Source organism: Bacillus sp. AFS037270, from assembly GCF_002585305.1.
This window is the reverse complement of record NZ_NUNF01000038.1, coordinates 1-57,671: the sequence shown is the minus strand read 5'-3', so window position 1 is coordinate 57,671 and position 57,671 is coordinate 1. Positions and strand designations below refer to the sequence as shown.

The window sequence follows — 57,671 nt, the reverse complement described above, 5'->3', positions numbered from 1 at the left end:
AATGGGACTTCCTATAGAAGGAGTTGCGTTCATTGCAGGTATTGATCGTATTTTGGATATGATTAGGACGGCAGTTAACGTTCTTGGAAATTCTTTGGCGACAATCGTTATGTCAAAATGGGAAGGCAAATTTGACCAAGATAAAGCAAAACAATATGTGGATTCCATTAAAGAGTCTAAAGAGTCAAATGTAGCGTAATTTTATTGAGAATAGGAGGGAGTATCATGTCAGCTTTCGAGACAAGTACTCAAGTACGAATAGAAAAGGATTTTTTAGGATCTAAAGAGATCCCGGCAGATGCTTATTATGGCATACAAACACTGCGGGCAGTTGAAAATTTCCCGATTACAGGCTATCGTGTTCACGAACAGTTAATTAAAGCGCTGGCAATTGTCAAAAAAGCAGCTGCTTTAGCGAATATGGATACAAAACGGTTATATGAAGGAATCGGCAAGGTCATTGTTCAGGCAGCAGAGGAAATAATAGAAGGTAAGTGGCATGAACAATTTATCGTAGACCCCATTCAAGGCGGCGCAGGAACATCCATGAATATGAATATGAATGAAATCATTGCTAACCGTGCGCTCGAACTTCTTGGGAAAGAAAAAGGCGAGTATAAGAATGTAAGTCCAAATAGTCATGTGAATATGTCACAATCTACAAATGATGCGTTTCCAACCGCGATTCATATTGCTACTCTTCAATTAATTGAAAAGCTATTGGATACGATGCAGCAGATGCTGGCAGCTTTTAAACAGAAAGCACATCAATTTGATGATGTGATTAAAATGGGACGAACACATCTTCAGGATGCCGTGCCAATCCGTCTCGGTCAAGAGTTTGAAGCGTATAGCCGGGTCCTGGAGCGCGATATTAAACGGATCCAACAATCACGTCAGCACTTATATGAAATCAATATGGGGGCAACGGCAGTTGGTACAGGCTTAAATGCAGATCCCCGCTATATCGAAAATGTGGTCAAACATATAGCAGCTATTTCCGGACTGCCGCTTTTGGGGGCTGAACATCTTGTCGACGCCACTCAAAATACGGATGCTTACACTGAGGTATCGGCGGCGCTGAAAGTATGTATGATGAACATGTCCAAAATCGCAAATGATTTACGGTTAATGGCGTCAGGTCCCCGTGCAGGACTTGGGGAAATCACATTACCAGCCCGTCAGCCGGGTTCATCTATTATGCCGGGCAAGGTTAACCCGGTCATGGCCGAGATGATTAACCAGGTAGCCTTTCAAGTAATTGGAAATGATCATACCATTTGCCTAGCTTCCGAAGCAGGGCAGCTTGAATTAAATGTAATGGAGCCTGTGCTTGTATTTAATTTGCTTGAATCTATCAGCATCATGAATAATGCCTTTCGTACGTTTACGGGTTACTGCCTGATGGGGATTGAAGCAAATTCGGAACAGTTAAAAGAATATGTTGAAAGAAGCGTGGGAGTTATTACCGCTGTTAATCCCCATATTGGATATGAAGCCGCTGCGCGTATTGCAAGAGAGGCCATTTTAACAGGTAAACCAGTACGTGAATTATGCTTGAAATATGATGTACTGACAGAGGAAGAGCTTGATCTGATTTTAAACCCTTACGAAATGACCAACCCAGGCATTTCCGGGGCATCGCTTTTGGACAGAGAATAAACTGTATTTTTTATAACTAAGTTGTCTTTTCGTTTTTACCATTGTATACTTTTCTAAACTTGCATAACGAATTCAGCATAGATGGTATTTGCCTGTGTTGGATTCGTTATTTATATTTATATCTGTTGATATTAACAGGAAGTGAATCGTTTGAAAATCAACCAATTAATTAAAAGTAATTTATTTGTCTTTATATTTATTCTAGTTGCAGTTCCGTTAGCGGGAGAGTTAAAATTTTATCCTTTTCATGATACATTCCGTGTTAGTCTGGGTACCCCAATTTTTTTCTTTTCTCTCTTATTATTGCGGGGCATTTCACCGATTTTACTCGGTATTTGTACAGCACTATCTATTCTTTCTTTTCGGGTAGGATTAGACTGGCTTACACAGGATCATTTCGATTTGCTGGCTTCCGTTCAAACACGCTATCCATCTTCCCTTTATTATTTTATGTTCGTACTCCTGTTTTATCTATTAAAATTGAATCAGTTCCACAGCCGTCCTTGGATTATCGGAGTATTAGGCATTACCATTGAAATGATATCTAGTTTAACGGAACTGATGTTTCAGCATGTGGCTGACGGAGACTACCTTTCCCTGTCAAAACTAACCCAGATCTTTATCATAGCCATTTTTCGCAGCTTTTTTGTGCTTTCCTTTTTTAGTATGATGAAGTTATATGAAGGAAAAATAAGAGAGAGGCAAATTCGGCAAAAAAACCATTACTTATTGATGCTGTTATCGAATTTGTATGTGGAATCCGTTCAGTTGAAAAAAGTACTAAAAAACGCAGAAAATATTACAATTACATCATACGATCTATATCGGGACATAAATGAATATATGAAACAAACAGGACTTTCCTTAGAGCAATTTAGTAACAGGGCATTACGAATTGCTGGAGAAGTACACGATATCAAAAAAGACAATCAACGGATTTTTGCTGGTCTATTCAGGTTGATTGAAGATGAAAAGTTTTCCGATTACATGGATATCCATGAACTTGTCCCGGCCATGATCCGAACAAATGAACAATATGCCAGTTCATTAGGAAAGAAGATTGAATTTCGCTATCAAATTGATGGTGAACATCCGGAATATCATGCCTATCTAGTTTTATCGTTGATCAATAATTTAGTGGCAAATGCGGTAGAAGCTATTGAGGAGAAGGGAACAATAGCTATTTATGTAAAACTGGAGAATCAGTTTGTATGGTTTCAAGTAGAGGACGATGGTCCCGGAGTATCTGAAAAGGATAAAAGCTTTATCTTTAAACCAGGATTTACTTTAAAATTTGATCACGCCGGCACGCCATCAACAGGCATTGGTCTTTCTTATGTACAAGAAATTACCGAAGAACTTGGGGGATGTGTGGATCTCCAAAATGGTTCGGAAAATGCCGGAGCAATTTTTACCATAAAACTTCCGATAAAAAGCCTAGTCGAAAGAGGGGAACTCGATGAAATTTTATATAGTAGATGATGATGAGGTGCATCGTTTAATGTTGGCGCGAATAATCGAGGATGAGGATCTGGGCGAGATTATCGGAGAAGCCGAAGATGGCTCCATGCTCGATAAAAACTTAATGATCCTTAAATACGTGGATATTCTATTTATCGATTTATTAATGCCTGTTCGTGACGGAATTGAAACGGTTCGCCGCTTAAAAGGGCAATTTACAGGTAAAATTATTATGATTTCACAAGTGGAATCAAAGGAATTAATCGGTGAAGCCTATTCACTTGATGTTGATTATTATATTTCAAAACCAATAAATCGCCTTGAAGTGTTGACTGTTATCCGAAAAGTAATGGAGCGAATCCAGTTGGAAAGGTCGATTGCAGAGATTCAAAAATCATTAAATACCGTGTTTGGTTTACAGCAGCCAAAACAGGAAACAGCAAATGCATTGAAGAAAACCAGTATCGTTACAGCTGGTGAGTTTCTCTTATCTGAATTAGGTATCTTAGGTGAAAGCGGCAGCAAAGATTTACTGGATATCCTCCAATATTTAGATCAATATGAACAATATCATACGTACGAACAGCAATTTCCGCCTCTTAAAAAAATCTTTGTGCAAATTACTTTAAAAAAGATTGGGGCACCCGCGGCACAAATTGATATCCAGCGGGAAGTAAGAGCCTCTGAACAAAGGGTAAGAAGAGCGATTTACCAATCGATCAATCATTTAGCGTCGCTGGGTTTAACAGATTTCTCAAATCCCAAGTTCGAAAATTATGCTTCCAAGTTTTTTGATTTTACGATTGTGCGCAAGAAGATGACCGAATTACAAAGAAATCCTAACTCTTCTCCTGCCAGTACGCGAATTAATACGAAGAAATTTATCCAAGTTCTTTATTTCGAATCGAAGCGGCTCATTTTAGAGGATTAATTGGCAGAACTCTAAAATGGGTTTTTTTATTTTCAAGTTCTTCTGGCCTCCCCTAAAAATCGATATCTTAAATGATTAAAAAATAAGGTACCCCTTCTCCCTGCTTACCTGTTATATGTCGAGTGTTTCCAAGTTAAATTTAAAGTATAGCAAATTTTCAGTTATAGGTATAAATTACCTTTGTAAGTTTTTGTAGAGTTTTGTAGTTCTAAGTATATCAACTCTTATATTACGAATAGGAAATCATTTATTTAAATGGTCAAAGGGAATGGAATAAAATGTTTACATCAAAGAGGAAAATGGGAGTCACTTCTTCCCTTCCCCATCCATAGACAAGTAGTTGGAGGAATTAGATGATGAGCAAACAAATCATTCGGACGTTGATGGTGGAAACGCCTTCAATCCCTGGTAATCTTGGGAAAGTAGCAACGACAATTGGTCTTGCAGGAGGAGATATAGGGGAAATACAAACGGTAAAAGTAGGTCCAAATTACACAATACGTAATATTACTGTTCAAGTTGATCATGAGGAGCAGATAGAAGAATTGGCAGACGCTCTCTCCCGGTTAGACGGGGGAATTCGTCTTCATGCTGTTTCAGATGAAGTCCTTCACGCACATGAAGGAGGGAAGATTCATATGAAAAGCAAAGTGGATCTTAAAACATTAGCCGACTTAAGAAGAGTTTATACACCAGGTGTGGCCAATGTTTGCCGAATCATCGAGAAAGAACCGGATAAAGCAAAAATTTATACGAGTATAGGTAATTCGGTAGCTATCGTTACAGATGGAACAGCGATTCTTGGCTTGGGAGACATCGGCCCTGTTGCCGGAATGCCAGTTATGGAGGGGAAGGCTGTACTCTTCGACCAATTAGCCGGCATTAATGGGATTCCGATTCTTCTAAATACGAAAGACCCGGATGAGATTGTACGGACGGTGATGAATATTTCTCCAGGGTATAGTGGTATTTTACTCGAAGATATTGGATCTCCACACTGTTTCGAGGTAGAAGAACGACTTAAGAAGGAGCTGGATATTCCGGTTATGCATGATGATCAGCATGGAACTGCTGTTGTCACTCTGGCTGCAACGATTTCAGCATGTAAAAGTGCCGGTATTGACTTGAAAAATGCACAAGTTGGACAGATTGGCCTTGGAGCGGCAGGCTTGGCGATTTCTCGAATGCTTATGGCATACGGAGTAAAGGATGTTTTTGGAGCAGATAAAAGTCCAGATGCGAAGGCGCGGTTAGCGAACTATGGCGGTCATCCAGTTGATAATATTGAAATGTTAATGAATACCTGTGACATCGTTATCGCAACGACAGGTGTTCCTGGACTTATTCAAAAGCAATGGGTACGTCCGGGACAGGTGATTCTAGCCTTATCGAACCCAAAACCAGAGATTGAACCGGAAGTAGCCCTGCAAGCCGGAGCTGCTTATGCAGCAGATGGCCGCTCTGTTAACAATGTTCTTGGATTTCCCGGTATTTTTCGAGGAGTTTTAAACGCACAAGCTAGTGAAATCACCCATCCTATGCTAGTCGCTGCTGCCGAAACGATCGCAGCATGTACCAAACCTGGAGATTTGGTTCCGCATCCATTAGATTTAAATGTTCATAAAATGGTGACCGAAGCGGTAGAAAGAGTAGCTGTTCAAGATAATAGGAAAGCAGAATATACTTGCTCCATATAGATTTGCCGACAAATGATTTTGGGGTTTTGGTGAAAAACTTGTTTCCCTTTAATTATGGTAAATAATTCGGTATTTATCATTGATCTCCTGTATAATTTTTCCTGATCAAAAATTTTATACTCTAAAAAAGGACAAAAAGCATTCAAGGAACGGTCGTAGAATGCTTTTTGTCCTTCCTTTATTTATTGTGAAATTCCTGTAACAGATAGGTAAATTCAGTAATTAGAAAACAGGTATGTTCCATTTTGCTGGATCTTGTAAAATAAATAAAAATGTAAAACCAGGATGATTTATTCCACATTAGTATGTATTTTCATATAGGAATAAAAAGATTAACAACAAAAACTTGAAATAGAAAAAATTTTTGATAGTGTAATAAACAGAAGTACTGAGGAGGTTAACCACGGAAATGGATACAAAATCGATGATAATCGACACTGCGACCACTCTTTTCCAGCAAAAAGGATATATAAGTGTAGGGCTAAACGAAATTTTGAAAACATGTAACATTTCAAAAGGTTCGCTCTATCATCATTTTCCGAATGGAAAAGAAGAATTACTTATCGCCTGTCTGAAGTCAATGAGTGAGTCAATTACGACAGACATTGAAGATATTTTCAAACGATATCAAACTACGCAAGAGGCCACACTGGCTATGATTGAAAAATTAATTGAAAACTATAATCGTGAAGGTTCGATTTCTGGGTACACATTTACCAGTATCGTTAGCGAATTGGCAACATTAAGTGATCCAGTCCGAAATGCCTGTTCGTACCTATACATAAAGATGCAAGGGATCTATTCCAATAAGTTAGTAGAGGATGGTCTTTCAAAAGAAACCGCTGATTCAATTGCTCTTTTGATGACAGCTGCTTTCGAAGGTGGAATTATGCTCTGTCTTACACAAAAATCAAGCCACCCTTTAAAAGTTATTTCACAATTGTTACCTAATCTCATGAAGGAATTCCAATAATGGCTGGTTAAAGTCAATAAGCCAATACATACAGGTTATTTTTAGATAACTTGTATGTATTGGCTTATTTTTAAGGTGAATAGTGCCCGTATTATTACCTTTTATTATTCTTTATAGCCGATGACACGAATCCGTTTATAATCGCCAATCCATCTGCCGTCACTATATAGAACCTCTTTTAAATTGTTTTCCACCTTTGCTATTATACCGGCTTTTTTACTTTGAGGAACACCTGTTAACATGCTGCTTCCAAACATATCAATCCAGTTTTTTATAGCACTTTCCCCGTCCAATGGAGTTGGCCGGTCAAAGTGTTGTGCAAAGGTCACTCTAAATCCTGCTTGTTCCATTAAGGAAGAGTATTCAGCAATACTCGGGAAAAACCAAGGGAATTGTTCCATATTAAAAGTGAAACCTTCTGCCTCAATTTGATGAATCAATTCATCCGATATAGCCCTAACATTATCTTTGCCTCCAAATTCAGCCACAAGTCTTCCGCCTTGTTTTAAGCTGTTGTAAATACACGTTAAAGCTTGCTTTGGCTGTTTGATCCAATGGAGTGCAGCATTTGAAAATACTGCATCAAATTCATGATGAAATACTAACTTTGTTGCATCTTGGACGATGAACTTAATAGTTGGGTATTTACTTCTAGCTTGTTCAATCATTTTTTCAGATTGATCGACCCCGGTAATCTCTGAACCATAATCAGATAATTGCTTTGCTAAATCTCCCGTTCCACAGCCAAGGTCAAGGATCTTTTCCCCTTTTTGAGGAGCTAATAATTCAATTAAACTCTCCCCATACATCGATACAAATGAATGTTTTGAATCGTATAAATTGGCATTCCAAGTGTCCCTTATTTTTTCCATTTTGCAACAGCTCCTTTTTGTAAGAAATTTTAAAATAAACTGTATCTTCCTGTTGATTCGATTATAATGGAGGAGTTAAATAATGGATATTAACAAAAAATAAGAAATTTAATAACGAACTGTTATTGAGGGAGTAATATGGATATTAAGTGGGTAAGAACCTTTATCATTTCTGCAAAATATGAAAATTTCCGGGAAGCATCTGAAGAGCTCTTTCTGACACAGCCTGCTGTCACCAAACATATTAAAAGATTAGAAGAAAGCTTGAACATCCTTTTATTTGAAAGAATAGGGAATAGAGTTACTCTTACACCGGCAGGTCACAAGTTTCTATTCCTTGCGAGGGAGTTAATCACCAATTATGAACAAGGAATGATGGACTTTGAATCGTGGAAACAAGGGTATAATCGAAAGCTGGTAATTGCTGCTGCACCACAAATTGCCTCGTCTTTTCTACCAGAGTTATTACGGCAATTTATAGATGAGCATCCGTATATAGAAGTGATTATCAATGTCCTAAACTCTTATGATATAGGAAAGGAAGTCAGTGCGGGAAGTGCCGACTTAGGATTAAGCAGAATTCAGCCTGTTCAAACAAACTTAAGAACAGAGACGGTTCACAATGAATCTGTCAGATTAGTTGGGCCTAATGAGCGTTCCTTAGATGAACAAACCGTCCTTCAAAAATATAGGCTGATCACACATAACCATCCAGATTATTGGGACGATCTATTGCACGAGATTAAGAGACATTATCCAACTGTAAAAACAATGAAAGTGAATCAGGTAGAAGTAACCAAGCGGTTCATTGAGGCGGGACTTGGTGTTTCCTTCTTACCGCTTACGGTGGTTAAAGAAGAAATCGCTTTGAACAGGCTGGTCGAAATAAAACCAGATAAGATTACTCCACCAACATCATCTACGTATTTACTTACAAAAGTAGAAACGGAAGAAGTATTAGCATTTGCTGAGTTTTTAAAAAGTACAATATAAATGTTTAAAGAACAAAAAAGCACCACAGATGCGGTGCTATAAATAGGCTAATTGTTTGTTTCGAGATCTGCTGTTAAGGAGGTGCCGGCAGGTCTCTCGCCATTCTGTAAATCAGCAATGGTCAGTCCAAAATTCATTTCTAAATGGGGGTAATCTTTAAATCCCTTCCAATCACCGCCCCATTCAAAACCTAAAGCTTTGGCCATTTTAACTACCTCAGCCCAGTCGGCTTTTGCATTTCCATTTCGATCATATTCCCTATCCCAAACCACATCACCTGATGGGGTCTCTAATGCAAAATCAATGGCAAGCCCATAATTGTGATAAGACTCTCCTCCTTTGGCATTAGTGACAATATTTCCATCTGTTGTCCGGCCTTGTTCATAAAGTTTATCCTGGTCTTCAGCACTTCGGAAACTATCCGTAATCACTACCACAATCCCCTTTTTCGCCGCCTGCTGAATTAATTGTTCGGTCCGTTCCTTGACAACAGGATTGAGCTCAGTCGGCATGGAAACAGACTGTTTTTTTGGTGATTCTGTTGAGGGTTTAGAATCAAAATAGAATAGGATGAAGATCAATACAAGAGTTAAAGTAAATAATATACTTCCTATCCGTTTTAGCTTCAAGATGAAAAGTCCTTTCGAAAAAATTATTTAATAAAAGTATGACGTAAAAAATATTGTCGTAGTTTCGTATATTTGCATTGATAAATATAATATGCCTTTCTTTATTATAGCTTAAAAAATTATCGAAAAAGGTAACTAAAAAAGGAATCTTGAGGAAATGAACAAAATTTCCGCGGAAATATGTTGAATTTTTGCGGTATAAATGTAAAGTCTGCGAAATCTAGTCAGGATTGGCAGAATCCCAAATGCGGGAACACCGCTTAGAGCGCACTAAAGTACTAAAGGAATGAAGATCGATATGAAAAGGAGTATAATATTGCTGAAATTAAAGTAATTATTGAGAAAAAGGGCGTGAATTTGATTTTGCTTCAATCAGGTGATTCACTTTTTAGACAGCCATCTTTCCGGAACTATTGGGTTTCGAGAATTTTAGCATCAACCTCATTTCAAATGCTGTCCGTCGCCATCGGATGGCAAATGTATGATTTGACACATGACGCTTTTAGTTTGGGGTTAGTGGGTCTTGCTCAGTTTATTCCAATGGTATTTTTGACCTTTGCGGTTGGGCAAGTGGCAGATCGGCTTGACCGTCGAAAAATAGTTTTCTTTTGCCAAATTATCGAAGCGTTCATTGCTGGATTGCTCCTTTATGGCAATATTGACGGCTGGCTCGGCAGAGACCAAATTTTGGTGGCGGCGGCCATTCTTGGATCTTGCCGTGCGTTTGAAGGCCCAACCTCATCAGCGCTATTACCGCAGTTGGTTCCGAAAAAGATACTGCAGCAAGCTATTTCTTTAGCCACCACTGCAGGGCAGACATCCCAAATCTTGGGTCCAATGATTGGCGGTTTACTTTTTTCTATTGGAGCTTCGTATGTATACAGTACGGCAACAGTTGCGCTCTTGGTCGGAGCTATTCTAACATTTATGATTCGTCCGCAACATGAATTTGTTCGTAAATCGGAGCCAGTTTCACTACGCTCGATTTTTTTAGGCTTAGAATTTATTTATCGTCATCCTGTTATACTGGGAACGATTTCCCTTGATTTATTTGCTGTCCTGCTCGGCGGGGCGACGGCACTTTTACCGATTTACGCCCAGGATATTTTACATACGGGTCCATGGGGCTTGGGGTTAATGCGGACTGCGCCGGCAGTGGGAGCATTAATCGTTTCATTGGTACTGGCTTATTACCCGCTTAAAAACAATATCGGACTTAAATTGTTCGGTGCACTTGCGGTTTTTGGCTTGGCCACGATGCTCTTTGCCCTTTCAACTAGTTTAATCGTTTCATTGTTTGCTTTATTTTTAATCGGAGGTTCGGATGTCATCAGTGTGGTGATTAGGTCCTCACTTGTCCAACTGCAAACACCAGATGAAATGCGCGGCCGCGTGAATGCCGTAAACTCACTCTTTATCGGGACGTCCAATCAGCTTGGGGAATTTGAGTCGGGAACGGTGGCCGGCCTGATCGGCACGGTACCTGCCGCCTTTATAGGAGGAGTCGGAACGATTATTGTTGCCGGTCTGTGGATGTATTTGTTCCCTTCATTGAGAAGAATTCGATCATTGTCGGGGAGTTAATAATGTAAAGAGATTGGAAATCCAATCTCTTTTTGCTTATTTAAATATATGACGAAAAATGATTATTCCAAAAATGAGGAGAATAAACAGCCATGATAGTGGATTTGCCCAGTTCAAAGTCCACCCAAAACCTAAAGCTTTTGGAACAAAGAGATTAGCGTCTTCCAAATTATAGTACGCAAATTTACCATTTCTTTTTCTGAACTCTTCTATTTCCTTATTTGACCATTTTCTTTTACCCATATATAATCACACCTTCTTAATAAATGGTCTTTCTTTATCTCCATTATAGTGAATTTGAAATTTAATAGCTGTTTATTTTGGGGGATAATGGTGTACAGTTTTTGCATTTAAGCTCTTTGACATAATTTTTTCATAATTAAAAGACCTATCATCTGATGCTGCCATATGGTAGAGTTACCTAATAAATCTAAATAAAGGGTGTTTTCATATGGGAAAAGGACTTAAAATCGAATCTCCCAAAATCTTAGCCAACTTAAGTAAAGCTAATTTTAATGATCTTTATCATGAAGAAGAACCGCAGTTAATCAACTGTATGGTTACGGGATCTCGGGCAGATGAGGTCGAAATTAATAAACTGATTCTTTCAGGAGTTGTCTTTAAAAATGTAACGTTTCTCGATGCTAAGCTCCATAGAATAGATATGACGGATGTTGTTTTTGAAAACTGTGATCTGTCTAATACCAGATTTAGTGAAGGAATCATCCATCGCGTTTCCTTTAGGGACTGCAAATTAATGGGCGTGGACTTCTCAGATGCAAATTTGGGAAATGTAACATTTGAAAACTGTATGGTGAATTTCAGTGAGTTTGTCGATGCAAGTTTAAAACAGGTGGCCTTTCAGCAAAGTACGTTACAGAATGCGAACTTTTATGATAGTAAGCTTACCAAAGTGAAGTTAACAGAATGCGACTTAAATGATGCGCATTTTGAGCAAACATTGTTGAAAGGGATTGACATTAGTACGTGTCGGTTTGAAAGACTAAATGTGTCAATTGAAAGTCTGGCTGGCTGTGAAGTTTCACCAGAACAGGCATTAGGATTTGCTTCTTTGATAGGGTTAAAAGTGAAACAATAATACGCGGCTTACCTAAACGATGCATACTGGATTAGGCATCGTTTTTGTGTGTAATGGATTTAAAAAAGTTATCTGGGTGATTGGTCTACACCAACACGCTACTAAAAAGTTTTGAACTCTCTCAATCTTTAGTCTAGAATAATAATAAAAGCGCTTACTTTTTTAAACTGATCTCATAGAGGATGTGTTAGCGTGACTGTTATAGTTTCGGAAGAGAGTTACAGCCTTGAGGAGGTTGCTGGTGACCGGAAGATAATCACATCTGCGTCTGTTTTCGGTATCCTCAGGGAGCAGCTTGCCAAAAATATTGGGATTAAGAGAATTAAGGGGTTCTTATTTCATTATGGCTGGGAAATGGGTGTGAAAAATGCTAAAGAAGCGTTGCAAACCGAATCCTCTCTCGAATATCTCATCAAGAATGGACCGATCCTTCATATACTAAATGGCCATATAAGAGGGATCAAACATGAATGTAATTTTGATGTGGATGAGAAGCAAAGGATCAAACATTTTCATTCGTTCGGAACATGGATAGATTCTTATGAGGCCGAGGAACATTTAAAACGTTTCGGAATATCAAATGGTCCTGTCTGTCATACATTAATCGGTTTTGCGAGCGGTTTTATGACGACCATCTTTGGGGAACCTCTTCTAGCTAGAGAAATTACCTGTGTTGGAAAAGGGGACTCGAAATGCTGCTGGGAGATGAAGCCAAAAAAAGAATGGGAAACAGAACTTCAAGACGAGCATGAGCTGGATTTTTATAATGAAACACCGATTGTGAAGGAACTAGAGTATACGTATGATCAGCTCCTGGACCAAAAAAACGTGGTCACGCGTTTGGCTAATTTTCAAAACAAGCTGACAGAAGAGATTATCAATGGCACTGACTTGCAGACGTTAGCCGATATGGTTTATGAACTGGTTCGAATCCCCATTATAGTGGAGGATACAGCTCTTCGCACAATCACTTATTCAGGCCTGCCGGAGGAACAATTTTTACTGGTAAAAGCAGATATGGAGTGTTATTCCCAAGAAAAGAGGATAGACACGAATCAACTTTTCCCTTTTAGAAAAAAGATCATCAAAACTGAAACTCAGGAACGTCTCATTACCCCAATTCTATTACAAAAAGAAGTAATCGGTTATTGCAGCTTTGTTTATGATCAAATGGAGTATCACCATGAGGAGGATTATTTGTTCTTAGATCGTTTTGCCAATGCTGCCTCTCTTATTCTCTTAAATGAAAAAACCAAGTTTGAAACCTTTGAAAGAATGAAGGGCAGCTTTTTGGAACAAATCTTAGAGGGCAGGCTGCCTAGAAATGAGATATCAAAGCGAGGCAAATATACAGGCTTAGATCTTGAGCAGAACTATTATATAACGGTAATGGAATATAAGAAAATACAGAGTTCGATTGAAGATGAATTCCTCTTGCAGGAACAAGTCTTTGAAACCACCTTTCGTTATTTTAAGGAAAAAAAGCATAATATATTAGTAGGACATCGGGACGGCAACTTGGTGTTATTGATTACAAATGAAACGATCGATAAAAAATCTATCTATGATGTGATGCAAGAATATATTAACTATATGATTGGAAATTATCCTCAAGGTCAATTTAAGATGGGCATCAGCCGTTTAGGTGACGATATACACCAAGCCCCTAAATGTTACGAAGAAGCTGCGATTGCCTTACGTTTAGCGGTAAAGAAGAAGATTGTTCCCTTTCAATCCCTAGGAATCGTCGGTGTGCTGATAAACTCGAAAAATATCAGTGGAATTCGAATGATTGCCGAGCAGGAGCTTGGTCCTTTATATAACTTAGAAGATCCAAGAATGGTCGAACTTCTAAAAACTTTGTATAGTTTTTTATTAAACGGTGGAAAGCTTGAACAAACGATGAATGATTTAGCCTTATCCATGAGCGGTCTCAGGCATAGGGTTACTCGGATAGAAAGCTTACTAGAAAAAGATTTACGTGATCCCAACGAAATGCATCAATTACTTTTAATTATAAAATCGTTAATTGCGATGGGGGAACTCAGTTTAGATTAAAAGCCGTCCGGCTAGACCGGATGGCTTTTTCTATCTATATATGAACATTTTTTGTCTAATTAAATGAAAATGATGAGCAATAGTTGCTCTAGAATGAAGATTTTGAATTTTATACAATATTTACAAGGTTAATATATTAGAAACCCAAATTGAAATGTAGATGTAAGCGATAACAATTTTAATTCCTAACGGACAGTAGTCCACAATCACTTTATTATTAAAAAACGGAGAGGTGTAAAAGAAATGGCTAGTTTCGTATTAAAAGGGGAAGATGTGACCGTCGAAGAATTATTAGCCGGCGCAGAGCAAATTGGAAAATTAGCGGAGCAGGAAGCCGTAGAGGCTGAGAAAAATGCCACGATATCACAAAATGTTGTGAACCTGATTAAAGAAACACAAATTGCACGGATGATGCTTCCAAAAAAATATGGCGGTCCACAAGCAGATTTGAAAACGTTTGCCAGAGTAGTGCGCAAGGTGGCCAATTATAATATTTCGGCAGCATGGCTGACATACTTATATCCACTCCACAACATGCTTCCAGCCTTTCTTCCAGAAAAGGGTGCAGACGAGATTGTCAATCATGGCGGATTAATTACCGATATCTTTGCTGCCTTAGGTAAAGCAGAACGTGATGGAGATGGCTATCGCATCACTGGTAAATGGAGTTTTGTAAGCGGCATCAATTACAGTGACTGGGTTGGCGTTGGAGTGATGATTCAGTTCCCTGAAAGTGAGAAACCAGTATACTGCCTGCCGATGTTAAAAACTTCTGAGGTGGAGGTAATCCGCAATTGGGATACATTTGGCTTGAGAGGATCGGGAAGTAACCAAATTATTGCTGATAATGTATATGTCCCAATGGACCGGATTTTACGTTTGGACCAGGCAGAACTTACTCGAAGACCACCGTTTGAAGAATACGATGTGGACTATCCTTTCTATCATGTCCCATTCTTTCCTTCCTTCTATGTAGGGTTTGGCTACATGGCACTGGGCGGGGCAGAACGGATGCTTCAGGAATTCAGAGTGCTGACTGAAAAACGAGTGCGCTTAATGGATGGAGTAAGAGAAAGTGAGTCACCTAGAAGTCAGCGGGTATTAGCAGAAATGACAACAGATTTTCACATGGCAGAGGCATTATTGGAAAAATATATTGACCTGCTTGAAAACTATGAAAAAGATGGCTGTAAAACACCGCCTTCTGAATTCTTTGCCATTCGTACAAAAGCGATTAAGCTCTGCACAGATATTGCGGTAAGATCGCTGTTAACTCTAGGAGGAGGCGCCCTTTATAAAGGCGGCCCAATGGAGTTATTCCTACGAGATATCATTGCTGTAGCTACACATAAGACATCATTATATGAAGATGCTGTTGCAGCATATGGTAAGGATTTGTTCGGTTTTGAAAGTGGAGTTAGGGGATAGGGAACTACAAATTTAAGTTTAACAGGGGGATTTTTATAATGGATGATCGTCAGTTTCGCAGTGCGATGGGGAAGTTTGCAACAGGGGTAACCGTTATAGCTACTGATGTAGAAGGTGATGTCCACGGAATGACAGCGAATGCGTTCATGTCCGTATCGCTTGATCCAAAGCTTGTGGTTATTTCTATCGGAGAAAAGGCAAAAATCTTAACCAAAATAAGAGAAAGCAAGATTTTCACTGTTAATATCTTAGCCGCTGATCAGCAAGAGCTTTCCATGATTTTCGCCGGACAATTGAAAAAGGAAGTAGTTTTTGACCGCCTTGATGGAAAGCCTGTTTTACCTGGTGCCGTTGCCCAAGTCGCCTGTGAAGTATCGGCTGAGCATGTGGAAGGGGACCACACTTTGTTTATTGGTAAGGTCACTGATATTCATCTTGAAGATGCAGAACCATTGATTTTTTACAGTGGAAAGTACCGTTCATTAGTAGAATTAGAGCCTGTGACCATTTAAGAACCGTGAGAGGAGACTGTTATGGAAACAATTCGTTTAAACCGGAGTAATTTGGCAGAATGGCAGAGAAAGGCGAGGCCAAATGTGATGGCACTTGGTTGTTTCGACGGTCTCCATCATGGACATTGTGCAGTCATCAACACCGCTTTTCAAAAGGCAAACGAAAAGCAAGTACCATTAGCTGTCATGAGCTTTTTTCCTCACCCCAAGACTGTTATCAGCAATGGGAAAATACACGTGCATTATTTAATGCCGCTTGCTGAAAAAGAGGCGAAGCTTCGAAAAATGGGTGTCGATACGTTTTATATTGTTGAATTTGATAAAGACTTTGCTGGGTTAGCGCCAGAACAGTTTGCTGCGCAGTATTTAAACGGCCTTGGTGTTGTTCATGCAGTGGCCGGATTTGATTTTTCATATGGTGCTCGCGGGGCGGGAAATATGAATCGGTTAAAGAGCGACTCCGGCGGCCGGATAGATGTCACAAAGGTAGCAAAGGTAGAGCTTAGGGGTGAGAAGATTAGCAGTTCCTGTATTCGCGAACGGCTGTTAAACGGCAAAGTTGCAGAACTGCCCGATTTACTTGGTCAATTCTATGAAACACAGTGTGAATGGAATGGGGAGAGATTCATCTTGTATCCGTATTATACTCTTCCAGGGCCTGGACGATATCAGGTTTTGTTGAATAATCTGAGTGGTTCTGTCCAAACAGAAGTCATCGTCATGAATGATGGCACAACACTCCAATGTACGGATGAAATTCCTTACAGAGGAAAATTATCAATAGTCTGGAAAAAACAAATTGTTGAAGCTAGGAAACTACTAATATCTTAAAATCTGAAAAGGAGATGATCGAATGGCTAAAATTATTGCAGGCGTGGCCATGTCACATAGTCCGATGATCATGACAAATGAAGAGGGAGGCGGAGAAAAAGGACGGCGTTTCCTTCAAACAGCGGCTGAAATGAAGAAGTATCTCGAAGCTACAGGAGCCGATGTGATGGTATTAGTGTCTGATGATCATTTTAATAGTTATTTCTATGACCATATGCCTTCCTTTACGATTGGAATTGGTGAGTGTGAAGGCTGGGGAGACTGGCAGCTGCCTAAATACAATATCCCCGTCCAGCAAGACCTGGCAAAGCATATCCTTCACACTGGTTTAGAAAACAATGTTGATTTAGCGTTTACGTTAAAAATGAAGGTCGATCACGGTCATACACAGGGAATTTATTTTTTAAATCCTGATCTTCAAATACCGGTTGTTCCGATTGCGGTTAATACGTCTGCTCCGCCGCTGCCAACAATGGATCGCTGTTTTCAAATAGGTGAAGTCATCCGCAAAGCGATTGAATCCTGGGATGCAGATCTTAAGGTTGCGATTGTCGCTTCAGGTGGATTATCTCACTGGGTGCCAATTCCAAAGATTGAGAGCGAAAAACCGGAAGACCAATTCTTGGTTAATGTTTTAAAAAATGGCCGTCAGGAAATAGAGCAGCTTGATACCTATTTAAAGTTAAGGGAAACAAATGTAACACGAATTAAATCAGGCCCTGTTAACGAACAAATCGATCGGGAGTTTCTACGATTGATTACTGAAAAAAATTATGCAGCATTAAGAAACTGGAGTGCGGATTATATTGAGGAAAATCTAGGAAATGGCGGTCAGGAAATTCGCAATTGGCTTGTCCTGCTTGGTGCACTGCAAAACTTTGATACAAGTGTTGCTTGTTATGAGCCTATTCCGGAATGGGTAACGGGGATGGCGATTGTTCAGTTTAGCGAGCCGGTTGAACAGGATGATCCTAAACAATCATCAGAATATAAAGTTAGCATTTGATAGAGTCTTAGGGGTATTTCGGGATTGAGAGGGGTTTCATTGCCCAAGAAGTGTGAAAAAGCTTCTTCAAGGTCCATGAAAGAGGGTTTCATTGCCCAAGAAGTGTGAAAAAGCTTCTTCAAGGTTCATGAAAGAGGGTTTCATTGCCCGAGAAGGATGAAAAAGCTTCTTCAAGGTCCATGAAAGAGGGTTTCATTGCCCGAGAAGCGTGAAAAAGCTTCTTCAAGGTTCATGAAAGAGAATTTCATTGCCTGAGAAGCATGAAAAGGCACCCTCAAGGTCCATGAAAGAATAACTAGCTAACATATTAATTTTTTTAAAAAAAGGAGAGATTAAAATGACGATTTGGACTGACTTAGCTGATTTGGAATACAAACTTTATTACGTAAATGCAAACGATATTAAAACAAGAGTACTAGAAGCTGGGACAGGGGAGCCGTTGATTCTGCTTCATGGTACTGGCGGTCATATTGAGGCATATGCCCGAAATATCCCAGGCTTGAGTGAACATTTCCGTGTAATTTGCATCGATATGGTCGGACACGGATATACAGCCAAACCAGATTGCCAATATGGAATTGATTATTATAGCGATCATTTATTAGGAGTTATTCAAGCCTTAGGATTAACAAAAGTATATCTTTCTGGTGAATCATTAGGCGGCTGGGTAGCAGCATGGTTTGCAGCTGAGCATCCAGAGTATGTAAAAGCGATGGTATTAAATACACCGGGCAACGTTAATAACAAGCCCGAAGTCATGCAAAAACTAAAAGATTCTACATTAAAAGCAGTTCTTGAAGCCAACTATGAAAATGTTAAAACTAGACTAGAGTGGTTAATGTATGACAAGAGCCAAGTCACCGAGGAATTAATTGAGGCTCGTTACAAAATTTATACACAGCCTTCTTACCAAGAAGCCGTTCATCATATTGTCTGCTTGCAGGATATTGAAATTAGGAAGTTATACAGCTGGGAACCATCATGGTGCGGCAAAATCAATGTTCCGACCTTGTTAGCTTGGACAGACCATGATCCAACCTCTACTGTTGAGGAAGCGAAACCTATTCAGGATATGATTCCAAATAGTGAACTAGTTGTCATTAAGGATGCCGGACATTGGCCGCAGTGGGAGAAACCTGAAGAGTTCAATGCTGTATTAACAGACTTCTTATTAAAGAATGGTAAAGAAGCTGTTAAGCAGGATGAAACACTAGTAACAAGATAATAGAACCAACTTTTGAGAGCACTATTAAATTGATTCATAGCTTACCATGATTTTGAATCTATCCAATAGTGTTCTATTTTTTATAAAAGGAGTTTTTTCTATGAGTAGTAATCAAGTCATTCATCGTGCTCAACATGTTTATGAGCTTTTGCAGCAGGCTGAAGCAGCAAAGAAATCGATCACACCTCTATCAGAAATCTATCCAGATTTAAAGATGGAAGAGGCGTATCAGGCCCAGCTCTTAGGAATTGATCAGAAGGTTCAAGGCGGACAGAAGGTTGTTGGAAAGAAGATTGGGTTAACCTCTGTTGCCATGCAGCAGCTGTTAGGTGTCGATCAGCCGGATTACGGTTTTCTTTTGAACTCCATGGAAGTCAGTAATAATGGGGTGATCCATTTAGATGATTTGTTCCAGCCAAAGGTGGAAGGTGAGATTGCCTTTGTACTCCGCAAGGATTTGAAAGGGCCTTCTGTGACAACCGAAGATGTTATTGATGCGACAGATTATGTAGCACCAGCCTTAGAGATTGTTGACAGCCGGATTACGGACTGGAAGATTACCTTGGCCGACACGATAGCCGATAATGCATCGAGCGGATTGTTTGTCATCGGCGATGAGCGGTTTTCGCTCACAGATATGGATCTGCCATCGATTGAAATGAATTTGTTTAAAAATGGTCAATTGATCAATACAGGATATGGCTCAGATGTTTTAGGCCATCCTGCTAAATGTGTGGCTTGGCTGGCAAATAAGCTTTCCGAGTACAATGTGGTGTTAAAAGCAGGGGAGGTTATTTTATCTGGGGCATTGTCCGCAGCGGTAGCAGCTGAAAAAGGAGATCGGTTCACAGCTGGATTTTCTCATATCGGGAAAGTTGAGGTTACATTTAAGTAGACATAACAGGACCTTTCCTTAAGGGGGGGAAAGTCTTGAAAATAAGTAATAATGAGTAAATTTTAAGGAGGTCCATTTATGGGGGAAAAGAAAAGTGCGGTATCTAAAAGAGCATGGGTGATCATCTTTCTGTTATTTTTATTAACAGTCATCAGTAATGCGGATAAAGCGATTGTTGGATTTGCTTCCGTTCCTATTATGAAGGAATTAGGATTAACTCCCGAGCAATGGGGAGTTGTTGGAAGTGTTTTTTTCTTACTGTATTCACTTTCAGCGGTTTTAGGCGGCAGCCTTGCAGATAAGATTGGAGCGAAAAAAGTAATTGCTGGAATGGTAGCAGTCTGGTCAATCGTTCAATTCTCGACTATATTTGTCAGCAGTTTTGCGTATTTATTGGTAACTAGAATTATTTTAGGAGCTGGAGAAGGGCCTTCATACGCTTTAGCGATGACAGCTGCCTCAAAATATCTTCCAAAAGAAAAATTAGGTATTGGCTTAACAATGGTTTCAGTTGGCGGGCCGCTTGGTGTCGCCATTTCAGCCCCTATATTAATGCACCTCATCATGAGTTATGGCTGGCGTTCAGCGTTTATCACAACCGGAGTTGTAGGCTTTCTTTGGATTTTAGTGTGGTTATGGATCGCAAAAGAGAAAGCGGTTACAGATACAGAACTTGTTACAGAAAAGGATAGTTCACAAATTGTATCGAACGAGTCAAAATTCACCTCTGCTCTATTCTCGAAAAACTTCATCTTTGTCGCATTATGTGGTTTTGCCACTTATTGGTCCTTTACGATTGGGCTGAACTGGCTTCCGAATTATTTAGAAAATGTCCGCCACCTAAGCGAAGGTACTTTAAAAATTGTTGTAGCACTGCCTTGGATTATGATTACCCTTTCGCAAATTATCTTTTCAACAATTTCTGACCGGCTTTACCATAAGACGAAAAGTGTGGTGAAGGGCCGAATTTTTGTCCTTGGACCAGTCATGTTGGCTGGAGCAGTCAGCTACTTTTTTGGAGCGATGGTCAGTTCGAATATTTTAGCAATTGTATTATTATCGCTTGGGCTAACATTTGGATGTATTACCTTGGTTATGGGACCAGCTATTTTAGTAGATTTGGTTTCACATAAGCACCAGGGTAAAATTCAAGGCTGGTTCATGGCACTTACTTCATTGGGCGGCATTGTAGGGCCATATGTAACGGGCTATTTCATTGAACACTCAGCAAGTCCAGCAGCTGGCTTCCAACATGCGTTCCAGCTTTGTGGGTTAATCCTGCTTGTTTTCGGTGGATTAGTTTGGCTGGCTGTTCGTCCGAAAAACTCAGAAAATTCAGCCCTATTAAATGCAAATACTTCAAAAGTCTTGTAAAATTAACCAATAAGTATAAAAAATGGAGAACAGTGTCTGAAACTGTTCTCTTTTGAACTAATTTTTAAAAAAGAGAGGGATGACACACATGGGTTTGCAAGTGGTACGTTTTAAAAAGGATAATCAAGAGCAGTGGGGCGTTGTTTCAGGAGATATCATCCTCGTATTACAAAATGTTTATCGCAGTTTAGCTGAGTTTTTAGAAGTAGGAACGGAAGTAGCTAGAAGGATAAAGGAAGAAGGATCTGCAACAGCTGTTTCATTTGCTGATGTGGAGATCTTAAGTCCTGTCACTAAACCAGCACGATTTATTTGTCAAGGTACAAACTATGCCTCCCATCGTGCCGAAGCAGGACTTGAAGCCAACCGGCCTCCATTTAACTTGTTTTTCAGTAAAGCGGATAGTACGTTATGTGGGGCGAACAGTGAAATTATTCGTCCCGATCATGTGAAATTATTAGATTATGAGATTGAACTAGGGCTCATTATAGGTAAAGATATTACGGGGCCTGTTGAGGTGACGGACAATAATCTTCATCAATATATTGCCGGTCTCGTGATGGTGGATGATGTCTCTGCCCGTGACGTCCAGTTTACGGAAGGCCAGTGGTTAAAGGGGAAAAGCTACCGGACGTTTGCCCCTGCTGGTCCAATTCTGTATTTACTTGATCAAGATGAAGTGGCAAAGATTCATAATTTAGAATTGAACCTTTGGGTTAATGATGAGTTACGCCAATCTGCTAATTCAAGTCAGCTGCTTTTTAAACCAACAGAGACCTTGACAGAGCTATCCGAAATGATGGATTTATCAAAAGGGGATTTAATTATTACGGGGACAACTGGTGGAGTGGCTTTAAATCTTTCTCCAGAAGTCAATGAACAGCTTGCCAATTCCTCTTTATCTGCTCAGCAAAAGCTCGAGATTTTATTAGCAAGCCAAGCCAATAATGAACGATATCTAAAGGATGGCGATATCATTCGCTGCCAAATCAAGAGTCCGGACGGATCCATTGATTTGGGTGAACAGAAAAACAAAGTGGTGACAGGGAGTAAAAAGCCGGTCAGACTATAAGCTGCTGCGAAGGCGAACAGTGCTATGAACTGTTCGTCTTTTTATTTTTTACTACGCTAGGATTACCTTTATGAGAGGCAACAATGGGAGGAACTTAATGAATTTTGGTTTACCGGCTTCAGCTCCATCTTTTGTTTTGCAATCTGTACTCTTTTAGCTATATATACACCTTTTTTATTATGTGTAATAAGATTCCCCTTCTGCTAATTGTCATTATTCATTCTCCCACATCTCTAGATTCCCATAAAAAACCAGTATAATAAGTTTGATGAGGACCGATGTTTCTAAGAAAATTCTAAGATTGCGAAGCTAAACTGTTCTTGTGTAGAAGTTTTGACGATGCAATAGGAGGATTTGTGATATGAAAAAAATGAACAAAAAGTGGGTAGCCCTTTGTTCTACTGCAGTTGCGGCAGTGTATACCGCAGGATTTTATACAACTGATACGCAGGCTGTCAATAATCAGCCAATTCAACATATAGCAAAAAACGTTCAAACCACGAGCCAAACAGGAAATGGGACTAAAGGCAGCAGCAATCAAGTTAATAACATTTATAAAGATGGAACCTTTACTGGTGCTGGAATGAATCGGCGTGGTTCCATTGATGTACAAGTGACCATTAAGAACGATCAGATTATCGCTGTTAAGATTAGTGATTTTGCCATGCATTACTCGGAAAGCGACGTAGTAGGCCTGCCAAATGAAGTAATGCAGAAGCAAAGTGCTCAGGTGACGAATGTTTCAGGAGCTACCTACAGTACGCAGGCATTTGAAGATGCTGTACAGGATGCGCTTAACCAGGCCCAGAACGAGGTGGGTTAACATGAGAAAAACGAAATTATTTATGGATACCTTCGTTGATATACAGGTTGTTACAAGGGAATCGAGGGATGTGACGGAAGCAAGGATTGAGCGTGCGTTTAACGCTTTTCAAAAAGTAGAACAAGCCTGCAGTCGTTTTACATCATCAAGTGAATTAATTCAGGCTACTCAGGCAGTTGGTACTCCAGTTCAAATTAGTCCCTTACTTTTTGAACCTCTTCATTTTGCAATCGAATTGGCGAGGTTGACGGATGGGGTATTTGATCCGACGGTGGGGAAAATAATGGAACAGCAAGGATTTAATCGCCATTATCTAACAGGGGAAATAATCGAGAGTCATTCAGCGGATACCGTTACCTATCAAGATATATTCTTAAATGAACAAACGCGAACCTTAACTTTAAAAAAGCCTTTAGTCATTGATTTAGGAGCTGTTGCTAAGGGATTTGCAATCGACTTGGCTGCACACGAACTGAAGGACTTTGAGGGATTTGTAGTTAACGCGGGAGGAGACCTATTTGCAGGCGGGTTGGACGAATACGGGCAGCCGTGGAAAATAGGGATACAGCATCCATATCAAAAAGAGCAGCTGATTGAAACAGTTGAGATTTCTGATGAGGCGATCTGCACATCTGGAAGCTATGAACGCAGAAATCTAGTAAAACCAGATTTACATCATTTAGTGAACCCCAAAACGCATCAATCACCCAATGAATGGGTAAGTGTCAGCATTATTGCTCCATTTGCCATGATGGCAGATGCCTTTTCTACGGCTTCCTTCCTGCTTGGTGAGGAAAAGGCGAAAGGATTTTTAGAAGAGATGAATTTAAAAGGTATACTGGTTACACCTGAATTACTAATTGTTAGAGCAGGAGGAATTTAAGTGGAAGCAAATAAATGGCTAAAAACACCGAAAGGATATGTCACTATTGCCATGGCTGCTTATTTAATCATTGCGTCAGTCGGGGCAAAAAACATAATGGGTATAATAAATAGTCTAGTTGCCGTTATGGTATGTATTGCCGTAGACAGGCTTTATTGTAAATTAAAAAATCGAAAGAGCAGCAGGGATGCTGCTGTTATTACGGGTTTAATTATATCTTTAGTTTTAAGTGTAACTACTCCTTGGTACATGGTAGCAGGAACCGCTGTTATTGCGATTTTGTCTAAGCATATTTTGGTGTATAAGAAGAAACCAATTTTTAATCCAGCTGCGTTTGGGTTATTCCTTTCGGTTTTTATTTTTCATACAGGACAAAGCTGGTGGGGAGCTTTTGGGGATCTTTCGTGGTGGATGATATCATTATTGTTGATTGGAGGCTACATTGTAACGGAACGGGTTAATAAATATCCGCAAGTCTTGTCCTTTTTAGGAACCTTTTTTGTATTGCTGTTTCTTATGGGATGTTTCGATATAGGGGGAGCAGCTGATGCACTTCGACCTCCATTTATTAATGCGGCACTATTTTTTTGCTTTTTTATGCTTACGGATCCGCCTACTTCACCTGCTAAATATAGCAAACAGGTCGTGTTTGGTGTTCTTTCAGCGATTTCGGGAATCATTACTTATGGGCTTTTTGGCGGCTTGACTTATTTGTTTGTCGGTTTGTTTGTAGGGAATATTTATAGTTATTACCAAAAACGTTCCTCTTCGAAAGGTTCTGTTCTTAGGAATCAGGTAAAACCAGTTCAAAGGGCTCTAAGGAGCTAATAATCCAAAGTTGGAAAGACTAAATTTTGTGGGAATTTTTAAGGAGTTGCAGGGAAATGCGTGTATTGGTCGTAGAAGATGATTTACCTTTAAGACGAATCATTTCAACTATTTTAGAAGATGAACAATATGAAGTAGACCAAGCAGAAAATGGAGAAGAAGGGTATTTCTTGGCATCGTCATTTGAATACGATTTAATTACACTTGATATTATGCTCCCAAAAATGGATGGGTTCTCCTTAATAAGAAAGTTACGTAGCGAAGGATTTCAAACACCTACCTTATTTCTTACCGCTAAGGACCGAATTGAGGACCGAGTAAAAGGGCTCGATCTTGGGGCGGACGATTATATCGTGAAACCTTTTGCTACTGAAGAGTTCTTGGCGAGAGTCAGGTCGCTCCTTCGCAGGACCGGGAAGATGGGATTAGAGGGGAAAATGATATATGGTCCTATTCGCTTAGATACAAATCAGCATGAAGGATTTATTCATCAAGAAGTGTTGAAATTGACAATTAAGGAATATGAATTACTCTTTTATTTGATTCAAAATAAAGAACAAATCCTCACGAGGGACCAAATTTTTCAAAGAGTATGGGGAATTGAATCAGAAACGACTGACGCGATCGTTGATCTTTATATCCACTATTTACGCAAAAAGTTAGCTCCTTTTGGTTATGATCAATTGATTCGGACTATTCGTGGCGTGGGATATATGTTGAAGGAGTAGTCAATCCGATGTTTAAAAAAACAAAACTCAGGCTAGTTGTTTTGAACGCACTTGTCTTTTTTATCCTCCAAAATATCTTTGGGGCTTCGATTTATCTATATATGCACTACAGTTTGTACCATCAAGTGGATAATAATATCTTGGAAAAGAAAGATCATTTACTCCATGAGGAGGAGAAATTTGGGGAGGAGTTCAACCAAGAGAAGGAGGAGAATCATCGGCTTATCTATTTGTTATGGGAGAAAGATCATAAACTTAATAAAGTTATCCCTACAAACTCGATTACTAAAATAGATACAGAACGCTTTTCGAAGTTGTTAAATAAAGAAGGACTTCAATCCATTACAATTGGAACTGAATCCTATCACTTTATGAACATATCTGTATCAACATATAAAAATTATTCACCTGTACAAAAAATTCAGGTGATCTATAACCTCAGACGTGAAAAGGAAATGTTATCTCATTTACTGATGGTCATTGGTTTTGGATCTTTATTAAGTGTTTTTATCGCAGTATTAGCGGGAATCTATCTTGCGAATAAAGCTTTAATCCCTATCAAGCAATCTTGGGAAAAGCAGCAGCAATTTGTTTCAGATGCTTCACATGAATTGCGTACTCCGCTTTCTGTTATGAAACTTAATTTGGAACACTTATTTCGCCATCCAGACCATAGTATTGAGCAGGAAAGTGAGGTCATACATCAGGCAATTCAAGAAATTAACTACCTATCAAAGATGTCCTCCGATTTACTAACCATAGCACGGTCAGACTCGAATCAACTGCAGTTGATTCAAGAGACCATCCAGTTAGATGACATCCTGCATCAGGTGGTAAAGGATTTTAATACACTAGCCATTGTAAAAAATATCCGGATAACAGCTGACATTGAGCCCATCAGCATCATCGGTGATAGAGAGAGATTAAAACAATTGTTCCTCATTCTATTAGATAATGCACTGAAATACACAAAAGAAAATGGAGCCATTTTCGTTAAAACCAGCTGTAAGAATTCACGTGTCATTATTGAAATAATCGATACAGGTATTGGAATCCCGAGGGAAGATCTTCCCCATATATTCGATCGATATTATCGTGGTGACAAATCGAGAAATCGTCATTTAGAAGGGTCTGGTTTAGGGCTTTCGATAGCAAAGTGGATTGTTCAGACCCATTCCGGTAAAATCCGGATTACCAGTAATGAAGGGGAAGGGACCCAGGTTTTTGTGAGCCTTCCAATTAAAAATCAAAACTAGGATTAATATGCAAGATATGAAAGAGATGGATTCCATCTCTTTTGTTTCATTAGTTAACAACGCCTTGTAAATTGAAAAAAGGATCGCGGAAGCCATCCCCATCATAAATCGTTCATTTTTTTGTAACAAAGAACAAAGGAAAGGATCCAAGGTTTTAATGTGAATACCTTTTCGCTTTATTACGTACAAAATCAAGGATCATTTTTGAAAGGATAAACATAAGAATTGTAACTATAAATGAATATAGATAGTTCCAATTTTCTAACTTATACATATTAAAATAAACAAAAACAGGTATCCCTATAAAGCACATTACAGTAGAAATAATAACTTCAGCTAGTAAATAAACTTTCCATTTACTGAAAAATTGATAACACAAAGCCATCAGTACGGGAACGATCGCAAAATCGACTGCATTTAAACGGTGAGTAAATATTAATAATTGGTGAGGATAACTCCAACGGTCGTAAAAAGTACCTATTTCATCTGCCAGACCAACAATAATAAAATTTACTACAAACGCTAAAGAAATTAACAATATTCTATTTCGATCAATTAAAATTATAAGTAATATAAAAAATAAAGCATTTAAAAGGACAATAGTCCACCATTGAATACTAAATACATCTTGTTGCATCCATATATGTAATTCTAATGAATGGTATCTGCTGCCCATCTTTTCTATATGACTGTACATAATATCCCTCACTCTTATGTAACTATTAACAATTCTAGATTACACATCTTTGTTTGTAATATCCCTTTGCTGGATATTTTCAGACTGTTAATAAAAAGCATTAAGTCCAAATTTTGGTTTAATATATATATTCCTAATCAAGCGTAAATTACTGTCAATAAAAATAATCCCCAATATACCTTAGTGTCTGATTTAATTGGATTTCGATATTTAAAAGGTACAAGGTATACTCCTACATAGTTAAAAAACCTTGTAAAAACCCAATATAGTGAATAGGAGTCCCAATAATCCCAACCGTTTTTAAATCTTATAAACCCTGCAAAGTCCTTAAGAAAAACTTCGATTGAAAAAACCAAAGTAAGAGTGATAAAGAAAAATGGAAAGGTTCTCCTCTTTGGTCTAAATCTTATAATAAACAAGGCTAGGAAGCTATAACTTATGGCTACCACTGGCAGTACGAGCGGAAGAGGGAGGACAAATCGATAAAAGTCCATCCAATAAAAAAGCAGGCACAAACATGATGTGATAATCAAACTAATAATTAGCACGATTCCATAACGAAAGACCTGTTTTTTTATTATAAAAAAACATCCTAATCCGTTACCTATAAAGGCAATACATAGAATGGCGTAATTTAAAGCTATTTGACTCATCTAAATAACTCCTATTTTTAGGTATACTATAGTTAGTCTTGATTGTTTTTGGAAATTAATACCTAATGACGAAAATAAAATGATAAGTTGAGGACATATGTCCTATCCTGAACATGAAGAAATACTTTTTAATAAAGGTAAATCTAGTTTAGGGAGAGATACAAGATGAAAGGATGCTTATTTGCCATTTTAGGAGGGGCCTTTATTACACTGCAAGGTGTGGCAAATACACGGATAAGTGATGATATTGGGACCTGGCAGGCAGCAACAATTACCCAGTTTACCGGGTTTGTGGTGGCCCTGCTAGTCTCTTTATTCGTTCGTGAAAATAAATGGCAGGGATTCAAGCAGGTCAATCCTTTATATTTAACTGGTGGTGCGTTTGCTGCGATTGTCATTTTTGGTAACGTCACATCGATCCAGAAGATTGGTGTGACCTTGTCGATTTCTGCCATATTGATTGCGCAATTAACGTTAACCTTTATCATTGATAGTAATGGCTGGTTTGGACTGGTAAAACAAAAAATGAAGCTTCCTCAATTTATCGGAATTGGCTTGATGATTGCTGGTGTGGTAATACTTCGTTTTTAAATTGGAGGTGGAGTGCATGATGGAAATCAACGATCGTGGGAAATTGGAGTTTTATATCAAGATGCATCAAATCGATGCCATATTTACGGAACAGCTCCTTCCACATCTAGCGCTGTATAGTTTTGATAAGGGAGAGTTGATTTGCTCTCAAGGTGACCCGTCTCGATATTTATATATCTTAGTTGAAGGAAAGCTCAAAATCTATACGAATTCGCCTGAGGGAAAAACCCTTATCCTTTCTTTTAAAACGCCGCTTGAGGTGATTGGGGACCTTGAATACGTACAGGGTATTGATTTTATCAACACGGTTGAGGCGGTATCATCGGTGATGATGATTGGTATTCATCATCGCTGGTTGAAACAATATGGACATGATCATGCGCCACTACTCAATTTTTTATTAGAGATTATTACGAAAAAATTTCACCTTAAAAATAAATCAATGAGTTTTAATATTATGTATCCGGTGGAAGTACGGCTGGCCAGTTACCTGTTATCTGTATCGGTTGAGGAATCTGAGTTGGTTTTCAGTATAAAAGATGCTGCAAACTTAATTGGAACAAGTTACCGGCATCTAAATCGAGTGATCACTCAGTTTTGCGAGGAGGGTCTGATTGAGAGGAATAGAGGCTTTATTCTCGTAAAGGACTTAGAGGGATTAAGGAAGCTTACCGGGGGCAATATTTACGAATAAAGGTTAGGAGAGGATTGGATGATAGTAGGATTGATTTTCGCGTTAATAGCAGGTTCGTTAGTTAGTTTGCAAAATATATTTAACAGTAAGGTCAATGAACGCGCAGGTTCTTGGGCGACGACTACGCTGGTGCTGGGACTTGGATTCCTAGCTTCGTTGACGATGGGGCTGATTTTTGAAGGGGGAAAGTTGTTTCAGCTGCATGGAATGAAGCCTTGGTATTGGATGAGCGGGGTAATTGGAGTAGGAGTGGTTACCTGTATCGTTCAAGGAATTAAGAGGCTCGGACCAACAATTGCCGTTTCAATCGCCTTAATCTCACAGCTCGGGTTTGCATTATGGTGGGATTCCATGGGTTTTCTGGGGTTAGATAAGGTTCCTTTTACATTTAAGCATTTGCTTGGGGTATTGGTGATCGTGGCGGGGATTGTGGTATTTAAGTTTGGCGGTGGTAAAGAGAGTCAGGAGAAGTCGAGGATGATTCAGAATGGCTTGAAGCATTTAGGGAGAAACTAAAGCAACCTTTTACGGCTGCTTATAGTCATGTTGTTCTTCTGTTGATTTTGACTCCATAGGGGAATGCTCTAAAGCATCGGTAATTTTCTCTTTCGTTATATTAATGTTTTCTTCGGTACGAGTATTCCAAATACTATATTTCATTTGGTTTCCTCCGCCATTGTTTTCATTTTTCATAGGTTTATTTCACCTCCATTCTTATCGTTTCTAGAAGGAGATGAAGTATACCAACTATTTAATTGAGTTTTTTGTGAAAAAACAAAATTGGCCAAAAAATAAAATACTGGGATATTGACAACACCATAACTTAATCGTTATTCAATCTTCCCGTCCCCACTAGTACCGGCTCCGCCTACGCCAAATACCATGATAGCCACGCATGCTATCCCCACTAACATTTAGTTTAAAGGACCAATGTTAACAAACTATGTCTTAATTGTTATGGGCATATTAATTGTCTATTAAAATAGTATTAAAATGTAAATGTTTTAAGGGGAGGGAAAAGAGATGGAACATGAATTGAAAAAGTTTATTAAGAAGTGTGACGAGGCCATAAAGCAGAAAGATTTTGATACGTTAATGAAGTATTACACGGAGGATGCCATTTTGGTCGTAAAGCCTGGCATGGTTGCTAGAGGCAGGGAGGAAATCAAAAAAGCATTCATTGCTATCGCTAAGTATTTTAATAACAGTCTTGTACCAACACAGGGGGAAATGATTATCTTAGAAGCCGGAGACACCGCTTTGGTTATTTCTCAAACGCTGCTTGATACCGAAAAAAAGGACTCGGAGTTCTCAATGGATCGAAGAGCAACATATGTGTTTAAGAAGAATACACAAGGAAAATGGTTATGTGCCATCGATAACTCATATGGAACCGATTTAATAAATAGTTAGCATAAAAAAGACGGTTCGGGATCCCGAATCGTCTTTTTTGTTGAGCTGTATTTACACTATTGCTTTTGATTTTTCAGCACCAGCATTTTTTTGTTACCCATTTTTCTAAAGAAAGGAACTACCCAGCGGTCTAAACCGATTCTACCAGCGTTATAACCAGCAGTTAAGATGATGAAGCCTAAGAAGATGTCTCTAGGATTATGAGATACAGTTCCTGCTAAGAAGAAAGAGAAGTTCATCATAAGACCAAAGAACATTGCTGTTGTTGTTAAGCAGCCAAGGATTAAGCCTAAACCAATTAAAGTTTCACCAACAGGTACAATAACGTTAAAGATATCAACGTTTGGCAGTGCAATGTGTTTTAGGAAGTCAACATACCAGCCAAATACGACTGCGCCGTCCGGACCTTTTACAGGGTTGGCTATAGCTCCTTTTAAGAATCCAGAAGCATCGAACCCTCCGCTAGATAATTTTCCAATTCCTGCGGTGATCCAAGAGTAGCCAAGGTATAAACGTAAAACAGTTAAGATAACTGCTGCAATTTTATTCTCTCTTAAAAATTTGTTAAACATAAATGATTCCACCCTTCAAAATTTGTTTTCTCTTTATGGTTCTACTATATTCTTTTTTTACATTAAAAACATGGCAATAGGGATAAGTTCAAAGTTTGTTCGAAATGTTTTTACAGAATTATGAACATCCTTTGAATCAACTAAAAATAAGACTCCCATTACGGAGATGTAGTGGGAGTCTTACTTTCTTTATTCAATTTTAACTCTAGTTTTTCACTTAAAAAGGTGGAGCCGAGGATCAGAACACCGCCAATCATTTGAATAACCGTTATACTTTCACCTAAGAAAATCGCCGCGATGATAACAGCGGAAATGGGATCTATATAACTTAGGACTGCGATGGTGGAGCCCTTTAGCTCTTGAATTGAGGTGAAATATAAAAAATAAGCCAATCCTGTGTGAACGACACCCAAGATCAGAATAAAGTTAATGGAGGTGGAGCTTATCCCTGAGAAAGTAAGATTCCCTTGCCACCCGATATAAGGTAATAGCACAATGGCTGCGGCCATTAGTTGAACTAATGTAATTTCAAAGCCAGATAGGTTTTTTATAAATTTGTTCATTATAATGACACTTGCATATAGTGCCGCTGCTAACAGACCATAGAATATGCCAAGAGTATGGTTTTGGCCTTCTCCCCCAGGATTTACAATTAAAAACAGGCCGATCATAGCTGCTATAATACAGCCAATCTTTACACTGGTCAGTTTTTCCTTTAGAACCCATGGAGCCAGGATCATGACAAAGATGGGAGCGAAGTAATAGCTAATGGTGGCATTTGAGATGGTTGTGTACCGATAAGATTCAAATAAGAAGATCCAATTCAGCCCGATGGCTCCTCCTGATAGTAAGAGCAGGAGTGCATTTTCTTTTAATGCTTTAAACGATGGCTTATGTTTAAGTAAAAAACTAGCAACAAGAAGAAACAGGCTTCCAATTATCCCTCTTAAAAACGCAATTTCACTTGAAGACATCTCAATATTTTTTACAAACACCCCAATGCTTCCAAAGATGAGCATGGTCGTGATGAGTCTCATTTTTCCTTTCATGTCTACCCCCCTTTTGTTATATTCTATCGAATCATAATATAAATCTTTTCACAATAGTTTTTCAAAGGATTTCTTTAAAAAATAACAGCCATCAATTTGATGGCTGCTGGCTGTCTTGATATAAATCAATATATAAGTTTCCTTTTGTCCCTACGACAGCGTAGGCGATTTCGGAAACCTGGGTATTTCTTTTCTTTAGTTCTTTATTGAGCCATTCTTCGTTGTAGGTGGCATTTGAGAGGTTATCCGATAAAATCGCACCGTCCATAATTAATTCTACTGGGACTTTGTAAGATGGCGGATTCAGATTTACATCTTTTCGGGTGATATTCTGATATTCTGCTTTTTTTAAAACGGATAGGGAGCCATTTACCTCTAATATGGCCCAATCGACTTCGTCAATATTAAAGATATCTTTCCCCCGTAATGCCTGTTTCAGCATATCGATTGAAAAGCCAGTTTTCTGAAGAGATGCTTCTAGTATTTTTCCCTCCTGTATGAGTGTAACAGGTTTTCCCGCGATTCGTTCGCGAAAGCGTTGGCTTTTGACTGAAAGTATATTTAAGATGAATATAACGGATCCCATAATGACAAACGAAAGGATAAAATAGATAAATTTTATTTTATAATTAAAGGTTAAATTTCCCGCTATCGTACCCATGGTAATGGTTGCGATAAACAAATGATAGGTTTTTTGAAAGATAGTTCGTTTTCCGAGAATATGTACAAAAATCCATAACATGATAAAGGCGGTAAAGGTTCTAATAATTATTTCTAAAAACACTGACATACGTTACTCCCAAACGATGATTTGTTTGGGATAGTTTGTTCTTTTTGGTTGAGATTTATTCTAGATGTGAAAATCTGAACCGTTTTCTATAAGTGATGGAGAACCTTCGGGATAAAATCAGCATAATGATCAATATGAAAATCGGCAGTGATGTTAGGATTCTGGAACGCAACTGTTTTAATTTTTAATCCACGTGCCGGTATTAAATCCAAATCCCGGTCACCAACGACCAAATCGATGTGGCGTGTTTTGAGTACGTATTCATAGGAAGCAGTATGCGGCTTTCTTGTAAACCCTTGTTCTTCAACAGAAACTACCTCTTGGAAGTATTTTAATAAATCGAATTTCTCAAGAAGCATCAAAGTTGATTCCTTCTCGCGATGTGTCACAATCACATTTTGATCGACCGCGTTCAAGACTTCCTCAATATGATCAAAAGGCAGGCTGTTTACAGAGTGCATATTATATAACCGCTGATATTCACCCCGCAAATCTTCAGATATTCCATAATGTTTAAAGGCTGTTTTTGAATCCTTCTTAAGCCAACTTAAAACCTCGGTACGATCCAAGTTTCTTTGGCTTAAACTGATGAAACCCTCCACCAGTGCAGGATATGTGTCAAAAAGGGTGCCGTCAAAATCCCATAGTACGTTCATCTTAAAATCCCTCTATTCATAAAAAGTTTTCACTTTTCTTATCCTATAGAAAAATCACTCTATATTCAATTATTCCAAACCTTTCCTTACATACATAAAGACACCTAAAGTTGGAAAACTATATAAAAATTAGGGGTGGTTCATGATGAAGAAAACAATTCTCAACATGCTTCTGAAAAAATTCAATACTGAACCACATTTTAATGAAAAATCAAATCAAAAAGAAATCGACCTAAAAGGCCAAGATATAAGCAGTAATTATGAACATAACTTAGAAATCTTTAAATCCATATTTAGTGTCCCGAAAAATACCGATGTCAAGGTTCGTGAGTTTACAATCAGGTCACTAGACCGTCGCGCTTTTCTTATTTTTATCAGTACGATGGTGGATATCGAAAATATTCAGGAAACCATCATCGAGAAATTAATCAAAAGCGAACAGCCTTCTGGAAGGATTCAAGATATAACCTCGTACTCCATGGAAAAGACAGCGACCAACATAGGAGAAATTACAGAGTTTGTTACGGGTGGGATTACTGCTCTTTTTATTGATGGTGACAAGAAATGTTATTTATTTGAAACAACCAATATCCGCGGCAGGGGAATAGAGAAGTCGGATAATGAGGTAATTGTCATAGGGGCAAAGGAAGCCTTCAATGAAAAAGTCATCGATAATATAGCCTTAATCCGTAAAAAGATAAAGAATGAAAATCTGATTGTGGAGTCACAGGTTGTTTCGAAAAGATCAAGGAATGATGTCTTCCTTATTTATCAAAAAGATTTAGCAAACGATGAAATTCTCGAAAACATAAAGGACAAATTAGCCGCACTTGATACGGATAAGGTACTCGATTTAAGTATTTTAGGACAATATCTTGAAGAGCGGCCGAGATCTCTGTTTCCAACCCTGTTGTATACAGAGCGTCCTGACCGGGCAGCCTCCTTTATCGAAGAAGGTCATATTATTTTATTGATGTCGAACTCGCCAAGCTGTTTGGTTTTGCCAACTACCTTTTGGGCAATGCTCCATTCACCGGAGGATCACTATCTTAGGGTACCATATGGAAATTTTATCCGAATTTTACGATTCTTGGCGATGTTTATTGCCGCATTTTCGACTTCCTTCTATATTGCAATTACCAATTATCATGTAGGGATGATTCCACCGGACTTATTAATGGCAATTGCTGGAACAAGGGAACGTGTTCCTTTTCCATCGGTTATTGAAATCTTGATGATGGAAATTGCCTTTGAATTAATTAGAGAGGCAGGATTACGAGTTCCTTCACCTATTGGACCTACGATTGGCATTGTTGGCGCATTAATTTTAGGACAAGCAGCTGTTCAAGCCAATGTGATTAGTCCGATTGTTATTATTGTCATTGCCTTAAGTGGTCTAAGTTCATTTATTATCAGTGATCATAGTCTTAACTTTGCTATACGTATAACCCGTTTTTTGTTTATTTTTGCGTCAGGAACGATGGGAATCTATGGGGCAACATCATTATTTATATTTGGATTGTTTTATCTAGTTTCGTTGGAATCCTTTGGTACTCCTTACTTTGCACCGATGACTCCGCATTTCATATCATCTAAGGATTTAATTATCCGCCATGTTCCATTTAAAGAAAGGTTTCGCCCGGGTTATTTAAAACCTAAGGATATAGCAAGACAAAGAAAGGGATAAAAATATATGGTTCAACAGCAAAGAAAGCTTGGTATTCGTGAATATGTATCCATCTCTATTTTAATGGCCGGGGCTAAGGCAACCGAGGATACACCGGCCATGCTTTACAAGGGAGTACAAAATGCTGCATGGATGATTCCAATTCTGGCCGCAGGTATTTTCTTTATTCCGTTCCTTTTATTGAATAAGACTCTTTTGCTGTATCAAAACAAGGATCTATTTTCTGTAATCGTAAAACTACTTGGTAAATACACGGGTATCAGTGTCTGCCTTCTTATTTTCCTTATTAGCTCGATTGGAATTTCATTCGATACTAGAACCTATACCAATATCGTTCGGACATTTTATTTTCCAACCACACCTACATTTGTCATTTATGCCATATTAATGGCCGTATGTGCTTACGGTGCCAAAAAAGGAATTCAGCATATTGGCTCCGTTTCCTATCTCATTGTTTTCTATTTTGTCATTTTCTTATGTATTGCCTTACTGTTAAGTACCCAAAGCAGTTCCATTCGCGCAGTGTTTCCTATTTTAGGGCCAGGGCCATTTAAAATAATAAAAGATAGTGTTCGCGGGCTAAGTCTTTTTGCTGACTTTTTTCTTCTTACAATGATTATCCCTTTTGTACGCTCCAGAAAAGAAGTCCGGAAAGGTACATGGATATCATACTTATTTATCACCTTCCAATTAAGTGTAGCCGTTTTGGTTTATATTTGTTTGTTTGATACGTCATTAGGTACGATTGGTTATCCATTCCATACACTAATTCGTTTTATATCCTTGGGAAGCTACCTTCCAAATGTGGAAATTATCTTTTTTGTCATTTGGATTTTGTCAGCATTTATTCGTTTTACAGTCTTTTTATATATTAATGGAATGATGTTTGGCCATATTTTTAAAATTAAAGATATTGAATACTTAATCCCAGCTTTAGCTATGATTTATTTATTAATTGGAAGTATGCCGGAATCGAGTATAGAGATTGCTCAGTCTAAATTAGTTGTTATAGCGGCTGTGGGCCCTGTGTTTACCATTATTTCAGTGATACTTTGGTTAGCTGCTGTGTTAAGAGGAGAATTTAAACATGCAAAAAACAGGAATAGTATGTAAAGGATTGTTATTTCTAGTTGTTGTGTGCTTATTAACTGGCTGCTGGGATCGTAAGGAACTAGAAGATCGCTCCTATGTTATTGGATTAGGCATTGATAGGTCCGAACACAAAGGGGAAATTAAAGTAACTATGCTGCTTGCTAACCCTGAGGTTGGCAGTATGCAAGGCGGCGGAGGTTCAACCGAAAAGCCCCGAGAAGTCATTTCGTTTGATGTAAATGATTTTATTGCTGCTAAAGGGACGGCCAATGCGATTATCTCCCGAAAAATTAGTTACGAATTCCTAAGAATTATTATTGTCTCTGAAGCATATGCAAAAGAAAAAAAGTTTGTTAATACGATTATGGATACCCAAATGGATAAAGAAATCCGCCAGAATACTTATTTAGCAGTTTCCAAAGAAAATGCAAGTGACTATTTTATAGAAAATAAACCGAAAATGGAAACTAGGCCGCATAAGTATTTTCAATATATGGTCGACCACGGGATTGCAAATGGTATGATCCCGGATTCTACGTTATTCCGTTATTTTAAAACGCTAGAAAGAGGAACAGACCTTTATTTGGCGATGTACACGACTGCTAAAAAGGATAAAAATCCTAAGATTAGAACTGAGGATGAATATATGGCCGGAGAAGTGAATGCAAGCGGGGAGCTGGATGATACACAATTTATTGGATCGGCTGTTTTTAAAAATGGTGTGATGATTAATAAGTTAACTGGCCGGGAAACTCGAATTGTCAATATCCTGGACGATACAACCGACATCAAAGATATATTAGTTGATTTCCCAAATCCTTTTTCAAATAAGGAGAGGAATTTCGCTGCAAGAATTATGAAAAGGGAAAATAATAAGGTGAAAATGAATTTAAAAAGAAACAAGCCCCAAATTATTATTACCATCCCTTTAAAAGTTGAAATTATGACTAATCCATCTATGGTTGGCTTCGCATCAGAAAAAAATAGGCGGATTTTAAAACAACGTATTATAAGAGAAATCAAAGTACTGAATGAAAATTTATTTAGTAAATCTCAACAGGAATTAAAGGGTGTACCCTATCCGTTACCGCTTTATGCCCGGCGCTATTTTTTAACGATTCAGGAGTTTGAAAAATTCAACTGGGGAAAATCGTTTTTAAAGGCAGAGATTATTGTCAAACCGGAAGTAGAGATTATTGACTACGGAAAGCAGCCAGTAAAACCATTAAAGGTAGGGGGATAGTATGCTTTTATTGACCTATATTGTTCTGTTTGTTATTACTGTCTATACTTTTGGTTTTGGCGTTACCTTATGGAAGGGGAAACAGAAATTTAGCGCAGCTGCTGTTTTTTTTCTTTGTCTAACCCTTATCGTCCTGCCGTTTTTTACTATTATCTAATATAAGGAAACCATTTGACCCGGGAAAACACTAAATTAAGTAGGTACTAGGAGTGAACCTAGCTTTTAAGCTGGGTTCCATTTTTTTGTCTATTATAAAACTAAGTTATCATAGGTAAGTAGATACTTTCGTTAAACTATAAAATAGGTTTATACTATGGAAGTAGATTATTAGTGAAAAATAGATTGAAAGTGGTGATCAGCGTGCTGAAAAAGATCGATATTTTATCAAAAGTTGTAGATTGTGGAGTAGTCGCAGTTGTCCGTGCTGATTCTAAGGAAGAGGCAGTCAACATCTCTGAAGCCTGTGTGAAGGGAGGCATTCAAGGGATTGAGGTTACCTTTACAGTCCAAGGCGCGGATGAAGTGATTAAAGAATTGGCAACGCTTTATCAGGATAATTCTGAAGTTGTGATTGGTGCAGGAACGGTCCTTGATGCGGCAACGGCCCGAATTGCGATTTTAGCTGGAGCCCAGTTTGTAGTAAGCCCAGCATTTGATGAAGCAACGGCAACACTATGTAATCTTTATCAAATTCCTTATATGCCAGGCTGTATGACGCTTACTGAAATGAAGCGTGCTTTAGAAGCAGGTGTGGATATCGTGAAACTGTTCCCTGGCAGTGCCTTTGGTCCGGATTTTGTTAAGGCTGTCAAAGCGCCGCTTCCACAAATTAATATTATGCCAACCGGCGGAGTTGATTTGGAGAATGTTGATAAATGGATCAAGAATGGCTGTGTAGCAGTGGGTGTAGGAGGAAATTTAGTTGCACCTGCTAAAACAGGGGAATATGAAAAAATCACTGAGTATGCACAACAGTATATTCAAAAGGTACAAGCTGCAAGAGGAAAATGATTGTTAAGGAGGAGAAGTTGATGCCGGCTAATTTAAAAGATACGACCACCTTACATAACGGCGTGAAAATGCCATGGATGGGATTAGGCGTGTTTAAGGTAAAGGAAGGCGAAGAAGTTGTTGAATCTGTTAAAGCCGCTTTACGGAACGGATACGTCAGCATCGATACAGCAGCGATTTACGGCAATGAAGAAGGCGTAGGTCAAGGAATTAAAGAGTCAGGCATTCCCCGCGCGGAGTTGTTTATTACGACAAAGCTTTGGAATTCTGAACAGGGATACGAATCCACACTAGAGGCTTTTGAAACCAGCCTTAACAAGCTTGGGCTCGATTATCTGGACCTTTATTTAATTCATTGGCCGGGAAAAGATAAATACAAAGATACGTGGAGAGCATTTGAAAAACTATATAATGAAGGACGAGTACGCGCTATCGGCGTAAGCAACTTCCAAATCCACCATTTAGAAGATTTAATTAGTTCTGCTGAAATTAAACCAATGGTGAACCAGGTTGAGTACCATCCTCATTTAACACAAAAGGAGCTTCACACTTTTTGTAAAAAGGAAGGCATCCAACTTGAAGCCTGGTCGCCTTTAAAACAAGGGCAGCTTCTCAGCGAGCCAGTTCTGGTGGATATCGCCCAGAAGTACAATAAATCTTTGGCTCAAGTCATCCTGCGCTGGGATCTTCAGAATGAAGTAGTGACGATTCCAAAATCTATTAAAGAGCATCGCATTATCGAGAATGCCGATGTCTTTGATTTTGAGTTAACCCAAGAGGATATGGATAGAATTGATGGATTAAATCAAGATAGTCGTGCAGGCTCCCATCCGGATAAGATGACGGTTGGTTTTTAAAAAAATTCAAAAGCACAAGTAATCAGATTTTAGATTGCTTAGCGCAGATTAGAACGTAACGAACAATTATAATGGAAAAAGCGATGCGTAAGAAGCATCGCTTTTCTAGTTAGTATTATTTTAGCGGTATCCATATCTCAGAGTAATAATCTGGGCTCCAAGGATCACCCGCGGAATATACTTCTAACTCAGGACCCGCTGCATGCTCATAATGGCTAGAAGGAAACCATTCTGAGAATATCTGTTTCCAAGCATTCTGCATGGAGTCTGGCATTGCACCACGAACTTCAAAGACCCCCCACTTGGCGGCCGGAATATTAAGTATCTCTAAACCTTCCGGCTGGGGACCTTCATATTCAGCTGCGATCCAGTAATCCATTAAATCAGGCAGCTCAGACCGTTTGTCTACACAGACACCCACAACTCCGTTAATTTTTCCATTATTAAGCCTCACTAATAAGTCATTCGTGCCATCTGCATGAACACCGTCCCACATTTTAGGGATTTCTTTTAGATTTTCACCATTCACACAGGAAAACTCACACTTAATGCCTGTTACTTGAAAACCTTCTCTTTCAACAATTCGATAATTCATCGGTTCTGCTCCTATCAGATCAAACTGTATTTGAAATTAGGGAGGGACCAATCAAAATTTATTTTCCTTTCCCTAACCCATGCATGATAAATTGTATCGTACGCTCTGTTTCCAATTCATCATCCCAGGGGGCATCCGGGAACAGAATATACCGTGAAAATAAGTAGCCCATTACACTAGTAATTACAAGGCGAGCGACACTAACTGCAGGCATTTCAATAATTTGCCCTTTTTGCTGATAACCTTCAATGATATGTGAAACACGGCCAAATAAGTTTTTTGCAATCAAGTCAATAAATTGTTCTCTTAATTCCGGTTGGAAGGGAATCTCCTGAAGCATAATTTTAACCACAGGGAGAAGTTTCTTTAAGACGTCCCTGCGGTTCTCAATCGTTGCCCTGAGAAAATCCTCGACGCGGTCGTACTGCTGGTTTAAGACCTTATCAAAATCATTTATGATATAGGGGCCGACCACCTTTGCCATAATGGGAACTACGATTGCCATCAATAAATCCTTTTTGGTTTTATAATGACGGAAAATCGTTCCTTCCGCTACCCCGGCCTTTTTAGCAATTTCACTTGTCGAAGTGGAGGCATACCCCTTTTCAGAAAAGGATTCAATCGCCGCAAGGAGTATTTTCCTTTGCTTTTCGGTTAATTTTTCCTCATCAAACAGCTGCTGAATCAGCATTTCTTCTTGTTCGAACATGGTTTACTCCTTTAAATTTTTCGATACTTCTTCAAAGCTACTATATTTAGGATAATAAATACAAGAGCAAATCCTAACAAGACAAGTAGGTCCTTGATAATATCACTGAACCCTAAACCTTTATACATAACCGAAACCAAAGCATCACCGCCATAATATAGGGGCATAATTTTTGCAATTACTTGCATCCAGTCCGCCATACCTTCGAATGGGAAAATCCCTGCAAAAAAGACCTGAGGAACAATCGCAATCGGAATAAACTGCATCATTTGAAATTCGGAATTGGCAAAAGCCGATAAAAGGATGCCAAGGGACAATGCAACGAGCGCTAAGCACAGATTAATAATGACCACATTCCAAAAAGACCCAACCAGCATAATGTCTAATACTTTGACTGAATAAATCACGACAATTAGAGTTTGAATGATAGCAAATAAACCGTACCCGGATAGGTAACCAAAAACTATGTCCCTTCGTTGAATCGGTGTGGCTAGTAAACGGTCAAGTGTTCCTGTTGTTCGTTCCCGAAGTAAAGCAATTCCGGAAATCAGAAAAACAAAGAAGAAAACAAAGAAACCGACTAAGATAGGACTTAACTGATCAAAAAAGGTCGTATCTTTATCACCGTAAATGTATGTCGTTGTAATTTTTGGAGCCTTAGCCTGTTCGATGTTTATTGGTGCCCCTTGAATCTTACTCTGAATCTGTTGAAGGAATTGGGTCATTTTTGCTGATTGTTTTTTTGCGTTTTCCGCAGCGACTGCCTGTTGGATCTTTATTAACAGGGCCTTAGTGGCAGAAGGCTGTTCATTTTTAAGCGTTAGTTTGATATCATTATCATTCACTTGAAGAATAGCATCTAAATCATCTCGATCCAAAATGAGGGTCCAGTTGGAACGGTTGTTATATTGTTTGACGATGATATCCTTACTTTTTAACTGTTTTACAAGGGAAGCATCTGCTCCGGTAACCCCAATTCTCGGATCGACCGTATTACTTCCCAGCAGGTAATGGAGAAGGGTAAGAATTAATAAGGGGGCAACCATCATCAAGGCAAGCGCCCGTTTATCGCGGAGCATTTGATGGATAATGCGTTTAACTAAGGCAAGAATCCTCATTTTTTAACGCCTCCAGCCTTTAAAAATACCTCTTCTAATGTTGCAATTCCGTATTGTGCCTTTAATTCATGCGGCGAGCCGCTCGTTAAGATTTCTCCGTCTCGAACCATGGCCAGATAATCACATTTTTCCGCTTCGTCCATTACATGGGTGGTGACTAAAATGGTTTTGCCTTCTTGCTTTAAACGGTTGATTTCAGCCCAAATCGAAAGGCGCAGTTCGGGATCGATTCCGACTGTTGGTTCATCTAATACAAGAACTTGTGGGTCTTGGATGAGGGCAACAGCTAATGATAACCTGCGTTTCATGCCGCCAGAGTAGTCTTGAACCTTCTTTTTTAAATCGGATGTAAGATTGACTAAATCGGCAGCATAGGCAATGCGTTCTTTTTGCATTCCATTTTTTAATTTAAAAAGAGAAGCAAAGAAAGCTAAATTTTCCTCACCAGTCAAGTCAGTGTAAAGAGCATCAGCTTGGGCCATATAGCCAATTTTTTGTAATAGGTGCAGGTTAGGGACTTTTGTATTTAATACCTTTACTTCACCTTTAGTGGGTCGGTCCATCCCGACAATCATTTTTACTAGCGTTGTTTTGCCAGAACCAGAGGGCCCAATTAGACCATAGATTTTACCTGGCTCGACCGAAAGATTGATATTATGCAAAACCTCTTTTTTTCCAAAACTTTTACTAACATCTTTCAACACGATAGATGCTGACATTAATAAACCCCCTTCGGGAATAAAAATGAGTGATTACTCACTTTTATTATAAAGCAGCTCAAAGTATAAGGTCAATTGTGTTTTGAAAAAGTTCAATAATTTGATGGTGGTTAAAAAAAGCACGATTCCCCATATGGAAATCGTGCTTTGAATAGTTTATTCTGTTACAGGCTTTTTCAAGATTCCAAGCAGGACAGCTGAAACAATTGCTCCAATTACAACTGATAATAGGTACAATAACCAGTTGCCGCTAACCAGTGGCATTACGAATACTCCGCCGTGAGGAGCGCGAAGGCCGATATGGAACATCATTGATAAAGCACCAGCTACAGCAGAACCAGCCATTACAGAAGGGATAACACGAAGTGGATCAGCTGCTGCAAACGGAATCGCACCTTCAGTGATAAAAGATAATCCCATAATGTAGTTAACTTTACCAGCTTCACGATCTTGCTGGCTGAATTTCTTTTTAAATACAGTTGTGGCAATGGCAATTCCTAATGGTGGAACCATACCAGCCGCCATAATTGCAGCCATTGGCTCATATACACCATTTGCTAATAACCCAGTACCGAATACGTATGCTGCCTTATTGATTGGTCCTCCCATATCAAAGGACATCATTGCTCCAAGGATAATTCCTAGTAAAACCGCATTACCAGTTCCAAGATTTGATAACCAGTGAGAAATTCCTTGGTTTAGAGCACCGACAGGTTTATTGACAACAAATAACATGATGAATCCAGTTAATGCAATACCTAATAGTGGGTATAAAAGAATGGTTTTAATACCTTCAAGAGATGCTGGCATAAAAGTTAATACTTTCTTCAAACCAACTACTAAATAACCAGCAAGGAAACCTGCGATAAGTCCTCCTAGGAAACCAGCGCCGCCGGCATTAGCAAGCATACCGCCAACCATACCAGCTGCAAATCCAGGACGGTCTGCAATACTCATGGCGATGAAACCAGCAAGAACAGGAACCATTAGAGCAAAGGCATTACCACCGCCGATCGTCATAAGTGCTTCAGCAATCGGATTATAAGTTGGATCATCCGGCTTGAAGGCATTAAAGCCAAACATGAAACAGATGGCGATTAAGATACCACCGCCGACAACGAATGGAAGCATGTTGGAGACACCGTTCATTAAGTGCTTATAAATTGTTGCACCAACGCCTCTGCCTTGTTTACTGCTATCATTGCTAGCAGCAGAACCATTACCATGATATATCGGTGCATCCTGCTTTAACGCTTTTTCAATTAATTCCTTCGGCTTGCGAATTCCGTTCGCTACCGCTGTTTCAATCACGTGCTTGCCGTTGAAGCGGGCCATTTCTACTGTTTTATCAGCAGCGACAATAACCGCCACAGCGTTTTCGATTTCTTCCGCTGTCAGCACGTTTTTCGCTCCACCGGAACCATTAGTTTCGACTTTAATGTCTACACCCATTTCCTTTGCTTTCGCCTTTAAGGAATCAGCTGCCATATACGTGTGGGCAATTCCAGTTGGGCAGGCAGTAACTGCCACAATAAACTGACTTTTCCCAGTCATTGACTGTGTTTCTTCTTCATCTTCTTGATCATACTTGTTGATGATATCTAATACTTCATCTTCAGAGTTCGCTGCAAGCAGCTGCTTGCGAACTTCTTCATTTAATAAAATCGTAGATAATCTTGACAACGCTTCTAAGTGAGTGTTGTTTGCACCTTCAGTTGCTGCAATCATAAAGAAAAGGTGAGCAGGCTGGCCATCAAGAGATTCATAGTTTACGCCGCCTGTTGATCGACCAAAAGCAATTGCAGCTTGCTTAACTGCTTTTGTTTTTGCATGGGGAATGGCAATTCCCTCACCGATACCAGTTGTGCTTTGCTCTTCTCTTGCGATAATAGCCTTTTTATATTCAGCTTTGTCAGCTAATTTACCGGCATTATCTAATACAGACACTAACTCTTCAACAACATCTAATTTTTGAGTGCCTTTTATGTTTAAGTGGATTGTATTTTTTGTTAAAAGCTCTGTTATCTTCATAAACATTCTCCTTTAGAATAATTTCGTTTCGAGCTTAACTTGCGGAAGTAAACTTTCAATTTTTTCAGGTGTACAAAGGCCGATTGAAAAGGCAGTTGCACTTCCTGAGGCAACGCTGAAGCGGAAGGCCTCTTCAATTGATTTTGTTTTTTCATAGGTTGCTAGAAAACCTGCTACCATTGAATCCCCGGCACCAACTGAGCTTTTGACTTCGCCTTTTGGAACTGTGGCGATGATCGCTTTGTCCTTGTTAATAAGGACGGCACCTTCACCCGCAAGGGAGACGATGACATTTTGTGCACCTTGCTTGATAAGTTCTCTTCCATATGGAATGACTTCTTCACAAGTAGAGAGTGTTGTATCAAAAAGGTCACCAAGTTCATGATGATTAGGCTTGATTAAGAAAGGCTGTAATGGAATCACCTTTTTTAATAAGTCTCCTTCAGCATCAACGACAAATTTAATACCTTTTTCATTACAGATCTTAGCAAGTTGTTCGTATGTGCTCGTCGGCATTGTGGAAGGAATGCTTCCTGCCAAGACAAGGGCATCTTCGCTTGTTAGGTCATAAATTCTTTGCTTCAATGCTTCGAAGTTTTGTTCCGTAAGGCTAGGACCTGTTGCATTGAGTTCCGTTTCCGAATCAGACTTTACTTTTACATTGATTCTGGTATCTCCATCAACCCTGACAAAATCAGTGTTAATTTCAAGTGACTTTAAGTAGTTTTCAATATAATCGCCTGTAAAACCGCCAATAAATCCAAGGGCTTTGTTGTTCATATCTAGTCTTTTTAAGACTTGGGATACGTTAATCCCTTTACCGCCAGGCAATTTAGTTTCTTTTTTTGTTCTGTTTAATCCACCTAAAGTGACTTGTTCTAGTTCAACGATATAATCGAGTGATGGATTTAGAGTTAATGTGTAAATCATGAAGTAACCACCTTTATTTTTGTCTTACGGGAATACTGCTCCTTGGTATCGGGGTCAAGCTCATTTGTTAAGATCGTCGCTTCGTGAAGTCCGGCTATTTTCGCAAATGCAATTTCAGAGAACTTGGACTCATCCGCTAAAACATAGGCTTCACGAGATAGGTTAATAGCTTGTTGTTTTATCATGGCCTCTTCTTGATCAGGAGTGGTATAACCTAGTTGGGTGTGTATTCCATTTACGCCCATAAAGCATTTATCAAAACGATACTGTTCGAGGCTCTCAAGTGCACCGCGGCCAACCATGGCTTTGGTGGTGGGCTTGATATAGCCTCCTAATAAAAATGTTTTTATATTTCTGTCGAGAAGCTCATTTGCATGCATAAGGCCGTTTGTTACTACGACAATATTACTAGGAAGAAAAGGAATCATTTCAAAAATAGTGGATCCTGCATCTAGATAGATACAATCTCCTTCTTCCACTAAGCTTCCAGCGTATTGAGCGATGTCCCGCTTAGCTTGAAGGTTTTTGGATGATTTCTCTGTCATGCTGGGTTCTTGCAGCTTTCCTTGAAGTCTGGCCGCACCACCATGGACTCTTTTAAGAAATTTGCCCTCTTCTAGCTGAGTGAGGTCCCGGCGAATGGTTGATTCTGATGAATTCGTAAGTTCGACTAGTTCTTGCAGCTTAACCGTATTTTTTTTCTTTAATGCTTCTAGAATAATTTGATGGCGTTCAGGCTCTAACATCCTATCTGCCTCCTAAAAACGCTTTCATTACTTGTTTGTGGTTTTATCTTACTGTTTTTTTTGATAAAAATCAACCAAAAACTTTCATAAACATTCTTTACCAATCAAAAACATTCACCATTTTGACGTAATTTAATAAAAGGCTTTAAACCTTATAAAATAGCAAGTAATTAAGTCCTAATGTCATTTATTTGGTATAATAATGTTGATATTGGTAATTTTTACTTGGAAATTGACGACTGTTTCTTTACTAGTTTTGCCTGTTTTTGATAAAAAATCATAGGTATTTTGGAAGGGAGTCATTGGAGTGTTATCTTTTGAGGAAAAAAAGGCTATTTTTCATTCATTTAAGTTGAAGGAAAAGAAGAACGGTAATGGAAAGGTGAGCTTTGTTTATCCTGAGAGTGTTCAAAAGGGACAGGTTTTGGCCACCCAATTACATCCAAGTGGAAATGGCTACGTGGTCGGAAAATATATGTCAGAGGAAACAATCAAGGAACACGGTTATCAGGTGGATCCACGCGGCTGGATCTCCATCAAGGTTTTCTCTAAAGAAGAGATAGCAAAGGTTATAACGGAGGCTATACAGTCAATGTCTGGGGGGCATGTGGAGGCGCTGCTTCCGGATGGAGATACTAGTGTGGTTGAAACTTTTGAAGAGAAAACTCCTGTAGCAGATGAGGATAGGTTGGCCACTGCTATGGAAGTTGTCGATGCTCCTGAAGTAGTAGAAGGTGAGACTGTTGAGGGTCCTGAGAAGGTGGAAGCTGCGTCTTTGGATACGATTGAAGGTCCTGCTGATGAAAAAATGGCTGCTGGCCGTGCTGAGAGGGAGAAAGAGGAGGATCCTGTCCAACAGGGTACATATGAGTTTTATCCAGGGTCGTGTCTATTGGCCTGGATGGGGCTGACGTTGTCGACAATGGAGTACGGGTATTTGGTATGGAGGAAGGCAGTTAGAGATTTGGTTGGTGCTGCTCCTACGGGGGATAAAGAGTAAAAATGGTATTTTGTATTGCACAAGTGATTGTATTGCTTGTGTGTTTTTTTGTGTGGATTGATTGTTAGGCTTAAAGACAAAAATACAGATTAGAGTTTGCCCAATTAAGACAATTTACCAATAAATCTATTAACCTGTGCCCAATCGAACCATTCAATCCCTCAACTAACTAACACGATCATTATCACTAGTAAAAATCCACTCCCACATCCCTCCATTTTGTTTTATAGTAAAAGGTAATAGAAAGGAAGTGAATCTATTGTCTAATCACACGGTTTTATCACATGATGACCGCGTCCATAAGCATCTTCACGCCAAGTGCGAAGACTGCTTCGGTTTATGCTGTGTTGCCTTGCCGTTTGCTGCTTCTTCGGACTTTGCATTAAACAAAAACGGCGGAACACCATGCCCGAATCTACAATCAGACTTTCGTTGCGGGATCCATCAAAACCTAAGACAAAAAGGATTTAAAGGTTGTACTGTATATGAGTGCTTTGGGGCCGGACAAAAAGTTTCGCAAGTCACGTTTCAAGGAAAGGACTGGCGCAATCACACCGAAATAGCCAAAGAGATGTTTGGAGTATTCCCTATCGTGCAGCAGCTTCATGAGATGCTTTGGTACCTAACAGAAGCCCTATCATTAAAAGCGACAGCATCCATCCACACAGAACTCCGTCAAGCCATCGAACAAACAGAAAAGCTGACACTCCTCAGTCCCGGCGGACTTACGCAACTCGATGTACCGGCACACAGAGCAGAAGTAAATACTTTACTTCTAAAAACAAGTGAACTCGTACGTGCCGATTCACGACCAAAACATAAGATACCCCGAGGAACCGATTTAATCGGAGCGAAATTAAAAAAAGCAGACTTGAGAGGAGCTAACTTAAGAGGGGCCTACCTGATTGCTGCAGATCTAAGGGAAGCGGACCTAAGAACCGTCGACTTTATTGGAGCGGACCTCCGCGATGCCAACCTTAGCGGAGCAGACCTGACAGGGAGTATTTTTCTCACTCAAGCTCAAATCAATGCTGCCAAGGGAGATACCGAGACTAAGCTGCCTCCATCACTTACCCATCCAATCCACTGGGGAGTCGAAAAGCAAAGCAAGACCCAAAAGAGCTAAAGGTAAGTTTTTTTTAATTACCTTTTTATTCCTTTTTTTATTCATACCTTTTATACTAAAAAAGATAAGCTCATGAGCAAAGGGGAAAGCAATGAGACAAATCACGTTATCTAACGGAACCACCGTTGAAGTTGAATGTTTAAGCTGTGCATTATCGAGTGGAATGGTAGAACCAGATGGTGGAGTTGTCATTGAGACGGAACACTTTCACGCGCACCAGGATGTCGCCTACCCCATTAAAGGATTAATCATTTTAGCGTCAAAACGGCATATTTATGGTTTTGATGAATTAACGGAAGAAGAGAAAATTGATTATATTAACCTATTAACAAAAATAAGAAAAGCGCAAAGAGAAGTTCTAGACATCGAGCACGTTTATTATTTTTATAATGAGGATACGACCCACCATTTCCACACGTGGATGGTTCCACGGTATGAATGGATGAACGATTTTGGCCGTTCTGTAGAGTCTCTAAGGCCAGTTTTACGCCATGCTAGAAATAAAATGAATGATCAAGAAAATGTGAACGAGGTAATCAAATCGATCAGCATGCTGACAAAAGCATTACGGGAAGAGAGGGAATAAAGATGCTACTAAAAAAAGCTTATGCTGGCTTGCCAAAAACAGTTGGGAAAAAAGAGGCCAACCAACCGATGGAACGTGAATGGACGAGTGCTATTTTTAAAGAACCTGTCCAAGGAGCGGTCTGGGTTGGAAAAACAAGTTTAACAGGGGATGGCCAATATGATCAGAAAAATCATGGCGGACCTGAGAAAGCCGTTTTTGCTTATTCCTCCGAGCATTATACATACTGGCAAAATGAACACAACATTACCGATATTTCCATAGGCGGAATGGGAGAAAACTTTATACTCGAGGATGTAAAAGAAGACTCCATTTCAATTGGCGATACCTTTCAAATTGGCGAAGCCGTTGTTCAAGTTTCGCAGCCACGGCAGCCTTGCTGGAAGCCTGCCCGCCGGTTTAAAACGAAAACATTAGCTTTGTTATTACAAAATACAGGCCGAACCGGCTGGTACTTTCGTGTTTTAAAAGAAGGTCTAGTGGAGGAAGGCCAAACGTTCACCTTATTGGAACGGCCTTGCCCTCAGTGGACCATCCAGAAATGCAATGAAATTCTCCATGGTCAAAAACAAGATTTTGAAAAAATGCAGGAACTTGCCGCCTGTGAGTTTCTGGCCCCAGGGATGAGAGAAACTTTACAGCAGCGTGTTGAGAAACGAGAGACACCAGACATTCGAAATCGTGTGTTTGGTCCTAACGATTGAACGTACCAATAAGGAGGTTTTTATCGTGGAGTTTAAGGTGAAAAAGGGAGAATTCCCATCATTTGAACAATGGATAAATTCTGTTCCTAACCTTCCAAGAAAACAATCAACCCTTTTAATCGCGATTGATGGCTGCGGCGGTTCAGGTAAAAGTACTTTAGCCAAACTATTATCGGAAAAAAGGCCAAATGTAATCATTGTCCATATGGATGATTTTTATTTTCCAAGAGAACAAATCATTCAAAGACCGCCGATCCAAAAACCGATTGGTGCTGATGTAGATTGGCAGCGTGTTTTGAAACAAGTAATTGAACCAATCAGTCAGGAGCGGCCTGCCCGTTATCAGCGCTATGATTGGGATTCAGACCAATTAGCGGAATGGCATGATGTCCCAATTGGAAAAATCGTCATTATTGAAGGTGTATATTCCTCCCGAAATGAATTAGCCGGTTATTATGATTTTACGATTTGGGTTGATTGCCCGCGCGAATTACGACTGTCTAGAGGGATTGAACGGGATGGCGAGTCTGCACGTGATATCTGGGAAAATAATTGGATGGTTGCAGAGGATCTTTATGTACAAAAGCACCGGCCACAAGATCGGGTAGATCTTGTGGTTGAATGACCGGAGCATGGGGAAAGAGAGGACTCAGGAAACTAATGGCCTCTTATTGACGACCGAAGAAAGGGAAAAAAGAGCCCCAAGGTAGCCAATAGCCCGTATTGGCGACCGAACAAGGGGAAAAAGAGCCTCCATGGTAGTCAATAGCCCTTATTGGCGACCGAGCGAGGAGAAAAAGAGCCCTCAAGGTAGCCAATAGCCCTTATTGACGACCGAACAAGGGAAAAAAGAGCCTCCATGGTAATCAATAGCCCTTATTGACGACCGAACAAAGGAAAAAAGAGCCTCCATGGTAGACAATAGCCCTTATTGACGACCGAGTGAGTGGAAAAAGAGCCCATAGGGTAGTCAATCAGAGTTATTGACCACAATTCTTAAGGAGGGGCAAATTTTCAAATTCCCTTTGTTACCTAGTTGTTTCTCTAAAGGTGATATTAATGACTTGGTTAGTCGCAGGGTTAAATTCGATGTCCACAAAGACACCAAATTCTCTCTTGTTATCTCTTAACCAGAGTTTAAATTTTTCTGTGGCGGATTTGGGACCTGTTACTCTCCCTACATGAAGGTAATCGATAATTTTTGCTTGTGGATACCTTTCATGGGTCTTCTTCATTGCTAATGTACCCCATTTGGCATATGGCGGAATCGGTTTTTGCTGAGCGGCAGCCATATGGGGGAACTGACTTAATCCCATATCTATAGAAATAAACGTAATAATCAAACTGAATAGAAGTTTTTTCACATTATTACCCCTTTTTCTTTAGCATTACATTTCGGGTTGTAACTTATGTTGGAAAAAATTGAAAGACGAAATTTAGAAAGGAGAGAGCTGTTTTGGAAATCCGCTTATTAACGCCACCCGATGCTGAAATTTACTGGGCATTACGACTAGAAGCATTAAAGAATCATCCCGAGGCCTTTTTAACTAGCTATGAGGAATCAGTCAAAAGGGATAATGCAGTGGAACAAACAGCCCGAAACTTTACGTCAAAAGGGAACTACACTTTTGGAGCATTTGATCATAATGAACTAATTGGTGTTGTCACTCTTCTTCAAGAAGAAAGGATGAAAATTCGCCACCGGGCAAACATTTTTGCCATGTATGTCACCCCAAGCAAACGGGGATTAGGCGCAGGGAAGGCATTGATGACTGCTGCCATCAATAAAGCAAAGGACATCGAAGAAGTCGAACAAATTAATTTAAACGTAACCGCCAGTAATCAACATGCAAAACAGCTATATAGCAAACTTGGCTTTCAGGAATTCGGATTAGAGAAGAATGCTTTAAAAATAGGTGGAAAATATTATGATGATGCTTATATGGTATTACATTTAGATAAGGATAGGGAATGACATGCTGAGGGATAAAAACATATTTTTAAGACCCTTTATAGAAGAAGATAGTGAAGCGCTATTGGATTTGCTAATTCGAAACAGGTCATTTTTCGAAAAATTTTCAATGGAGAGGTCAAGGGATTTTTATACACGAGAATCCCAGAGTAAGCGGATTGAGCAATTCGAGGAGGACCGGAAAACTGACCTAGCGTATAACTTTGGAATTTTCAAGCATGATAATTCCTTAATAGGTACCATTAACTTATTTCAAGTCCTCAGAGGCTCGCTCCAAAGTGCCTTCATTGGTTATTTTTTAGATGAGCAGCATAACGGTAAAGGCTACACATGACGGAAGCAGTTAGACATGTGGTAGATTATGCGTTTAATGAATTGAAGCTGCACGCGATTGAAGCAGGAGTAATGCCGCATAATATCGGTTCAATTCGCGTTTTAGAGAAATCCGATTTTCATAAAGAAGGATTCGCCGTGAAAAATGTTAAGATCAACGGCAAATGGGAAGACCACCAAGTATTGGCGATTATCAATCCAAACAATTAACAACGTTCATGCTGCAAGATGACCGTTGTTTTCTTTTATTAAAAATTAATGAAAGCGCTATCATAAATGTAGTTTAGGTAGTATAATTATATAGAGGAGCAAGTATGTCACATCTTAATGAACAGGGAAGGGGTCGTTCAAGTATGACAGAAAGCATTTATTCACATTTGAAAAAAAGAGGGGTTGTTGTACCAGAACATTACATTCAACCTTTAAAGGCACAGTGGGATGCACACCAGATTTTAAATAACAGTCCGAATCTTAATAACTATACAGAGTTTAACCTTAGCGCGAAACACCTTACAGAGGAGCTTGATCACGAGTAAGAGTGGGGATTCCATAAAGTTACAAAAGTCCCTTGATTCTTAATAGAAATTAAAGTAAGATGAATATACGTTATAACGAAAGGGTGACTTAAAGTCCGATGATTGACTAATCCTACTTTTGGAAAAAATTCAGATAAACGAACATATTCTGGATAGGATTAGTGCGGGCTTTTTTAATAAGCAGGGCGAAGTGAACAAGTGCTTGGCCGTTTTATGCCCTGTATTGCCTCCTGTCCGGATTGTTGGATAAGGAGGTTTTTTTATGGAAAAAGCAAGTACAAATACAAATGTTTCAATTGGTTCTTTATTTCGAAATAAGGTCATTCAGACGTTATTGCTCTCAACTTTCTTTCTTCAAATTGGGGTTTGGGTGCGAAACTACTCCATCCTGTTATATGTGGTAGAAAAGACAAATGAAGATCCTGTCGCTGTATCACTGATTTCGGTAGCCGAATTTGCCCCCATCTTTCTGTTTTCTTTTATCGGCGGGACCTTTGCTGACCGATGGAAACCGAAAATGACGATGATATGGTGTGATTTTCTAAGTGCTGTTTCCATTTTTGTGGTACTGCTCGCGCTATTCTTTGGCGGCTGGAAGGTTATCTTTTTTGCGACATTGGTATCGTCGATCTTATCACAGTTTTCACAGCCTGCCGGTATGAAGCTTTTTAAACTTCATGTAAAAGAAGAACTTATCCAAATGGGGATGTCCATTTACCAAACCATCTTTGCTTTGTTTATGATCGTTGGTCCGGTGCTTGGCACGTTTGTTTACCAGCATTTTGGAATCGATGCGGCGATTGCCATCATGGGAGTAGCTTTTTTACTTTCCGCTGGAATCTTATTCTTACTGCCATCAGATTATGAAGTAGAAGAAAAGGCAGAAGCTACGACGTTACTTGAAGAGATGAAGGCTGGATTCAAATATGTCTGGCAGAGCCGTTCCCTTACATTGCTTGGTGGTTGTTTTGCCGCAGCGGGCTTAGCGTTGGGGCTTACGCAGCCGTTAGCTGTATTTCTCGTAACTGAACAGCTTGGTTTGCCGAAAGAGCAGCTGCAATGGCTGATGGCGGCATTTGGAATCGGGATGATTTTAGGTGGAGGCCTTACAGTCGGCTTCACGAAAAAGACACCACCGCAGATTTTGCTTGCGATTGGTATGGGTGTCAGTGCCCTTGGCTTTTTGGTAATGGGGCTTTCCGATATGTTTTGGTTGACCTTGACCGCTCAATTTATCAGCGGTTTGTTTATGCCATGTGTTCATATTGGAATTAATACCATGATTTTAAAGAATACTGATGCAGCTTTTATTGGCCGGGTTAATGGGATACTAAACCCTATATTCATGGGTTGTATGGTGATTACAATGACAACAAGCGGGTGGTTGAAGAAGACTTTTTCACTAGTTTCGATGTATGAAACGACAGCACTGCTTTTTGTGGTCGGAGTCCTTTTTCTAGTTCCTTTATTCAAGGGGTCTACGATATTGGAAAAAAGTAAAGAAGCATAATTAATACTTTGAGGAGCTTGGACTACCAAGCTCCTTTTATGTTTTCCTTTTAATTGGTAAAATTAGGGTTGAAAAGAAGGAGGATTCACATATGGATGTCATTGAAAAAGCGCTGCAAATCGCAGCCAAAGCCCATGCAAATCAACGCAGGAAAGGAAGCGATATTCCCTATATAACTCATCCGGTTGCGGTAGGGATGATCTTAATGAAGGCTGGTTATAACGATATACTAATTGCAGCTGGAATTCTCCATGATACGGTAGAAGACACTGACCTTACGTTGGTGGATATTGAACATGAATTTGGCACCGAGATTGCAGAAATTGTGAAGGGATGCTCCGAACCGGACAAATCTTTATCGTGGGATGAGCGCAAATTGCATACAATAGAATACCTTAAGAGAGCTCCAAGTGATATTTGCACAGTTGCTTGTGCTGACAAATTACATAATATTCGTTCTATCTCCAATGATTATCAACGGATTGGGGATCAAATCTGGAGTAAATTTAATGCAGGTAAGGAAAAGCAAGAATGGTACTATAACCATATTGTAGATAGTCTGAAATCACAAAACTCCTTTCCATTAGTAGAGGAATTGGAAAAAGCAGTCCACAACTTATTTAAGAAATAAATATGGTAGAATGGGATCATTGGAAATGGAACGGAGGCTTTTGCAGTGATATCATTCTATAAAATAATTGTAGTTATTCATATTTTTTCCGCCATCATCGGTATGGGGCCGGGGTTTATCTTAACAACCGTTGTTAAATCAGGGAATAACATGACTGAATTAAGACATTCATATAGGCTCCGACACAAACTTCATATTTTTGTCATGGCAGGCGGTACTCTGCTTCTGATAACAGGTTTAACAATGGGCTTTTTAAATCCCAGTCTGTTTCGAATGGGATGGTATGTGACAAGTTTGATTTTATTTCTAGCAGCACTTGCGATAGGACCACTCGTATTATCACCAAGGTCAAAACCTGTAAAAGCATTGTTGGCCGAACATCAAGGTGAGGAAATACCTGAGGAGTATTGGCGTTTATCGAAGATCTTATTTCGTTATGAATACTTAGAAAACGTGATTTTCATTATCATTATCGCACTTATGATTCTAAAACCATTTTAACTAAGAAAGGTATGGCAAAGATAACAGTGCCTGCCTTTCTTTTTTTGACTAAAAAATTAGTAATTGTTGTAATGTTCTACAAGTATTGAAACGTCTTGGTATAACAGACCATACGCCTGCACACGATTTTGTTAGTTGAAGGGCCGTTTAACTATACAAAAAATTAAATTCAGGTTAAACTGTATTAAATATTATTCATAGAATTCCAATGAGAAAGGTAGGTATTTTGGATGGCTGACAATATACGTTCAATTCCTCGTCCGCTTGTAAAAACAAACCAATGGGTTATTGTTCTAAGTGTGGTCTTAACATGGGTATCTGGTATAGAGTGGCTTTTATTAATACCGCTTCTTTCAGGTTTAAGCGGACTCTTATTTGGATTTAATCCGATTATGCAGCTTGCAAAGCAATTTTTAAAGAAGGATCCTAAGGCTTATATTCCTGAGGATTGGGAGCAGCAGCAGTTTAATCAGAAGATTGCCGTCTCGTGTTTAGCAATAGGCTTTATTAGCTTTTGGGCGGGATGGAATACGTTGGGTTATATCTTTACCATTTTAGTTGCAGTGGCAGCATTTGTAGCCATTCTGGGCTTTTGTATCGGTTGCTTTATCCATTACCAATGGAGGCAATATAAATATAGACGTTCCATTCATTAATCTTAGTAATTCCTCAAAAGCTCTTGATAGGTTCAAGGGCTTTTTTATTTAAGTAAAGCACATCAATTCTTAATACTGATTTATAATCAGATATTTTTGTTGACTGATAAAAGCTGGACCCCCTAAAATTAAAGATTGGGATGGAAAATTTAAGTAATAGGTTCGAAATTATTAATAAAATGTGAGAAAACAGAATAGGAGTATAAGGGATAATGTTCATACGTGATGCTGTAGTAAAGGAAATGCCGCTGATTCGAGAACAACGGATTGATGCTTATGAAATACATGCCAATAGCATTCCAGAAGGCCATTGGAGAGCATTGAAACAAGCCATTTCATCCGATGAGGATACCAATCCTAATATTGAACGAATTGTGGCAGAATTAGACGGGAAGATCGTCGGCAGTGTGGTTTTATATCCAGCTAAAACTGATGCCTACGAAGGTAATGTGGAGAAACTGGATTATCCTGAAATCCGAATGCTTGCCGTTGCTCCTGACGCTCAAGGTAAAGGGATTGCAACGAGGCTGATTTCTGAATGTATCATCAGGGCAAAAGCAAAAGGCTGCCAGGCGGTCGGTTTGCATACCGGAGAATTTATGACAGGTGCAATGAGATTATATGAACAGCTGGGATTTGAACGTACCCCACAATACGACTTTGTACCTGCCAATGACGGTATCATAGTAAAAGCCTATCTCCTCAACTTTGATAAAAAAATTTGATTATTAAAATCTAAAAATTTAATAAATTATTAAAATTATTTCAAAACCCACTTGACACCTCGGAAAAGTCAGAATAAAATAAAACTAATTAAAGCCCAAATTAAAAAACAAACAAATAAGGTAAAGCTGATTGGACCACCAAAGGCTTATACTCCTCACACAAGTGCCGGGGGTATAAGCCTTTTTTAATAGAAAGGAGTGTTTGTGAGTTGGCTTATCCTATTAGTAAGTGTAGTCCACATTGTAGTCAGTCCGAAGGAACCTTAAAATTTTTTACCTATAAAACCAAGTATTCTTATGTGATATTGTTAGATTAAGAGGAGAGTGGAATTATGACATTGGTGGATCAAGAAAGAACTAAGGTGATTTTAGAGGCATTAAAGAATATCCAGTATGGTTCTCTTACGATAACGATTCATGATGGAGCTATCACACAAATTGATAGGACGGAGAAAACCCGTTTTGAATTAAGACGATCTTCTACAAAAAATCAAAGAGTTTAAGACTAGCCGATCAGTCGACTGAAGGCTGCTTAATTTTACATAGCTTAAGAACTTTGCTGCCTATATTTCGTGGCGAATTCATTGTCTTAGGTTTGCTAAAAATTAGGCAGCTTTTTTTCTGAGATAAGAAAGTATAAAAGTTTTGACTTAGAGAATTGTCTGGATCCAGCGCCTAGCCCCTCGAGGTCACAAGCATATCCAGTTGCGGCTCCTTG

63 protein-coding genes and 1 pseudogene (1 of these 64 running past the window's edge) are annotated in these 57,671 nt (G+C 39.2%); 47 read left to right on the top strand and 17 right to left on the bottom strand.

The features are described 5' to 3' along the window. From COD92_RS18975 to COD92_RS18950, 6 genes are all read left to right on the top strand, one after another. Window positions 1-199, top strand: the 3' portion of a protein-coding gene (locus COD92_RS18975) for a cation:dicarboxylate symporter family transporter (protein ID WP_098530987.1). The gene continues 1,082 nt to the left of window position 1, outside the view; 199 of the gene's 1,281 nt are visible here — the last part of the coding sequence; its start codon lies beyond the left edge, outside the window; its stop codon occupies window positions 197-199. Window positions 200-225: 26 nt separating this feature from the next. Continuing rightward, window positions 226-1,662 (top strand): aspartate ammonia-lyase, encoded by a 1,437-nt coding sequence (aspA, locus tag COD92_RS18970; protein WP_098530988.1) that lies wholly within the window; start codon window positions 226-228, stop codon window positions 1,660-1,662. 141 nt (window positions 1,663-1,803) lie between these two features. Next, the gene (locus COD92_RS18965; RefSeq protein WP_255286675.1) at window positions 1,804-3,144 is read left to right on the top strand and encodes a sensor histidine kinase; all 1,341 of its coding nucleotides are present in this window, start codon (window positions 1,804-1,806) and stop codon (window positions 3,142-3,144) included. After that, window positions 3,122-4,054: a response regulator gene (locus tag COD92_RS18960; RefSeq protein ID WP_098530990.1), complete on the top strand. Its 933-nt coding sequence runs from the start codon at window positions 3,122-3,124 to the stop codon at window positions 4,052-4,054. Before COD92_RS18965 ends, COD92_RS18960 begins: the two co-directional genes overlap by 23 nt. 353 nt (window positions 4,055-4,407) lie before the next feature. Continuing rightward, window positions 4,408-5,751 carry an NAD-dependent malic enzyme gene (locus COD92_RS18955; RefSeq protein WP_098530991.1) on the top strand — a complete coding sequence of 448 codons (1,344 nt, stop codon included), beginning with the start codon at window positions 4,408-4,410 and terminating at the stop codon, window positions 5,749-5,751. A 409-nt stretch (window positions 5,752-6,160) separates the two neighbouring features. Beyond that, window positions 6,161-6,724, top strand: coding sequence for a TetR/AcrR family transcriptional regulator (locus tag COD92_RS18950; RefSeq protein WP_098530992.1), 564 nt, complete (start codon window positions 6,161-6,163; stop codon window positions 6,722-6,724). 104 nt (window positions 6,725-6,828) lie between these two features. Here the strand turns inward: COD92_RS18950 and COD92_RS18945 are convergent, their stop codons facing one another. Continuing rightward, window positions 6,829-7,596, bottom strand: a complete 768-nt coding sequence (locus tag COD92_RS18945; RefSeq protein ID WP_098530993.1) for a class I SAM-dependent methyltransferase — start codon at window positions 7,594-7,596, stop codon at window positions 6,829-6,831. Between the two features lie 138 nt (window positions 7,597-7,734). Between COD92_RS18945 and COD92_RS18940 the strand changes: the two genes are divergently transcribed. After that, window positions 7,735-8,589 carry a LysR family transcriptional regulator gene (locus COD92_RS18940; RefSeq protein WP_098530994.1) on the top strand — a complete coding sequence of 285 codons (855 nt, stop codon included), beginning with the start codon at window positions 7,735-7,737 and terminating at the stop codon, window positions 8,587-8,589. A gap of 47 nt (window positions 8,590-8,636) precedes the next feature. On the opposite strand, the gene COD92_RS18935 is transcribed toward COD92_RS18940, so the two are convergent. Continuing rightward, on the bottom strand, window positions 8,637-9,218 hold the full coding sequence (locus COD92_RS18935; RefSeq protein ID WP_098530995.1) for a M15 family metallopeptidase: 582 nt from the start codon (window positions 9,216-9,218) through the stop codon (window positions 8,637-8,639). Between the two features lie 351 nt (window positions 9,219-9,569). Here COD92_RS18935 and COD92_RS18930 point away from each other — a divergent pair, with 351 nt between their 5' ends. After that, the gene (locus COD92_RS18930) at window positions 9,570-10,802 is read left to right on the top strand and encodes an MFS transporter (protein ID WP_218011288.1); all 1,233 of its coding nucleotides are present in this window, start codon (window positions 9,570-9,572) and stop codon (window positions 10,800-10,802) included. A gap of 36 nt (window positions 10,803-10,838) precedes the next feature. Here COD92_RS18930 and COD92_RS18925 read toward each other — a convergent pair whose 3' ends face one another. Beyond that, complete coding sequence (locus COD92_RS18925; protein ID WP_098530997.1) at window positions 10,839-11,045, bottom strand: DUF5808 domain-containing protein; 207 nt, start codon at window positions 11,043-11,045, stop codon at window positions 10,839-10,841. 208 nt (window positions 11,046-11,253) lie between these two features. Between COD92_RS18925 and COD92_RS18920 the strand changes: the two genes are divergently transcribed. The 15 genes from COD92_RS18920 (at window position 11,254) to COD92_RS18850 (ending at window position 26,820) form a co-directional block, all read left to right on the top strand. Further along, window positions 11,254-11,901 carry a pentapeptide repeat-containing protein gene (locus COD92_RS18920; protein WP_098996462.1) on the top strand — a complete coding sequence of 216 codons (648 nt, stop codon included), beginning with the start codon at window positions 11,254-11,256 and terminating at the stop codon, window positions 11,899-11,901. Window positions 11,902-12,093: 192 nt separating this feature from the next. After that, window positions 12,094-13,959: a XylR N-terminal domain-containing protein gene (locus tag COD92_RS18915; protein WP_255286676.1), complete on the top strand. Its 1,866-nt coding sequence runs from the start codon at window positions 12,094-12,096 to the stop codon at window positions 13,957-13,959. A gap of 243 nt (window positions 13,960-14,202) precedes the next feature. Then, window positions 14,203-15,387: an acyl-CoA dehydrogenase family protein gene (locus COD92_RS18910; RefSeq protein ID WP_098996461.1), complete on the top strand. Its 1,185-nt coding sequence runs from the start codon at window positions 14,203-14,205 to the stop codon at window positions 15,385-15,387. Between the two features lie 38 nt (window positions 15,388-15,425). Then, the gene (locus tag COD92_RS18905; protein WP_098531000.1) at window positions 15,426-15,899 is read left to right on the top strand and encodes a flavin reductase family protein; all 474 of its coding nucleotides are present in this window, start codon (window positions 15,426-15,428) and stop codon (window positions 15,897-15,899) included. 21 nt (window positions 15,900-15,920) lie between these two features. Beyond that, window positions 15,921-16,730: an FAD synthetase family protein gene (locus COD92_RS18900; protein WP_098531001.1), complete on the top strand. Its 810-nt coding sequence runs from the start codon at window positions 15,921-15,923 to the stop codon at window positions 16,728-16,730. 22 nt (window positions 16,731-16,752) lie between these two features. Then, window positions 16,753-17,736, top strand: a complete 984-nt coding sequence (locus COD92_RS18895; protein WP_098996460.1) for a DODA-type extradiol aromatic ring-opening family dioxygenase — start codon at window positions 16,753-16,755, stop codon at window positions 17,734-17,736. Window positions 17,737-18,073: 337 nt separating this feature from the next. Then, on the top strand, window positions 18,074-18,961 hold the full coding sequence (locus COD92_RS18890) for an alpha/beta fold hydrolase (protein WP_098996459.1): 888 nt from the start codon (window positions 18,074-18,076) through the stop codon (window positions 18,959-18,961). Between the two features lie 100 nt (window positions 18,962-19,061). After that, on the top strand, window positions 19,062-19,856 hold the full coding sequence (locus tag COD92_RS18885) for a 2-keto-4-pentenoate hydratase (protein ID WP_098996458.1): 795 nt from the start codon (window positions 19,062-19,064) through the stop codon (window positions 19,854-19,856). Window positions 19,857-19,934: 78 nt separating this feature from the next. Further along, the gene (locus COD92_RS18880; protein ID WP_098996457.1) at window positions 19,935-21,230 is read left to right on the top strand and encodes an MFS transporter; all 1,296 of its coding nucleotides are present in this window, start codon (window positions 19,935-19,937) and stop codon (window positions 21,228-21,230) included. Window positions 21,231-21,318: 88 nt separating this feature from the next. Beyond that, the gene (locus COD92_RS18875; RefSeq protein WP_098996456.1) at window positions 21,319-22,302 is read left to right on the top strand and encodes a fumarylacetoacetate hydrolase family protein; all 984 of its coding nucleotides are present in this window, start codon (window positions 21,319-21,321) and stop codon (window positions 22,300-22,302) included. A 361-nt stretch (window positions 22,303-22,663) separates the two neighbouring features. Next, entirely contained in the window at window positions 22,664-23,125 is a 462-nt protein-coding gene (locus tag COD92_RS18870; protein WP_098531007.1) for an FMN-binding protein, read from the top strand. 1 nt (window position 23,126) lies between these two features. Beyond that, complete coding sequence (locus tag COD92_RS18865; RefSeq protein ID WP_098996455.1) at window positions 23,127-24,008, top strand: FAD:protein FMN transferase; 882 nt, start codon at window positions 23,127-23,129, stop codon at window positions 24,006-24,008. Further along, complete coding sequence (locus tag COD92_RS18860; protein WP_098996454.1) at window positions 24,009-24,836, top strand: RnfABCDGE type electron transport complex subunit D; 828 nt, start codon at window positions 24,009-24,011, stop codon at window positions 24,834-24,836. 56 nt (window positions 24,837-24,892) lie between these two features. Continuing rightward, on the top strand, window positions 24,893-25,564 hold the full coding sequence (locus COD92_RS18855; protein ID WP_098531010.1) for a response regulator transcription factor: 672 nt from the start codon (window positions 24,893-24,895) through the stop codon (window positions 25,562-25,564). Between the two features lie 8 nt (window positions 25,565-25,572). Continuing rightward, complete coding sequence (locus COD92_RS18850) at window positions 25,573-26,820, top strand: sensor histidine kinase (RefSeq protein WP_098996453.1); 1,248 nt, start codon at window positions 25,573-25,575, stop codon at window positions 26,818-26,820. Window positions 26,821-26,974: 154 nt separating this feature from the next. Here the strand turns inward: COD92_RS18850 and COD92_RS18845 are convergent, their stop codons facing one another. Then, entirely contained in the window at window positions 26,975-27,517 is a 543-nt protein-coding gene (locus COD92_RS18845; protein WP_098996452.1) for a CBO0543 family protein, read from the bottom strand. Between the two features lie 818 nt (window positions 27,518-28,335). Here COD92_RS18845 and COD92_RS18835 point away from each other — a divergent pair. From COD92_RS18835 to COD92_RS18825, 3 genes are read left to right on the top strand one after another with little or no spacing between them, the layout of a single operon-like run. Beyond that, a complete protein-coding gene (locus COD92_RS18835; RefSeq protein ID WP_098531014.1) occupies window positions 28,336-28,761 on the top strand; it encodes a DMT family transporter in 426 nt (141 codons plus the stop codon). Between the two features lie 16 nt (window positions 28,762-28,777). Further along, window positions 28,778-29,455 (top strand): Crp/Fnr family transcriptional regulator, encoded by a 678-nt coding sequence (locus COD92_RS18830; protein ID WP_098996450.1) that lies wholly within the window; start codon window positions 28,778-28,780, stop codon window positions 29,453-29,455. 18 nt (window positions 29,456-29,473) lie between these two features. Next, entirely contained in the window at window positions 29,474-29,971 is a 498-nt protein-coding gene (locus COD92_RS18825) for a DMT family transporter (protein WP_098531016.1), read from the top strand. A gap of 9 nt (window positions 29,972-29,980) precedes the next feature. Here COD92_RS18825 and COD92_RS32115 read toward each other — a convergent pair whose 3' ends face one another. Further along, window positions 29,981-30,148 carry a hypothetical protein gene (locus tag COD92_RS32115; RefSeq protein WP_176541236.1) on the bottom strand — a complete coding sequence of 56 codons (168 nt, stop codon included), beginning with the start codon at window positions 30,146-30,148 and terminating at the stop codon, window positions 29,981-29,983. A 330-nt stretch (window positions 30,149-30,478) separates the two neighbouring features. Between COD92_RS32115 and COD92_RS18820 the strand changes: the two genes are divergently transcribed. Next, the gene (locus COD92_RS18820; protein ID WP_098996449.1) at window positions 30,479-30,868 is read left to right on the top strand and encodes a YybH family protein; all 390 of its coding nucleotides are present in this window, start codon (window positions 30,479-30,481) and stop codon (window positions 30,866-30,868) included. A 56-nt stretch (window positions 30,869-30,924) separates the two neighbouring features. Here the strand turns inward: COD92_RS18820 and COD92_RS18815 are convergent, their stop codons facing one another. The 4 genes from COD92_RS18815 to COD92_RS18800 form a co-directional block, all read right to left on the bottom strand. Beyond that, the gene (locus COD92_RS18815) at window positions 30,925-31,440 is read right to left on the bottom strand and encodes a DoxX family membrane protein (protein ID WP_098996448.1); all 516 of its coding nucleotides are present in this window, start codon (window positions 31,438-31,440) and stop codon (window positions 30,925-30,927) included. A gap of 158 nt (window positions 31,441-31,598) precedes the next feature. Beyond that, window positions 31,599-32,489: a DMT family transporter gene (locus COD92_RS18810; protein WP_098996447.1), complete on the bottom strand. Its 891-nt coding sequence runs from the start codon at window positions 32,487-32,489 to the stop codon at window positions 31,599-31,601. Window positions 32,490-32,580: 91 nt separating this feature from the next. Continuing rightward, the gene (locus COD92_RS18805; protein WP_098996446.1) at window positions 32,581-33,279 is read right to left on the bottom strand and encodes a DUF421 domain-containing protein; all 699 of its coding nucleotides are present in this window, start codon (window positions 33,277-33,279) and stop codon (window positions 32,581-32,583) included. 86 nt (window positions 33,280-33,365) lie between these two features. Then, window positions 33,366-33,935, bottom strand: coding sequence for an HAD hydrolase-like protein (locus COD92_RS18800; protein WP_098996445.1), 570 nt, complete (start codon window positions 33,933-33,935; stop codon window positions 33,366-33,368). 145 nt (window positions 33,936-34,080) lie between these two features. Between COD92_RS18800 and COD92_RS18795 the strand changes: the two genes are divergently transcribed. From COD92_RS18795 to COD92_RS18775, 6 genes are all read left to right on the top strand, one after another. Next, window positions 34,081-35,622, top strand: coding sequence for a spore germination protein (locus COD92_RS18795; RefSeq protein WP_098531022.1), 1,542 nt, complete (start codon window positions 34,081-34,083; stop codon window positions 35,620-35,622). A gap of 6 nt (window positions 35,623-35,628) precedes the next feature. After that, complete coding sequence (locus COD92_RS18790) at window positions 35,629-36,735, top strand: GerAB/ArcD/ProY family transporter (RefSeq protein WP_098531023.1); 1,107 nt, start codon at window positions 35,629-35,631, stop codon at window positions 36,733-36,735. Then, window positions 36,710-37,957: a Ger(x)C family spore germination protein gene (locus COD92_RS18785; protein WP_098996444.1), complete on the top strand. Its 1,248-nt coding sequence runs from the start codon at window positions 36,710-36,712 to the stop codon at window positions 37,955-37,957. The genes COD92_RS18790 and COD92_RS18785 overlap by 26 nt, the downstream gene beginning before the upstream one ends. Window position 37,958: 1 nt before the next feature. Next, window positions 37,959-38,114 (top strand): hypothetical protein, encoded by a 156-nt coding sequence (locus COD92_RS32110; protein ID WP_176541237.1) that lies wholly within the window; start codon window positions 37,959-37,961, stop codon window positions 38,112-38,114. A 206-nt stretch (window positions 38,115-38,320) separates the two neighbouring features. Then, window positions 38,321-38,968, top strand: a complete 648-nt coding sequence (locus COD92_RS18780) for a bifunctional 4-hydroxy-2-oxoglutarate aldolase/2-dehydro-3-deoxy-phosphogluconate aldolase (RefSeq protein WP_098531051.1) — start codon at window positions 38,321-38,323, stop codon at window positions 38,966-38,968. Window positions 38,969-38,988: 20 nt separating this feature from the next. Then, window positions 38,989-39,825: an aldo/keto reductase gene (locus COD92_RS18775; protein WP_098996443.1), complete on the top strand. Its 837-nt coding sequence runs from the start codon at window positions 38,989-38,991 to the stop codon at window positions 39,823-39,825. A 115-nt stretch (window positions 39,826-39,940) separates the two neighbouring features. On the opposite strand, the gene COD92_RS18770 is transcribed toward COD92_RS18775, so the two are convergent. The 7 genes from COD92_RS18770 to COD92_RS18740 form a co-directional block, all read right to left on the bottom strand. Then, a complete protein-coding gene (locus COD92_RS18770) occupies window positions 39,941-40,420 on the bottom strand; it encodes a GyrI-like domain-containing protein (protein ID WP_098996442.1) in 480 nt (159 codons plus the stop codon). A 58-nt stretch (window positions 40,421-40,478) separates the two neighbouring features. Continuing rightward, the gene (locus COD92_RS18765) at window positions 40,479-41,129 is read right to left on the bottom strand and encodes a TetR/AcrR family transcriptional regulator (RefSeq protein WP_098996441.1); all 651 of its coding nucleotides are present in this window, start codon (window positions 41,127-41,129) and stop codon (window positions 40,479-40,481) included. Between the two features lie 11 nt (window positions 41,130-41,140). Further along, window positions 41,141-42,247 (bottom strand): ABC transporter permease, encoded by a 1,107-nt coding sequence (locus tag COD92_RS18760; RefSeq protein WP_098996440.1) that lies wholly within the window; start codon window positions 42,245-42,247, stop codon window positions 41,141-41,143. Next, on the bottom strand, window positions 42,244-42,966 hold the full coding sequence (locus COD92_RS18755) for an ABC transporter ATP-binding protein (protein ID WP_098531028.1): 723 nt from the start codon (window positions 42,964-42,966) through the stop codon (window positions 42,244-42,246). The genes COD92_RS18760 and COD92_RS18755 overlap by 4 nt, the downstream gene beginning before the upstream one ends. A gap of 156 nt (window positions 42,967-43,122) precedes the next feature. Then, window positions 43,123-44,997 (bottom strand): PTS fructose transporter subunit IIABC, encoded by a 1,875-nt coding sequence (locus COD92_RS18750; protein WP_098531029.1) that lies wholly within the window; start codon window positions 44,995-44,997, stop codon window positions 43,123-43,125. Window positions 44,998-45,009: 12 nt separating this feature from the next. Further along, entirely contained in the window at window positions 45,010-45,927 is a 918-nt protein-coding gene (gene pfkB, locus COD92_RS18745) for a 1-phosphofructokinase (RefSeq protein ID WP_098531030.1), read from the bottom strand. Continuing rightward, window positions 45,924-46,673 (bottom strand): DeoR/GlpR family DNA-binding transcription regulator, encoded by a 750-nt coding sequence (locus tag COD92_RS18740; protein WP_098531031.1) that lies wholly within the window; start codon window positions 46,671-46,673, stop codon window positions 45,924-45,926. The genes pfkB and COD92_RS18740 overlap by 4 nt, the downstream gene beginning before the upstream one ends. Window positions 46,674-46,980: 307 nt before the next feature. On the opposite strand from COD92_RS18740, the gene COD92_RS18735 reads away from it, so the two are divergent. The 5 genes from COD92_RS18735 (at window position 46,981) to COD92_RS18715 (ending at window position 50,714) form a co-directional block, all read left to right on the top strand. Further along, window positions 46,981-47,673: a hypothetical protein gene (locus tag COD92_RS18735; protein ID WP_098996439.1), complete on the top strand. Its 693-nt coding sequence runs from the start codon at window positions 46,981-46,983 to the stop codon at window positions 47,671-47,673. Window positions 47,674-47,932: 259 nt separating this feature from the next. Beyond that, complete coding sequence (locus COD92_RS18730) at window positions 47,933-48,799, top strand: pentapeptide repeat-containing protein (protein ID WP_098531033.1); 867 nt, start codon at window positions 47,933-47,935, stop codon at window positions 48,797-48,799. 91 nt (window positions 48,800-48,890) lie between these two features. After that, window positions 48,891-49,385 (top strand): HIT family protein, encoded by a 495-nt coding sequence (locus COD92_RS18725; RefSeq protein ID WP_098531034.1) that lies wholly within the window; start codon window positions 48,891-48,893, stop codon window positions 49,383-49,385. 2 nt (window positions 49,386-49,387) lie between these two features. Further along, entirely contained in the window at window positions 49,388-50,089 is a 702-nt protein-coding gene (locus COD92_RS18720) for an MOSC domain-containing protein (RefSeq protein WP_369689367.1), read from the top strand. Window positions 50,090-50,162: 73 nt separating this feature from the next. After that, window positions 50,163-50,714 carry a uridine kinase family protein gene (locus tag COD92_RS18715; RefSeq protein WP_255295285.1) on the top strand — a complete coding sequence of 184 codons (552 nt, stop codon included), beginning with the start codon at window positions 50,163-50,165 and terminating at the stop codon, window positions 50,712-50,714. Window positions 50,715-51,117: 403 nt separating this feature from the next. Here COD92_RS18715 and COD92_RS18710 read toward each other — a convergent pair whose 3' ends face one another. Then, window positions 51,118-51,453, bottom strand: coding sequence for a YqzG/YhdC family protein (locus tag COD92_RS18710; RefSeq protein WP_480254056.1), 336 nt, complete (start codon window positions 51,451-51,453; stop codon window positions 51,118-51,120). Between the two features lie 92 nt (window positions 51,454-51,545). On the opposite strand from COD92_RS18710, the gene COD92_RS18705 reads away from it, so the two are divergent. The 9 genes and pseudogenes from COD92_RS18705 to COD92_RS18665 all read left to right on the top strand — a co-directional run bounded on the left by COD92_RS18705 (window position 51,546) and on the right by COD92_RS18665 (window position 57,456). Beyond that, window positions 51,546-52,064 (top strand): GNAT family N-acetyltransferase, encoded by a 519-nt coding sequence (locus tag COD92_RS18705; protein WP_098531037.1) that lies wholly within the window; start codon window positions 51,546-51,548, stop codon window positions 52,062-52,064. 1 nt (window position 52,065) lies between these two features. Continuing rightward, window positions 52,066-52,604: pseudogene (locus COD92_RS18700) on the top strand (GNAT family N-acetyltransferase). Between the two features lie 104 nt (window positions 52,605-52,708). After that, window positions 52,709-52,930, top strand: a complete 222-nt coding sequence (locus COD92_RS18695) for a hypothetical protein (protein ID WP_142950574.1) — start codon at window positions 52,709-52,711, stop codon at window positions 52,928-52,930. A gap of 262 nt (window positions 52,931-53,192) precedes the next feature. Continuing rightward, entirely contained in the window at window positions 53,193-54,440 is a 1,248-nt protein-coding gene (locus COD92_RS18690) for an MFS transporter (protein ID WP_098531040.1), read from the top strand. Window positions 54,441-54,531: 91 nt separating this feature from the next. Beyond that, a complete protein-coding gene (locus COD92_RS18685) occupies window positions 54,532-55,071 on the top strand; it encodes an HD domain-containing protein (RefSeq protein WP_098531041.1) in 540 nt (179 codons plus the stop codon). A 45-nt stretch (window positions 55,072-55,116) separates the two neighbouring features. After that, window positions 55,117-55,572, top strand: coding sequence for a DUF2269 family protein (locus COD92_RS18680; protein ID WP_098531042.1), 456 nt, complete (start codon window positions 55,117-55,119; stop codon window positions 55,570-55,572). A 230-nt stretch (window positions 55,573-55,802) separates the two neighbouring features. After that, window positions 55,803-56,228 (top strand): DUF4395 domain-containing protein, encoded by a 426-nt coding sequence (locus tag COD92_RS18675; RefSeq protein WP_098531043.1) that lies wholly within the window; start codon window positions 55,803-55,805, stop codon window positions 56,226-56,228. Between the two features lie 212 nt (window positions 56,229-56,440). Continuing rightward, entirely contained in the window at window positions 56,441-56,953 is a 513-nt protein-coding gene (locus tag COD92_RS18670; RefSeq protein WP_098531044.1) for a GNAT family N-acetyltransferase, read from the top strand. 332 nt (window positions 56,954-57,285) lie between these two features. Further along, entirely contained in the window at window positions 57,286-57,456 is a 171-nt protein-coding gene (locus COD92_RS18665) for a YezD family protein (RefSeq protein ID WP_176541238.1), read from the top strand. Window positions 57,457-57,671: the final 215 nt, after the last annotated feature.

What these genes read in the sequence shown, in the direction of transcription:
- aspA (WP_098530988.1), top strand. Translation starts at nt 226, where the DNA reads ATGTCAGCTTTCGAGACAAGTACTCAAGTACGAATAGAAAAGGATTTT.
- COD92_RS18960 (WP_098530990.1), top strand. Translation starts at nt 3,122, where the DNA reads ATGAAATTTTATATAGTAGATGATGATGAGGTGCATCGTTTAATGTTG.
- COD92_RS18955 (WP_098530991.1), top strand. Translation starts at nt 4,408, where the DNA reads ATGATGAGCAAACAAATCATTCGGACGTTGATGGTGGAAACGCCTTCA.
- COD92_RS18950 (WP_098530992.1), top strand. Translation starts at nt 6,161, where the DNA reads ATGGATACAAAATCGATGATAATCGACACTGCGACCACTCTTTTCCAG.
- COD92_RS18945 (WP_098530993.1), bottom strand. Translation starts at nt 7,596, where the DNA reads ATGGAAAAAATAAGGGACACTTGGAATGCCAATTTATACGATTCAAAA.
- COD92_RS18940 (WP_098530994.1), top strand. Translation starts at nt 7,735, where the DNA reads ATGGATATTAAGTGGGTAAGAACCTTTATCATTTCTGCAAAATATGAA.
- COD92_RS18925 (WP_098530997.1), bottom strand. Translation starts at nt 11,045, where the DNA reads ATGGGTAAAAGAAAATGGTCAAATAAGGAAATAGAAGAGTTCAGAAAA.
- COD92_RS18920 (WP_098996462.1), top strand. Translation starts at nt 11,254, where the DNA reads ATGGGAAAAGGACTTAAAATCGAATCTCCCAAAATCTTAGCCAACTTA.
- COD92_RS18910 (WP_098996461.1), top strand. Translation starts at nt 14,203, where the DNA reads ATGGCTAGTTTCGTATTAAAAGGGGAAGATGTGACCGTCGAAGAATTA.
- COD92_RS18905 (WP_098531000.1), top strand. Translation starts at nt 15,426, where the DNA reads ATGGATGATCGTCAGTTTCGCAGTGCGATGGGGAAGTTTGCAACAGGG.
- COD92_RS18900 (WP_098531001.1), top strand. Translation starts at nt 15,921, where the DNA reads ATGGAAACAATTCGTTTAAACCGGAGTAATTTGGCAGAATGGCAGAGA.
- COD92_RS18895 (WP_098996460.1), top strand. Translation starts at nt 16,753, where the DNA reads ATGGCTAAAATTATTGCAGGCGTGGCCATGTCACATAGTCCGATGATC.
- COD92_RS18890 (WP_098996459.1), top strand. Translation starts at nt 18,074, where the DNA reads ATGACGATTTGGACTGACTTAGCTGATTTGGAATACAAACTTTATTAC.
- COD92_RS18885 (WP_098996458.1), top strand. Translation starts at nt 19,062, where the DNA reads ATGAGTAGTAATCAAGTCATTCATCGTGCTCAACATGTTTATGAGCTT.
- COD92_RS18880 (WP_098996457.1), top strand. Translation starts at nt 19,935, where the DNA reads ATGGGGGAAAAGAAAAGTGCGGTATCTAAAAGAGCATGGGTGATCATC.
- COD92_RS18875 (WP_098996456.1), top strand. Translation starts at nt 21,319, where the DNA reads ATGGGTTTGCAAGTGGTACGTTTTAAAAAGGATAATCAAGAGCAGTGG.
- COD92_RS18870 (WP_098531007.1), top strand. Translation starts at nt 22,664, where the DNA reads ATGAAAAAAATGAACAAAAAGTGGGTAGCCCTTTGTTCTACTGCAGTT.
- COD92_RS18865 (WP_098996455.1), top strand. Translation starts at nt 23,127, where the DNA reads ATGAGAAAAACGAAATTATTTATGGATACCTTCGTTGATATACAGGTT.
- COD92_RS18855 (WP_098531010.1), top strand. Translation starts at nt 24,893, where the DNA reads ATGCGTGTATTGGTCGTAGAAGATGATTTACCTTTAAGACGAATCATT.
- COD92_RS18850 (WP_098996453.1), top strand. Translation starts at nt 25,573, where the DNA reads ATGTTTAAAAAAACAAAACTCAGGCTAGTTGTTTTGAACGCACTTGTC.
- COD92_RS18845 (WP_098996452.1), bottom strand. Translation starts at nt 27,517, where the DNA reads ATGTACAGTCATATAGAAAAGATGGGCAGCAGATACCATTCATTAGAA.
- COD92_RS18835 (WP_098531014.1), top strand. Translation starts at nt 28,336, where the DNA reads ATGAAAGGATGCTTATTTGCCATTTTAGGAGGGGCCTTTATTACACTG.
- COD92_RS18830 (WP_098996450.1), top strand. Translation starts at nt 28,778, where the DNA reads ATGATGGAAATCAACGATCGTGGGAAATTGGAGTTTTATATCAAGATG.
- COD92_RS18825 (WP_098531016.1), top strand. Translation starts at nt 29,474, where the DNA reads ATGATAGTAGGATTGATTTTCGCGTTAATAGCAGGTTCGTTAGTTAGT.
- COD92_RS32115 (WP_176541236.1), bottom strand. Translation starts at nt 30,148, where the DNA reads ATGAAAAATGAAAACAATGGCGGAGGAAACCAAATGAAATATAGTATT.
- COD92_RS18820 (WP_098996449.1), top strand. Translation starts at nt 30,479, where the DNA reads ATGGAACATGAATTGAAAAAGTTTATTAAGAAGTGTGACGAGGCCATA.
- COD92_RS18815 (WP_098996448.1), bottom strand. Translation starts at nt 31,440, where the DNA reads ATGTTTAACAAATTTTTAAGAGAGAATAAAATTGCAGCAGTTATCTTA.
- COD92_RS18810 (WP_098996447.1), bottom strand. Translation starts at nt 32,489, where the DNA reads ATGAAAGGAAAAATGAGACTCATCACGACCATGCTCATCTTTGGAAGC.
- COD92_RS18805 (WP_098996446.1), bottom strand. Translation starts at nt 33,279, where the DNA reads ATGTCAGTGTTTTTAGAAATAATTATTAGAACCTTTACCGCCTTTATC.
- COD92_RS18800 (WP_098996445.1), bottom strand. Translation starts at nt 33,935, where the DNA reads ATGAACGTACTATGGGATTTTGACGGCACCCTTTTTGACACATATCCT.
- COD92_RS18795 (WP_098531022.1), top strand. Translation starts at nt 34,081, where the DNA reads ATGAAGAAAACAATTCTCAACATGCTTCTGAAAAAATTCAATACTGAA.
- COD92_RS18790 (WP_098531023.1), top strand. Translation starts at nt 35,629, where the DNA reads ATGGTTCAACAGCAAAGAAAGCTTGGTATTCGTGAATATGTATCCATC.
- COD92_RS18785 (WP_098996444.1), top strand. Translation starts at nt 36,710, where the DNA reads ATGCAAAAAACAGGAATAGTATGTAAAGGATTGTTATTTCTAGTTGTT.
- COD92_RS32110 (WP_176541237.1), top strand. Translation starts at nt 37,959, where the DNA reads ATGCTTTTATTGACCTATATTGTTCTGTTTGTTATTACTGTCTATACT.
- COD92_RS18775 (WP_098996443.1), top strand. Translation starts at nt 38,989, where the DNA reads ATGCCGGCTAATTTAAAAGATACGACCACCTTACATAACGGCGTGAAA.
- COD92_RS18770 (WP_098996442.1), bottom strand. Translation starts at nt 40,420, where the DNA reads ATGAATTATCGAATTGTTGAAAGAGAAGGTTTTCAAGTAACAGGCATT.
- COD92_RS18765 (WP_098996441.1), bottom strand. Translation starts at nt 41,129, where the DNA reads ATGTTCGAACAAGAAGAAATGCTGATTCAGCAGCTGTTTGATGAGGAA.
- COD92_RS18760 (WP_098996440.1), bottom strand. Translation starts at nt 42,247, where the DNA reads ATGAGGATTCTTGCCTTAGTTAAACGCATTATCCATCAAATGCTCCGC.
- COD92_RS18755 (WP_098531028.1), bottom strand. Translation starts at nt 42,966, where the DNA reads ATGTCAGCATCTATCGTGTTGAAAGATGTTAGTAAAAGTTTTGGAAAA.
- COD92_RS18750 (WP_098531029.1), bottom strand. Translation starts at nt 44,997, where the DNA reads ATGAAGATAACAGAGCTTTTAACAAAAAATACAATCCACTTAAACATA.
- pfkB (WP_098531030.1), bottom strand. Translation starts at nt 45,927, where the DNA reads ATGATTTACACATTAACTCTAAATCCATCACTCGATTATATCGTTGAA.
- COD92_RS18740 (WP_098531031.1), bottom strand. Translation starts at nt 46,673, where the DNA reads ATGTTAGAGCCTGAACGCCATCAAATTATTCTAGAAGCATTAAAGAAA.
- COD92_RS18725 (WP_098531034.1), top strand. Translation starts at nt 48,891, where the DNA reads ATGAGACAAATCACGTTATCTAACGGAACCACCGTTGAAGTTGAATGT.
- COD92_RS18720 (WP_369689367.1), top strand. Translation starts at nt 49,388, where the DNA reads ATGCTACTAAAAAAAGCTTATGCTGGCTTGCCAAAAACAGTTGGGAAA.
- COD92_RS18695 (WP_142950574.1), top strand. Translation starts at nt 52,709, where the DNA reads ATGTCACATCTTAATGAACAGGGAAGGGGTCGTTCAAGTATGACAGAA.
- COD92_RS18690 (WP_098531040.1), top strand. Translation starts at nt 53,193, where the DNA reads ATGGAAAAAGCAAGTACAAATACAAATGTTTCAATTGGTTCTTTATTT.
- COD92_RS18685 (WP_098531041.1), top strand. Translation starts at nt 54,532, where the DNA reads ATGGATGTCATTGAAAAAGCGCTGCAAATCGCAGCCAAAGCCCATGCA.
- COD92_RS18675 (WP_098531043.1), top strand. Translation starts at nt 55,803, where the DNA reads ATGGCTGACAATATACGTTCAATTCCTCGTCCGCTTGTAAAAACAAAC.
- COD92_RS18670 (WP_098531044.1), top strand. Translation starts at nt 56,441, where the DNA reads ATGTTCATACGTGATGCTGTAGTAAAGGAAATGCCGCTGATTCGAGAA.
- COD92_RS18665 (WP_176541238.1), top strand. Translation starts at nt 57,286, where the DNA reads ATGACATTGGTGGATCAAGAAAGAACTAAGGTGATTTTAGAGGCATTA.